The sequence below is a fragment of the Hymenobacter sp. genome, from assembly GCF_035709525.1.
In the GTDB taxonomy this organism is placed as follows: domain Bacteria; phylum Bacteroidota; class Bacteroidia; order Cytophagales; family Hymenobacteraceae; genus Hymenobacter.
The window spans coordinates 1-42,315 of the sequence record NZ_DASTEP010000051.1 but is presented as its reverse complement, the minus strand read 5'-3'; the positions used below and the strand labels follow the sequence as shown (position 1 = coordinate 42,315).

The 42,315-nt window shown below is 64.6% G+C and carries 20 protein-coding genes and 2 tRNA genes; 7 read left to right on the top strand and 15 right to left on the bottom strand.

What is annotated here, in order from left to right; genetic code table 11:
- Window positions 1-82: 82 nt before the first annotated feature.
- Together VFO93_RS04430 and VFO93_RS04425 are read right to left on the bottom strand one after the other, a co-directional pair.
- A complete protein-coding gene (locus VFO93_RS04430) occupies window positions 83-5,329 on the bottom strand; it encodes a C25 family cysteine peptidase (RefSeq protein ID WP_325133117.1) in 5,247 nt (1,748 codons plus the stop codon).
- A 72-nt stretch (window positions 5,330-5,401) separates the two neighbouring features.
- The gene (locus VFO93_RS04425; RefSeq protein ID WP_325133116.1) at window positions 5,402-6,562 is read right to left on the bottom strand and encodes a PorV/PorQ family protein; all 1,161 of its coding nucleotides are present in this window, start codon (window positions 6,560-6,562) and stop codon (window positions 5,402-5,404) included.
- 456 nt (window positions 6,563-7,018) lie between these two features.
- Here VFO93_RS04425 and VFO93_RS04420 point away from each other — a divergent pair, with 456 nt between their 5' ends.
- Window positions 7,019-7,357: a PadR family transcriptional regulator gene (locus tag VFO93_RS04420; RefSeq protein WP_325133115.1), complete on the top strand. Its 339-nt coding sequence runs from the start codon at window positions 7,019-7,021 to the stop codon at window positions 7,355-7,357.
- Window positions 7,358-7,494: 137 nt separating this feature from the next.
- Window positions 7,495-10,182 (top strand): GIN domain-containing protein, encoded by a 2,688-nt coding sequence (locus VFO93_RS04415; protein ID WP_325133114.1) that lies wholly within the window; start codon window positions 7,495-7,497, stop codon window positions 10,180-10,182.
- A 133-nt stretch (window positions 10,183-10,315) separates the two neighbouring features.
- Here the strand turns inward: VFO93_RS04415 and VFO93_RS04410 are convergent, their stop codons facing one another.
- From VFO93_RS04410 to gap, 5 genes are all read right to left on the bottom strand, one after another.
- Window positions 10,316-11,653 (bottom strand): hypothetical protein, encoded by a 1,338-nt coding sequence (locus VFO93_RS04410; protein ID WP_325133113.1) that lies wholly within the window; start codon window positions 11,651-11,653, stop codon window positions 10,316-10,318.
- A 36-nt stretch (window positions 11,654-11,689) separates the two neighbouring features.
- Entirely contained in the window at window positions 11,690-12,028 is a 339-nt protein-coding gene (locus VFO93_RS04405) for a translation initiation factor (protein WP_325133112.1), read from the bottom strand.
- Between the two features lie 12 nt (window positions 12,029-12,040).
- Window positions 12,041-12,829, bottom strand: a complete 789-nt coding sequence (locus tag VFO93_RS04400) for a DUF3050 domain-containing protein (protein ID WP_325133111.1) — start codon at window positions 12,827-12,829, stop codon at window positions 12,041-12,043.
- A 319-nt stretch (window positions 12,830-13,148) separates the two neighbouring features.
- Complete coding sequence (locus VFO93_RS04395; RefSeq protein ID WP_325133110.1) at window positions 13,149-14,024, bottom strand: diacylglycerol/lipid kinase family protein; 876 nt, start codon at window positions 14,022-14,024, stop codon at window positions 13,149-13,151.
- A gap of 160 nt (window positions 14,025-14,184) precedes the next feature.
- Window positions 14,185-15,192: a type I glyceraldehyde-3-phosphate dehydrogenase gene (gap, locus tag VFO93_RS04390; RefSeq protein WP_325133109.1), complete on the bottom strand. Its 1,008-nt coding sequence runs from the start codon at window positions 15,190-15,192 to the stop codon at window positions 14,185-14,187.
- 251 nt (window positions 15,193-15,443) lie between these two features.
- On the opposite strand from gap, the gene VFO93_RS04385 reads away from it, so the two are divergent.
- Both VFO93_RS04385 and VFO93_RS04380 read left to right on the top strand, forming a co-directional pair.
- Window positions 15,444-15,515: transfer RNA gene (locus VFO93_RS04385), tRNA-Glu, on the top strand.
- A 49-nt stretch (window positions 15,516-15,564) separates the two neighbouring features.
- Window positions 15,565-15,636: transfer RNA gene (locus VFO93_RS04380), tRNA-Glu, on the top strand.
- Window positions 15,637-16,010: 374 nt separating this feature from the next.
- Here VFO93_RS04380 and VFO93_RS04375 read toward each other — a convergent pair.
- The 3 genes from VFO93_RS04375 to VFO93_RS04365 form a co-directional block, all read right to left on the bottom strand.
- Complete coding sequence (locus tag VFO93_RS04375; protein ID WP_325133108.1) at window positions 16,011-16,430, bottom strand: hypothetical protein; 420 nt, start codon at window positions 16,428-16,430, stop codon at window positions 16,011-16,013.
- Window positions 16,431-16,664: 234 nt separating this feature from the next.
- A complete protein-coding gene (locus tag VFO93_RS04370; protein ID WP_325133107.1) occupies window positions 16,665-18,809 on the bottom strand; it encodes a BNR-4 repeat-containing protein in 2,145 nt (714 codons plus the stop codon).
- A 143-nt stretch (window positions 18,810-18,952) separates the two neighbouring features.
- Complete coding sequence (locus VFO93_RS04365; RefSeq protein ID WP_325133106.1) at window positions 18,953-22,093, bottom strand: glycoside hydrolase family 2 TIM barrel-domain containing protein; 3,141 nt, start codon at window positions 22,091-22,093, stop codon at window positions 18,953-18,955.
- Between the two features lie 316 nt (window positions 22,094-22,409).
- Here VFO93_RS04365 and VFO93_RS04360 point away from each other — a divergent pair, with 316 nt between their 5' ends.
- Window positions 22,410-23,519 (top strand): TlpA disulfide reductase family protein, encoded by a 1,110-nt coding sequence (locus tag VFO93_RS04360; protein ID WP_325133105.1) that lies wholly within the window; start codon window positions 22,410-22,412, stop codon window positions 23,517-23,519.
- Window positions 23,520-23,619: 100 nt separating this feature from the next.
- Window positions 23,620-25,839: a S41 family peptidase gene (locus tag VFO93_RS04355; RefSeq protein ID WP_325133104.1), complete on the top strand. Its 2,220-nt coding sequence runs from the start codon at window positions 23,620-23,622 to the stop codon at window positions 25,837-25,839.
- A 150-nt stretch (window positions 25,840-25,989) separates the two neighbouring features.
- Here the strand turns inward: VFO93_RS04355 and VFO93_RS04350 are convergent, their stop codons facing one another.
- From VFO93_RS04350 to VFO93_RS04335, 4 genes are all read right to left on the bottom strand, one after another.
- A complete protein-coding gene (locus tag VFO93_RS04350; protein ID WP_325133103.1) occupies window positions 25,990-28,464 on the bottom strand; it encodes a TonB-dependent receptor domain-containing protein in 2,475 nt (824 codons plus the stop codon).
- 225 nt (window positions 28,465-28,689) lie between these two features.
- A complete protein-coding gene (locus VFO93_RS04345) occupies window positions 28,690-30,945 on the bottom strand; it encodes a PAS domain S-box protein (RefSeq protein WP_325133102.1) in 2,256 nt (751 codons plus the stop codon).
- A 111-nt stretch (window positions 30,946-31,056) separates the two neighbouring features.
- Window positions 31,057-33,849, bottom strand: coding sequence for a DEAD/DEAH box helicase (locus VFO93_RS04340; RefSeq protein WP_325133101.1), 2,793 nt, complete (start codon window positions 33,847-33,849; stop codon window positions 31,057-31,059).
- A gap of 232 nt (window positions 33,850-34,081) precedes the next feature.
- Complete coding sequence (locus tag VFO93_RS04335; RefSeq protein ID WP_325133100.1) at window positions 34,082-35,737, bottom strand: site-specific DNA-methyltransferase; 1,656 nt, start codon at window positions 35,735-35,737, stop codon at window positions 34,082-34,084.
- Between the two features lie 505 nt (window positions 35,738-36,242).
- Here VFO93_RS04335 and VFO93_RS04330 point away from each other — a divergent pair.
- Entirely contained in the window at window positions 36,243-36,860 is a 618-nt protein-coding gene (locus VFO93_RS04330) for a hypothetical protein (protein WP_325133098.1), read from the top strand.
- Window positions 36,861-37,127: 267 nt separating this feature from the next.
- Here VFO93_RS04330 and VFO93_RS04325 read toward each other — a convergent pair whose 3' ends face one another.
- Window positions 37,128-42,050, bottom strand: a complete 4,923-nt coding sequence (locus VFO93_RS04325) for a glycosyl hydrolase (RefSeq protein ID WP_325133097.1) — start codon at window positions 42,048-42,050, stop codon at window positions 37,128-37,130.
- Window positions 42,051-42,315: the final 265 nt, after the last annotated feature.

Here is a 42,315-nt window from a genome sequence, read left to right as displayed (position 1 = left end):
CCGGAACCGATAGCTAGAAACTATTGGTCCGGGCCTTTTTCATCCACTCATCCAAAAACCACTCATCCACTCATCCCAAACCTCACCGCAGCAGCACGAGCTTGCCCCAGTCTTTCTGGAAGCCCTGGTCGCCGGCGGTGTTGCGCTTGCTGAACTGGCCGCTGGGGTCGTTGAGCGAGACGCGGTAGAGGTAGGTGCCGTTGGCGAGGCGGTCGCCGTACTGGTCGGTGCCGTCCCAGGCGTAGTCGGTGATGTTATTGCCGATGTGCAGCGGGCCGAGCTCGCTCATGAAAATCTCGCGCACTACCTTGCCGGTCAGCGTCATAATCTGAATTTTCATGTCGCGCGGCAGCTCCTGGCCCGTCACCGTGAACACGAAGCGCGCCTTGCTCGTGACGGGGTTCGGGTACGGGAACACGTTGGTGATGGTCGACTGGCTGATGACCTCAAACTTCACTTGGTAGTTCTGGGTGCCGGCGGCGCTGCCCGCGCGGTCGCGGCCCTGCACTTGCAGCGTGTAGGTGCCATCGGCGAGCGGCGTGGTTTTGCCGGGATGGTATTCGAGGCGGGCCACCGAGCCGGCCTGCGAGGTCGAGTCGACCGAAAACTGAATCTCAGGGTTGTTGAGCGTGCTGATGAGCGTGGAGGTCGGTGCGCCCGGCTTTTGCAGCAGCACCGTGAAGGCCGACGCCTCCTTGAGGCGGCGCAGGTTGTCTTCGTCCTTGAGCTGAATGTTGATGGCCGGCGTGGGCGACACGATGTCGCCGTTGAGCAGGTGGCGGCCGTCGAAGGCCACGTCGAGCGTGGGCGGCACGTTTTTATCAAGCACCGAGAAGGGCGCGAGCGTGAGCGTGTTGTTGAAGAAATACAGCTCGGGCTGGCGGCTCTGGAGCGGGTTCACCGTGACTACCGGCGTAAGCGTGCCAAACTTGCCTATCACGTTCAGCTTCACGGGCACCGTCATCACCGAGTCGGCTTTCAGAATGCGCGGCGCTACGAAGGTGTTGTTGGCTACCGATACGCCGCTGGTGTTCAGCAGGTCGATGCGGGTAGTGAGCGGGGCCGCGAAGTCGAGCCCGCCGATGTTCTCAAACTTCACCGGGAAGCTGATGCTGCCCGTGGTGGCGGCCTGCGCGGCCAGCGTGGCGGGGTCGTAGTCGGCGGCGGCCACGAGGTCGCGGCGCACGGTGCCTTCGGGCAGGGCCTTGTAGGTCACAAGCCACTGCTTCAGCTGCGGCGGCACCCGGTTCACCGAGTCGCTCAGCACCAGCTCTAGCTGCAAGTACGGGTAGGTAGCCACCGGCACATTGTTCAGGTTGAGCGTTTTGGCCGTTACGTTGGGATACAGCACGGTGGCGGCATTGTTGGCATCGAGGCCCAGCACGCGCAGCGTGTATTTGCCCGTGGTATTTTCGCGCTTGATGACGTTGAAGAGCGACTGCCACTCCTTGGCCGGACCGATGCGGGCGCTCAGCACTTTGCCGGCCTGGCCGGGGGCGCGGGCCGTGTCGACGATGCTCACCAGCTGCGAGTAGCTGGCCTGCGCCAGGCTGCGGTCGGGGCCCTGCTCGCGCACCAGCAGGCCGCCGGCGGCCTGCTTTTTGGCCAGCAGCACCCACGGGTCGCCGTTGCGCAATTGGCCAGCCGCGGCCAGCTGGCTGCCCAGCATGGTAGTGAGCGCCGTGCGCAAACTGGCCGGGAAGGCCGCGTAGCGCAGGCGGTTCATGCTGATGAGGGCCACGTAGGCGCCATCGGGCACGTTTTGCAAGAATGCTACGAGCTGCTGCTGGCGGGCGGCGCTGTTGTTGAGGTTGTCGAGGGTATCGCCCGCCGTGCTGCCAAAGTGGTAGAACGACTGCGCCGGGCTGCCGCAGGTATTATAAGGCCCGCCGGCCACCGTAATGCGCTGCAAGGTACGGCCGTCGAGCACGGCCAGCAGCAGGTTGGGCGAGCCAATGCCGCAGCTCGCCACCGAGGGCGGCGACGTCAAATCGGTGCGGATGCCGTAGCCCGTGCTGAAGGTGCTGGCCGCCCCCACGCCCCCGCCGCCGGCCGTGGTGAGGCCGATGGGCAGGCGCTGGTCGGTAAAGCTCCAGCGGCCGCTGGGGGCCGCCACCGCTACCTGCTGCAACTGGTCACGCTTGAGTTGGGCGTAGTGGCTTTGCGACCAGCCGCTGGGCACGGTCGAAATCACCCGGAACGAGCCGAGCTGCCAGTTGGGGTCTTCCTGGGCGGTAGGCGCGCTCAGGCGCACCCGCCAGTACCACACCACCGAGTCGGGCCGCGCGCCTACCAGCGCGGCGGGCTGCCAGCTTACGGTGGGCGGGCCGGTAATGAGGCTTTGCTGGAGCTTGGGGCTGTTGAAGGTAGCTACCGTATCGACCTGGAAGTCGTAGCCGCGCACGGCGGCGGCGGGGTCGTTGTTCTGAGCCGTGAGGCGCGGGCGGTTGGTATTGACGATGGCAAACTCGGTGGGCGTGAGCAGCGTGAGGCTGCCCTGCAAAAACGAGTAGTTGGTAGTGGCTACGTTGTTGGTTTCATCAAGCTCCGATACCTTGTTGCGGTAGTCGAGCTCTACCCGGAAGGTATTGTAGCCGTACACGTTGCCTGTGTTGTTCAGCGTAATCGTGTAAGTAGTATCGCGCACCCAGGCCTGGCGGAAGGTGCGCGTCAGCACGTCGGCCGGGCGGCTGCCGCCGGCATACGTGCGCGTCACCCGAATCTCAATTGAGTCGGTGGTGATGCGGGCCGGATTGCTCACCCCTACTCGCAGCACAAACGGCGCGGTGGCCGAAATGACGCTGGCCCCCGGGGCCGGGGCTACCGACAGCGTGGCGTTGCTGGCGATGAAATCGGGCTTGGCCGGGGCGTAGAGGCGCAGGGCGGGGTCGCCCTGCCAGGTAGTAGCCAGAAACTGCTCGGTGGCGGCGGCCACGTTGTTCTGGTACAGCGGCGTCAGCTGCAAGCGGCGCACGGCCTCACCAAACACCCGCGTCACGGGCTGCCCGTACCAGTCGGGGTCGTTGAAAAGCAGCTTGTATACTAGGTCCTGGGTCGGGTCCAGAATGTGGGCATACGACTCGCAGGCCTGCGCCAGCATACCCACCGAGCCTTTCTGGGGCGACAGCAGCCAGCTCGGGCCGAAGGTAGGGGCCTGAAAAAAGCAGTCGCCGGCCGCGCAGCCGTTGTACATCATCACCGGGTAGCGGCCGGCGTTGCGGTAGTTGGTAGCCGGGTCGTTGATGTCGCCGATTTCGAGGTTGAAGCGCGTGGGCGAGCCGTGGCCGAAGTACTGAATCACCGACAAGCCCGTATTGAGCTCGTTGGCAATATTGACGGTAACGGGCAGGCCGGGCGCGGTTTTGCGCAGCGTAGTTACCGTGCCGCCCAGGTAGGGCCGGCGCACGCGCTGGGCATGGCCATCTACGTAGGCTCCAAACTGGGCAAACTCGTTGACATTGAGCCCGCCTACCAGGTGCAGCACGTTTTTGCGCCAGTCCTGGGTAGCAGTGGCGCTGTAGGTCGTGAGCTTGTCTTCGTGCTCGCGCAGCTTGTTCAGGTAGTCCACCACCTCCTGCGGGGTAGCGGCGGGCACGCGGCCGGTGGGCAGGCGGGCCACCAGGTTATTATTGGGCCAGTCGGCCGACAGAAAAATATCCGAAGTCGAGGACGTGGAAGTGGGCACCAGGTCCAACCCTTGCTCCCCCAGCACGCGGGTTGTGCCGCTCGCATTCACTCCGAAATAGGTCGACAAATCGACCATACCCGGCGTTACGCCCGCGCTCAGGCCCTTGCCCAGCAGCAGCAGGTATTTGGTTTGCGTGGCGGGTGAGGTGGCGGCGGCCCACAGCGCGAAGTGGCGCAGGGCCAGCACCGAGCGCTCGCCGTAGTGAAACTGGTCGTAGAGCTGCGGGGCCGTTACCATCAGCGTATCGAAGCGGCCGCCGGCCGCCGAGGCGCGGTATTTGGCGTATTCGAGGGCGGCGTTGGGCACGGTGCCGGCCGCCTTCATCAGCTTGGGGTGGGTGATGATGACAAAGTTGGGCGTAGCCGCGTTGATGGTGCGGAAATTGACGCGCACCGGCGCAGACGGTGCCAGCCAGGCGGCGGCATCGGCCAGAAAGAGGCGGCGCGTCTGGCTGCTCGTGGCATCCGGGAAGACAAAGCGGCGCGCGGTGCTGCCCGGCGTTTGAGTTGCCGTGGCGGCAATGCGCTGCACGTTGTAGGGGTCGTGGATGTCGTAGCCCACCACCGAGGCCGGCACGTTGGCCAGCTCGTAGGTGGCCGGGCCGCTCAGCAGCGAGTCGTTTTGAAACCACAGGTTGCGCCGGTCGCTAAACCACACGCTTTGCTGCGGGGCCGTGAGCTTGAAGTAGCTCAGCACGAACACATCGAACACCGGGCCCGTGCGCTGGCCCACTACCGAGCCCCGGATTTCCACCTTGCCATCGGCCCCGATATCACTGGGGTTCAAGGTGTAGATTCCCTTTTTGAAATTGTAGTTTTGGTACACCAGCTGTCCCAGCTCGCGCGCGGCGCTGGCGCCGGGCGGCATCACCCGGATGCTGGTGGTGTGCTGCCCCACCGGGCCGCCCGGCCCGCTGACATCGCTGCGCCCTGCCGCGCACACCTCGGCCCGGATGGGCCGCGCGCCCGCCGTCGTTACCACGGCCCGCAGCAGGCTGTCGCTCACGAGCGGCAGCTCGCCCTGGAACGACCACTCCGAGAAAAAGCCCTCGCCGCTGTTCAGCCAGGGCATGTGCACCGTGCCTTCGGCGGGGGCCTCGTAATACTTGTCCTTGGCCACCTTCACCACCGTTTGCATGCGCGTGGCGTGGGGCGTGCCACCGGCGGCCACGGGCTGGGCCATGCGCTTGCCGGCGCGGCTACCCCAGGTGATGAAGTAGGCCGCCGTGTCGGTGTAAAGGCTGTAGTATTGATGCGCCTGCTCGGCGGGGTTTTTATAGTACTCGCGGTCGAGCACGCCATCGTTGCGCTGGCCGTAGAACTCGAGGTAGCTCGTGGCATCGAGGGTAGCCGCGTTGCCCCCCTGGTACACGGCCACTTCCTTGCCCCGTCGCCACAGCTGAAACTGCGTGGGCGCTACGCCCGTGGCGCTGAGGCTGCGCAAGTAGTTGTAGTCGAGGCGATAGAGGCCGTCGCGCCACACCTTTACCTTGTAATAAGGCTGGCCGGCTACTATCCATTCGTTGCCGTAGGGGCCCGATTGGGCGCGCGCACCCGTGCCCAGCAACAAACCCAGCAGCACCAGCAGCCAGCCCGTGGTAGTGCGCCCAAACCGCCGCTCCCCAGTGTAGGATTGTGTCATAGCTAGAAGAAAATAAAGGAGCCGGCCGCAGCCGACTCCATGACAATAAGCTGTTAATAACTAGTGTAAACTTTAGTTGGTCATGCGCAGGCCGCCCATGCGGCTGCCAAAGCCGTAGCCCAGGCTCACGATAAGCGAGTTGACGTTGGAGTTCTCATCGAGCGCCAGGCGCGACAACGCCAAATCGACGCGCAGGCCGCTGAACGCCACGCCCGCGCCCAGGCTATACTGGCCTTTCCAAGCCTTTTTATAGTTGGATTTACCAGCGCTGTTTAAGCCATCGAACATATCTATCTGCTGGTAATTGCCGACACCACCGCGCAGAAATACTAAATTGTGGTAGCCTATTTCCAGGCCCGCGCGCGGGTCCACGCTCACGGTATTCGACCGCACGAGCGTATTTCGCTTTCCATCGGTAGTAGCATCCAAGTCAACGGCGGCCAAGGCAGTAAACTGCGCGGGCAACCTAAACTGGTAGCCCGCGCCCAGCACCAGCCGCGGCAGCGTGAGTTCGGTGGCGTTCACCGGAATCTTTTCATCCACGGCCACCCCCGAGGCCTTAAACTTGTCGGCGTCTACGCTCCAAGCGTTGAAGGTGGTGGTGATGTCGCGGGCCACGAGGCCCAGCCGCCAGCCCTTGTGGTTGTACTGCACGCTTGCGTCGAGGCCGAAGCCGTAGGCGTTGGCATACGAGCCCACGTTGCGGTAGATAAGCTTGGCATTGGCCCCCACGCTCAGGCCCTCGGGCCCCAGCTTGCGGGCATACGACAAGAGCAGCGCGTAGTCGGCCACCGAGAAATAGGTGATGCGGCTGTAATCGATGGAGCCGTCGTACTGATTGATAAGCAGGCGCGTATCGGCGATGTTATCGACGCCCGTGCGCAGCAACGTGGCCCCGACTACGCTCTTGTCATCGAGCGGCATGGCAAAGGCGGCATAGTCGTTTTTCACTACCCCCGAAAACAGCTCGGAGTGCATCAGCACGCCGTCGTACTTGGCGCTGAGGTTGGTGAGGGCGGCGGGGTTCCAGTAGCCGGCGGTAGCGTCGGTGGCCAAGCTCACCTGCACCTTGCCCATGCCCAGCGAGCGGGCACCCGCCCCGAGGTTCATAAACTCGTTGCTGTACTTGGGCGTGTTGGTTTGGGCGTGGGCCGCGCCGGCGGCCAGCAGCAGGCCGAGGCTCAGCGCCCATTTGGTGTGCCCGAACCGGGTAGCAGCGGAAAATTGTAGCATATAGAAAGGTCAGACTAGGAAAATCGGAACCGCAACGCAAGTTACTGCCCATTAGTGCGCGGCGTAGCTTCAAATGGCCGATTCGCCCGGCCAGGTGGGTGGTGGGTGGCTCCGCCGCTTGGCTAATAAAACCAAGTAAGCGCGACCGTAAACTGCGCAGCCGGCAGCGTGCCGATATTTTTTAGGATTATTCAAAGCAACCCGAAGAAAACGCGGGTAGCTGACAATTTTATTTTTAGGGAAAAATTTATTTAGGAAAAAGATAATCTATTGGTAGTAAGACATCCAGCACCTGCCCGGCTGGTACTTTAAGGCCGTAACTTCTTCTTGGCAAGAAAATAAATTATCCGCAACAGCGCCCGCCGCAACAAAAATTTTTACACCAAGTATTATGCAATACAAAGTACCTGTACTACATTTGTACTGTTCCTCACCTACTACTAGCCCATACCGCCCATGAAACTAGAGAACACCCAGGTGCAGATGCGCAAAGGCATCCTCGAATTCTGCATTCTGGAGATTATCGGCCGCGGGGAGGCCTACGCCAGCGACATGCTGGAGGAGCTCACCCAAGCCCGCATGATAGTGGTGGAGGGCACGCTCTACCCGCTGCTCACGCGCCTCAAGAATGCCGCCCTGCTCGACTACGTCTGGAAGGAATCGACCTCCGGCCCGCCCCGCAAATACTACACGCTCACCGACTCGGGCCGCCAGTTTTTGGAAGAGCTGCGCCAGACCTGGGAAGAAATGGCCCTCTCGGTGGGCATCATTCGCCAGCCCCGCCGCCCTATTTAGTGCCTTGTGCTTAGTGCCTGGTGCCTAGTGAGAACTCACCGAAGCCCAGCCCCAAGCACCCACCCGACCAAGCACAAACCTCTAAGCACCAAGCACTGAATTTTAACTGCCGCGCTTCGCCGCCTGCGGCCTTTCCCATGAAAAAGAACATCAGTATCAACTTGCAGGGTATCATCTTCCACATCGAAGATGATGGCTACGAAGTGCTCAGCCGCTACCTCCACGAGGTGAAGGCGCACTTTGCCAGCTACCAGGGCCACGAGGAGATAGTGGCCGACATCGAGGGCCGCATTGCCGAGCTGTTTTCGGCGCGCCTCTCGGCCGTGAAGCAAGTCATTACCCTCACCGACGTGGAGGAAATGACCGCCAAGATGGGCCGCGTGAGCGACTTTGCCTCCGAGCCCGACGAAGACGACGCAGCCTACGCCGAGCCCTCGGCCGCCAGCCAGTCGGCCGGCTTCGGCCGCGGCTACACGGGCGGTGCCACGCCGCCCTACGGCGACAGCCAGCGCCCGGCCGATGGCCAGCCCCGCCGCCTCTACCGCGACCTGGCGCACCGCAAAATTGCGGGGGTGTGCGCCGGCCTGGCGCAGTACTTTGCGATAAACCCGCTGGTAGTGCGGCTGGTTTTCCTGGCTTTGGTGCTGGCCAAGCCCCTCACGCACTTTCTGCCGGGCTACTTCGGCGGCACCAAAGAGCTGCTGGTGCTGGCGGTAGTCACCTACGTGGTGCTGTGGATAGCATTGCCCAAGCGCGACGATGCCCCCGCCCCCATCGACACGCTCGATTTTGGTACGGCACTGCGCGGGCGCCGGCTGTTTCGCGACGTAGACACGGGCAAAGTGGGCGGGGTAGCCGCTGGCCTGGCCGCTTACTTCCGCACCGATGTGGTGCTGGTGCGCGTATTGTTTCTGCTCGGGGCCTTTCTCACGGTGGGCAGCACGGTGGTTGTGTACGTTATCCTGTGGATAGTAGTCCCAGCAGCACTCACCGTGTCGGAGAAAATGCAGATGCGCGGCGACGCCGTCACGCTTTCGGGCATCGATAACACCTTGCGTACCAATGCCTTTGAGGGCGATGCTACTACGCCGGCCGGCAGCCGCTCGGTGGGCACGTTCTTAGAAGGCGCGGCGCGCAGCGCCAAGCCGGCGGCTTCTTTTCTGGGCACCGTTATTCGCTGGCTGGTGGGCGGGCTGCTGCTTGTGTGGGGTAGCTCCTGGTTGTTTGGCGTGCTGATGGCGCTGGGCGCGGCCTTGAGCATCATTCCTTTCACGGCCGTAGAGCACACGAGCAACGGCTTTGTATTCGACAACGAGTTCGGAGAGTTTGCCCGCAACCTGTCGCCCTGGGGCGCGATGGCCGGGGGGCTGCTTGCCGGCATTCCGGCCGTGGGCCTCATCCTGCTGGGCTTGCGGCTAATTATGCGCCGCTGGATACTGGGGCGCAATACTGGCCTGATACTGCTGGGGCTCTGGCTACTGGGCGTAGTGGGCTCGACGGCCGCAGGCTTGCAGGCCGCTCGTAATTTCCAGGCTAAAGGCAGCTACACTACCACGCAGCGCTTTCCGGGCATGCTGGGCCGGGGCATTGTACTCGACGTGCGCACTTTTGAGGAAAGCACCAAGTGGGTTGGCCTCGACGTAGCTTTGGCCGACAGCGGGGCTGCGCCTTATGTAGAAGAAGAATTTCGGGCCAGCGGCCGCACCGAAGAAGCGGCCCGCCTCACGGCCCAGCAAACGATGCTATACAGCATCACGCAGCGCGATTCGACCATCACGTTTGATTCGGGCTTCCGGCTAAAGGATGATGCCCCCGCTCGCGACCAGCACCTCAACCTCACGCTGCACCTGCCCCTAGGCAAAGTGTACCGCCTCACGCCCACCTTCGTGCGGCTGCTCGACGACGGCAACTTCGTCGGCGGCGAGCGCCCCGATACCGACGGCGACCGCTCTTACCGCGCCCGCCTCACCCGCGAGGGCAAGTTTCAGTGCCTCGACTGCCCGGCTTCGGAGGATGAGAACGCGGATAACGACACGGACAACGACGGCAACGACGTAGTAGACATCGACGCCAACGGCACCAAAATGAAGCTGCGCGTGGACACCGACGGCGACGAGCCCACGGTGCACATCAGCACCAGCGCGCCCAATTTCAACACCGACCCCGCCCACTACGGCACTGGCCGCAAAACCCTGAACGGCAACGAGGAATTCAGCGAAATCGAAGCCGCCGGCTTGTTTCGGGTGGTAGTGCGCCGAGGCGAGGGCTACAAGGCCGAAGCTGCCGCCCGCCCCGGCGCGCTCGAGGAGGTGCGCCTCGAAGTACGCGGCAACCGGCTCCTTATCCGCAACCGCCGCAACAATGGGGTATTCTCAGTTTTCGGCGGCAACCGCAGCCCCATCCTGGTAACCGTGACCCTACCCCGCCTCAAGCGCCTCGAGCTGAGCGCCGCCTGCCAGGCCGACGTGAGCGGCTTCCGCGACGAAGACCTGCGCGTGAACGCCAGCAGCGCCGCCTCGGCCCGCCTCAACGTGAACGTGCCGCACCTCGAAATCGACCTCAGCAGCGCCGCCCACGCCGACCTCAGCGGCTCGGCCAACGAGCTGTCGGTGGATGGCTCCAGTGCCAGCTCGCTCAATGCCCTGGGCTTGCGCGCCACCAAGGCGTCGGTCGACCTCAGCAGCGGCTCCGAGGCCAAGGTCCGCGCTACCGACGTGCTGAAAGTAGACCTCAGCAGCGGCAGCCAGGTGAAGTACGCCGGCAACCCCGGCCGCATCGACAAAGACCTCAACAGCGGCAGCTCGCTGGAGCAGGTGAAGGAGTAGCCAGCTGGCCAAGCAAATAGCCCGGCCGCGAAGCCCCCAGGTGGGCGTCGCGGCCGGGCTATTTGCTTGGCGGCTATCAAGTTTAACTACTCGCGCGGGACCGGCACGCTAAACCAATTGTGCCTGCTTTCCCTCAGCGCGCCTGCCACAGCGCGATGCCCAGCGTAGCCCCGAGGTACCAGTTGCGCGCGCTGTACGACTCTTGGCTAAGCAAAAACGTTGGCCCGGCCTGCGGCTGCGGGGCATAGCTGAGAATGCGGTAGGTATCCTGGGTTTGCAGGCGCACATCCACGGCCAGCGTAAAGCGTCCTTGTTGCACGCCTACTTCCAGGTAGGGCAGGGTGCCAAACGGGTAGGCATCGGGCACGGAGCTGCCGTCCAGAAACTGCCCGTTGGCATTGTAATAAGACAGCCTGGCCTCGGAGCTGCCCAGCGCGATGGGCGTGCTAATGCCCGAGCCCACGAAGAAACGCTGGCCGCGCCGGGTCGAAGACCAGAAGTAGCGGCCACCCAACCTCATTTCCAGCAGCGTTACCTGGTTGTTGAGCTGAGCTACCAGCCCTGGACTCGGCGTGGCTAGCTCCTGGCGGCGGCCAATGCGCGTGAGCAGCCCCGTGAAGTGCAGGGCCAGGTGCCGGCCGGGGGCCAGAATATCAAAAAACATCCCGCCAACGGGCCGGATACCACCGCCCACTTCGAGGCCGGCCAGGGTGGCACCAGCACTGGCCGGCGCGGCCTGTAGCTGGCACGCCGTGTAGCGCCCGCCCGCCACCAGCCCCAGCGCAAAACCCCCAATGAGCCGATGGGGGCTTGCGCGCCGGTACTCGATGCCCGCCTGCGGCGGCGTGGCGCACTGGCGGTTGTAGGCCTGCACCACTGCCACCAGCGCCGGCGCCTCAAAGCGGCCAATGGCCTGCACCGCCGCCGGGCAGTCGCCAAAATAAGTCAGCAGCTCGCCCTGGTAGTTGTTGCCATCGGCGATGGTTTGGCGGCCGTTCTGCTGCTGGAGGTAGTAGCGCTCGGCCAGCTCCAGCGCCGGCTGGCCGGCGCGCCGCACGTAGTAGTGCTGCACATCGGCCACGGCCGTGCGCAGCAGGCTGGCGGGCCCGTCTACCAGCACCTCCGCCAGAAAGGTTTCGGGCTGGGGCCTACGCGTCAGCCAGGTAGTCAGGTAGCTCAGTTGCTTCTGGGCCCCGCGGTCCAGGGGCAGGGTTTCGAGGCGAAAGAACCGCCCTTCGCGCAGGCGAAAAGCCCGCAGCTCGGGCGCGGCATAGGTTTTAATGTCGGCCCCGGCAGCGGCCCGGAACCGCACTTGCTTGGGGGCTTCTTCCCAGGCATTGTCTTCTACCTCGCCGCGCAGGGTGTCGCCCTGCGCGAGCAGCACCCAGCCCGGCCGAAATACCTGGGCCTGCGCTGGGTGCGCGGCCAGGGCCAGCCCCAGGCTCGCTACTAGCAGTATCGGTGTTTTCATGGGGCGAAGATGGCCCGCTGGCCGCCTTCGTCCTACTCAGCCGCCTATCTGCTTGGCTTTGTAGCCTTCTTTCAGCAGCACTTCGAGCACCTTGGCGCGGAAGTCGCCCTGCACTACTATTTCGCCGTCTTTGGCGCTGCCGCCCACGCCACACTTGGTTTTGAGGAGCTTGCCCAGGGTTTGCAGGTCTTCGTCGCGGCCCACGAAGCCGGTGATGAGCGTAACCTGCTTGCCGCCGCGCTGCTTTTTATCGAGCTGCACGCGCAGCTGCTGCTGCTGGGGCGGCAGCGTGGTAGCCTCCGTTTCGTCGGTGGTTTGGTACGAGAAGTCGGGGTTGGTGGAGTACACCACGCCCTGGCGCTGGTCTTTTTTCATAATACCTACAAATTACGCAGCGGCCGGCTCGTGGGCCAGCGCCGCCTGAATGCCATCCCAGAACGCCACGCGGGCGGCCATGCCCTGCTGGGCTACTTCAGCGGCCTGCTGCCAGCGCAGCAGGTCGGTGCCGCAAAGCTCGCGCACCATTTGCTGGGCCAGCGGGGCGTGGTTTTCCTCATCAAGCTCGATGTGGCGGTTGAGGTAGTAAATAAATGTGTCGAGTTGGCCCGGAAAACGCCGCCCCAGGTCGGCCACCAAATGCCGGAACATGTCAGGAATAACATCCTCACGCCCAAACGTAAAGGCCGCCGCCACGGCGTGCGGCTGCCCGGCCGCGATGACGGCGAAGGTGTGCTTCACAAAATCCTGCACGGCCGCCGGGGCCCCGGCGGCGGCGAGGGCGGCGGGCACGCTGGCGCCCTCGGCCAGGGCGGCGAGCAGGCGCTCGGCGGGCGCGGTGTCGGCCCCGGCTTCGCGCATGGCGCGCAGGTACAGTTCGAAGTGGCTGGTAGCGCGGCCCTCGGGGTCCACGTCGGTTTCTTCTTCCAGCACTATCTCATTGATGAGGCGGCGGGTGGCGGGGTTGCCCACGGGCACCCACGGCAGCGTGGTGCAGGTGAGGTCGCGCTGCAAGGCTTTGAGCAGCGACATAAAATCCCACACCGCAAACACGTGGTGCGCCATAAACACCCGCAAATCTTCGAGCGAGCGAATGCGGTAATACAGCGAGTGGTCGACGAGCTGCTGCCGGGCGGGCTGCAACTCGGTTTGCAAGTCTTTAATAAAATCCTGGGCCATTTTCTTCTGGTTTAAAGCAGCTGATTTTGGTGGTGGCAGCTTAACAGTCTGACTTGGTAAAAAGCTTCGGTTCAGCTGAAATTAATACTGCGACCTAAACAGCAAACCAAAGTTACGGCGGAGCCCCAGCGGGGCGACCCATCGGTAGCAACTGATGGTAGCAAAGCAACTAAAGCCCCGTAGGGGCGACCCCACCAGTCGATAGGGTCGCCCCTACGGGGCTTTAGGATATCTAGGCCGATAATTTACTACCGACGGGTCGCCCCGCTGGGGCTCCGCTGCAACCCTAATTATCGAATAAACAGAACCTTATCCTCTACTACACGGCTACCTCCAGCGCCAGCGGCAGCAGGTCAAACGTGAACTCGGTGCCGTGGCCCAAGTAGTCGCCATCGGCGTGGCAGCCGATGGGCGCGGCGGCGCGCACGGTGGCGTAGCTGGTGTGGCGATAGGCCGCGCCGCCGGTGCGCGGCAGCGTGCCCAGGGCCATGCCCAGCATTACCTGCACGGCGCGCCAGGGCGGCAGCGCATTCATGAGGCACATATCGAGCAGGCCGTCTTGCAGGTTGGCATCGGGCGCGATGTAGGCGTTGTTGCCGTACTGCGAGGCGTTGGCGAAGGCCAGCACGTAGCAGTCGGTTTCAAGCGTCGCGCCGTTAGTTTCGACCACCACCGGCACCGGCTCGAAGGTGCGGTACTCGCTGAACGTCACCCGCAAATAGGTACTCAGCCCCCGCGAGCCGGCCTGGGCAAACACCTGGCTCACGCGCGCATCAAACCCCAGCCCGGCCGTGCAAAAAAACGGCCGGCCATTGACCCGCCCCACGTCCATGCGGCTAAAGGCAGGCTGCCGCAGCCGCCGCAGGGCAGCTCCCAGGTTGAGGGGCACCTTGAGGTGGCGGGCCAGGCCGTTGCCCGAGCCGCGCGGCACAATGCCCATGGCGGTGTTTTCCTGGTGCAGCAGCCCCTGCCCTACCTCGTTCACGGTGCCATCGCCCCCCACGGCCACCACCACGCGGCAGCCCTCGGCGGCGGCCGCCCGCGCCAGCGCGGTGGCGTGGCCGGGGCCTTCGGTGGGGCGCAGCACGTAGTCGCCTTGGCTTTCGGAGCCAAAATGCCGCGCCAACAGCTCCGGAAACTCGGCCCGGCGGCCGGTGCCCGCCGTGGGGTTGAAAATAAAACAAGTACGCGGCATGCTGCTCAGCCTCGCCCGCAGGCGATTATTTAAAAAAGACACTAAAAAAGGCCCGCCTAGCAGGCAGGCCTTTTTTAGTTATGCTTAGGTATTAGTACCTAGTTATCAGGTATGTTTTAGAATAGCCGAGTACTAGGCACCAACACCTAAGCACTATTAACTAGCCATTCATTTTCTCACCCAGCTTCTGGATGAGGTCGGCGGTGCGGGTCGAGTAGCCAAACTCGTTGTCGTACCAGCCCACTACCTTCACCAGCGTGCCGTTGGTCGAGGTCAGCTCCGAGTCGAAGATGCACGAGTGGGGGTTGCCCACGATGTCGATGCTCACCAGCGGGTCGGTGCTGTACTCCAGGATGCCCTTCATGGGGCCTTCAGCAGCCTTCTTGATGGCTTCGTTGATTTCCTGCTTGGTAGCTTCTTTTTTCAGAATCACGGTCAGGTCCGTGGTCGAGCCGTCCGGAATGGGCACGCGCATGGCGATACCATCGAGTTTGCCTTTCAGCTCGGGCAGTACCAGGCCCACGGCCTTGGCGGCGCCGGTGCTGGTCGGGATGATGCTGTAGGCAGCGGCGCGGGCGCGGCGCAGGTCTTTGTGGGGCGCGTCTTGCAGGTTCTGGTCCGAGGTGTAGGCGTGCACCGTCGTGATGTAGCCTTTCTCGATGCCGAAGGCATCGTTCAGCACTTTGGCCATGGGAGCCAGGCAGTTGGTGGTGCAGCTGGCGTTCGAGATGATGGTCTCGTCGCCGGTCAGCGTGTCTTCGTTCACGCCGAGCACTACGGTCGGGATGTTGCCGGTAGCCGGGGCCGAAATCACGACCTTCTTGGCACCTGCCGTAATGTGCTGGCCCGCGCCGGCCTCGTCTACGAAGCGACCGGTCGATTCCAGTACTACGTCTACGCCCATGTCTTTCCAGGGCAGCAGCTTGGGGTCGCGCTCGGCGAGGGCGGCAATGTGCTGGCCGTTCACGGTCAGGCTGTTGTCGTCGTAGCTCACCGTACCATCGAAGCGGCCGTGCACCGAGTCGTACTTCAGCAGGTGGGCGAGGGTTTTGTTGTCAGTCAGGTCGTTGATAGCCACAATCTCCACGTTGTCGCGCCCGAGCAGCGACTTGAAGGTGAGGCGGCCAATGCGGCCAAAGCCGTTGATGGCGACTTTAATTTTTGCCATGGTGTTGGGAAAAATGGAAGTAGAGCGGGCCGCCAAGGCGGCACCAGTGAAATGTGGGGCGAAGGTACGCGTTGAGGCTCTTTTACCGAAGGGCCCTCCTTGTGTCTCCTGCCTACCCTAACCAATACGCCGGGCCCGCTGTTTTTTTCAGGCTGAAAATCAGCGTTGTTTTTATTTGCAACCGCGTTTATTGGGCGCAACATTTGGTTTAATGTCAAACCATCGTACCTTTGCACCACCAAAACAAAAACGGTCCGTTCGTCTAGGGGTTAGGACAGTAGATTTTCATTCTACCAACAGGGGTTCGATTCCCCTACGGACTACTAAAAGGCTTTTGCCTTTTTTATTACGCTTGCCAGCTTACCATAACCCGGTCCGTTCGTCTAGGGGTTAGGACAGTAGATTTTCATTCTACCAACAGGGGTTCGATTCCCCTACGGACTACAAAGCACTGCTTGTCAGTTGTTTAAAACAAAAGCCGCTTCGCCTCGAAGCGGCTTTTTGTATTTCTACCCCCTTCGGTTTTTCTACTGTTTGCGCGCCGGTTATTGCGTTGATGCTGCCGCCCACGCGGCGTGGGCTAAGGCCGCTGGGCTACGCATGTATTTTCTGGGTTGGCAGTGCCCTCGGCAGGGTGCCTTTCGTGGCCCATAAAACCAATCTTTACGAGCGATTACGGGCGGGTAAAATTCAGCTGTTCCTCTGCAACACGCAAATGAGTTGTGCAGTAATGAGCAGGGAGCGTAAAGCTTTTTGGTGGGTGTAGTGCGCTACCTTGGCCAAGGCACTATGCTGCGGCACCTACAAGGCCACCAGCGTTACTCGGCCAGCCTGGGCCGCAGCCAGTCGATGGCGGGCGGCAATTCCTCAAAAAAAGCGGTGGCGAGCACTCGCCGCAGCTGCTCGGCTACGGCCGGCGTATGCAAGCGGTGAGCGGGCTCCAGGGTGGGCACCGCGGCGTAGCGCGCCAAGTGGGTGTCTTCGAGCACGGCCGGCAGCCAAGTGCCTAGCAGCCAGTCGCGGTCGGCCGGGGCCGGGGCAGCGGGCATGGCGCGGTGGTCGGCCAGGATACCGTGCAGCGGGTAGCGCCGCAGCAGATTGTGGGCGTGCACGTAAAGCGCCCGAAACTCGGGCCCGGTCATGGGTTGGCCCGACCAATGCAAATAGAGGTAGCCTTCATGGGGCACATAGTCGACCGAGCCGACGGCGTTGGAAAAGTAATGGTGCGTAGGAAACATGGAAAGCAGTTCAGATGGTCGCGACGGGCACGTTGGCTAGCTCACCCACTGGGGCCAGGCAGCCAACGTGCCCGTCGCGACCTACTTCATACGTAAGCGGCCGCACAATGGCCGGAAATCAGCCCCCACCGGAGCGCAGCCCGCCAACCTATCTACCTTATAACAAGCACTTCGACAATCTTCGGTCATGGCCCATCGGCTACTCTCCAAAAAGCCTTGGCTGGCTGCACTGCGTTACGGGCGCTGGTACACGCGCACGTAGTCGATTTCGTAGCGGCTGGGCAGGCTGGTAGCGGGCAGCTCGCCGCCGTTGTCGCCGCCCAGGGCTAGGTTGAGTAGCACGTAGTGCGGCTGCTTCATGGGGTTGAACTGGGTGCCGTCCTGGTTCACAGTATTGACCAGCAGCGTTTCGTTCAGCAGCTCGTCATCGACGTAGAGGCGGATGGCCTCGGCGTCCCAGTCCATGCGCCACACGTGGAACTTGCTACTCCAGTCGGGCGCGAAGCTGGCCACGGGCTTGGTTTCGGAGTGCCACTTAGCGGTGTAGGGCCGGGCGGTGCCGCTGGCTACGTTGGCCAGAATCTTGCCCTGGTAATACTCCATAATGTCAATTTCGCCATTGCTGGGCCAGGGCTTGACCACGCCCAGCGTCCAGAAGGCGGGCCAGAGGCCGGCGCGGGCATCGATGCGCGCGCGCATCTCGAAGCGGCCGTACTGCCACTGCTGCCGGCCGCGGGTATTAAGGCTGGCCGAGGTAGCGGTGATGGTGGGGCGGCTGGTACGCCAGTCGGTGCTGCCGGGCTTGTAGGTGGGGTTGGGGCGGCTTTCAGCCTTGGCCTCAATCACCAGCAAACCCTTTTCGCAGCGGGCATTGTCGGGCTGGTACCATTGCAGCTCGTGGTTGCGGGCGAAGCCGGTTTCGAACTGCCAGTTTTTGGGGTTGGGCGGGCCGGCTTTTTCAAACTCGTCGGCCCAGACCAGCTTGTATTTCTCGGCGCGGGCGGGCGCGGCCGTGCCCGAGGCCGGGCGCGCGGGCGGGCCGGGCGTCCAGTCGAGCACCTGCACGGGCTGGGCGGGCAGGTTTTCGAGGGTTTCGCCATCGCCCTGGCCGGTGCGCTGCACGAAGAGGCTGAGCACGCCCTCCTGTTTCCAGCGTTCGGTATCATAGCTGGGCTCCCAGTTGCCCACCGAGGTAGTGGTGAGGTCGGCGGCGGTCCACTGCTTTTTGCTTAAATCCGGGCATTGCAGCACCGAGGCGCGGTCCTGCCGCTCGGCGTCGCGGAAGAGCAGGTAGGCGGCCGTTTTGCCTTTCTGGGTTGAAACCAACAGCTGCGGGCGCGAAATCGGAATCTTCTTCGTGCCCACCCCGCTTAAGCTGAAAGGCGTGGTGCGCCGGCTAATCTGGGCGGTCTGCCACTGCCGGCCCTGCAAGTAAATGAGCTGATACTGCGGCACCTGCGTGCCCTGGGGCCGCCAGTAGCTGGCGATGTAGGGCGTGCCCTGCGCATCGGCCGTGATGGCGGTTTGGTTGATGAGCTCCGAGTTTTGCGGGATGCGGGCGGCGTACTCGGCCGTGGCCTCGGTAATAGGCAGCGCGTACGGCTCACCGGTGCTTTTCTGCCAGGTTCGGCCGCCGTCCAGCGAGCGGGCGTAGGCCATGTCGTGGTTGGAGGCCACGTTGGGGCTTTCGCGCCACACCCACGACACATGGATGGTGCCGCGCGCATCGAGGCAGGCCTGCCAATAGGCATTTCGCTTGCCCTCCCCATCGATGAGCACGTCGTGCAGGCGCGTCCACTTTTTGGTTTTCACGTCGTAGCGGTTCAGCACGAGGTTGCCGTTGCCCGAGCCGCCGTCGCGGTACATAAACAGCAAATCGCCCGAGGGGTAGCGATAAAACTCAGGGTAGCTGACTTTCTGCTCCTGCGCGCCGGTCATGGGCTCCAGCGGGCCCATCGTGAGAGTGCCGGGCGCGGTGCTGCGGCAGTAGTGCAGGGGGTTGTTGTGGTGGTCGAAGCTCAGGTGCAGGTAGCCCGCGCCATCGGCCATAAGGCTGATGACGTTGTGCGCGTCCTTCACATTACCCTTGTAGTCAGTGCGCTGCACCTGCCACGGCCCGGCCGGCAGCTGGCGCTTGGCCAGGGTTACGTAGCCCGCCGAGTCGTAGTAGGCCACGTACTGGCTCTGGCCCTGGCTCACGACCGAGTTCTTGCGGAAAATCGCGCCGTTGACGTTGTTTTTGGCCCAGCCCAGGCCGACGAGGGAGGTAGTCTGGGCGCGGGCGGCGAGGGTAATTAATAGCAACGCCGATACCAACCCGGCAACGTTTCGCGCAGGGTTTCGCAGGGTCAGGCGCAGGGTTTCGCAGGGGTTTGGCATTTTATGCTTGAAGATATGGGTGGAAAGTAATTAGCGCACGTCTGTCATGCTGAGCGCAGCGAAGCATCTCGCGTGGCGCAGTAAACGAATTGATTACTACCCCACCCGAGATGCTTCGCTGCGCTCAACATGACAGACGTGCGCTAATTCACCAGGCGCAGCGTGTAGCTGTAGCTATACTGCTTGGCCAGCAGGCGGTACTGGTCGTGGGGCAGGGCGCCCCAGCTGTTGTCGCCGCCCACGCCGCGCTGGGCCAGGTCGAGGTGCAGCCAGGTTTGCTGGTGCGCCTTGAGGTCGGTGGGGTGCTGCTGCTTTTTGCTCAGGCCGGGGTCAAGGTCTTCGGTGCGGTAGGGCAAGGCGCTGAAGCAGATGGGCTGCCCGGCGGCCTCCACGCGCAGGCCCTGGCCGGTGGCATCGGTGAGCGTGAGCCAGCGCGTATCGGTGTGGTAGCCATACTCCTGGGGCCGGATGTAGGTGCCGGGGAACGAGCGCCGCACCGAATCCTGGTAGGTGCCCATGAAGGCGGCGGTGTTGCGGTCGCTGTAGTTTTCCCAGGGCCCGCGGCCGTAGTAGCGCAGCTGGTCGTAGCGGCGGGGCACCTCCATGCGCATGCCAAAGCGCGGCATTTCGGGCAGCGTTTTGTCTTTCAAATCGATGCTGGCCGTGACTTGCACCGCGCCATCGGGCTGCACCAGGTAGGCCACGGTGTAGGGCACGCCGAGGTCGGCGAGCAAATACTCGACCGTGATGGGCAGGCCGGCGCTGGTTTGCTCGCCCACCGCCACGCGCTGCACGCGCCGGGCGGCGTGGGCCGTGCGCCACACGCCCAGGCGCTCGGGCATGCCATTGCCGAAGTCATTATCGGTAGGCGCGCGCCAGAAATACGGCTCGGGGAAGTAGCCCGGCAGGCGCTGCTCGCCGCGGCGGTAGTCGGTGAGGCGGCCCTGCTTGGTGTTGAACTCGCCGCGCACGTCGCCGGCCGTGAAAGTCAGCTTGTCGCCGTCGCGCTTCACATCCAGCGTACCGGCTGGGGCCGGGGCGGCCGCGAAGTAGGCGGTAGCCGGCGTGAGCACGAACTGCTCGCGGGCTACTTCGTGCCCGGCGGGCACGAGCGGCGCGGCCGTTTTGGTTTTGGCAAATACGTTGAGCACGTACTCGGCGCCGGCTTCCGGCTTCATGCTCGGCAAAGCCAGTTTCACGTCCTTGCGCTGGCGGGCGCCGAGCTTGTCCACAGCGAAGGTGCCGGTTTTCACTACCGCGCCGTTGCGCAGCAGCTCCCACTGAAAGGCGTAGTCGCTCAGGTCTTTAAAGGAAAACCAGTTGATGACCGTGACGCGGCCGCTGGCGGGCTGGGCAGCCTCGAAGCGGATGTCCTGGTACACTTTCTTCACCTCAAACAGGCCGGGGTGGGGCGTGCGGTCGGCGGCCACGAGGCCGTTGGCGCAGAAGTTCTCGTCGTTTTGGAGGTGGTAGCCGCCGAAGTCGCCGCCGTAGGCGAAGAACGGGCGGCCGTCGGGCGTTTTGGTGGCCAGGCCCTGGTCAACCCAGTCCCAGATAAAGCCGCCCTGCATGTGCGGGTGCTTCCGTATCAAGTCCCAGTACTCCTGGAAGTTGCCGCTGCTGTTGCCCATTGCGTGCGAGTACTCGCACATGATGTAGGGCCGCTTTTTGTCGGTGGCCTCGGCGTAACGGCGCATCGATTCCATGCCGGGGTACATGGGGGCCACGATGTCGGTATCGACATCTTCGCCGGCCTGCTCGAAGGAAACGGGCCGCGACGGGTCACGCTGCTTGAGCCAGGTATAGGCCTCGTGAAACACCGGCCCGTTGCCGCACTCGTTGCCCATGCTCCAGATAATGACGCTGGGGTGGTTTTTATCGCGCTCGACCAGCCGATTGATGCGGTCGCGATGGGCGGCCTTCCACTCGGGCAGGTAGGCGGGGTGCTTGGTTTTATCGAACCAGCCTTGCAGCTCGGCGCCGTAGCCGTGGGTTTCGATGTTGGCCTCATCCACGAGGTAAAAGCCCAGCTCGTCGCACAAGGCCAGCCAGCGCTCGTCGTCTGGGTAGTGGCAGCTGCGGATGGCGTTGATGTTGTGCTGCTTCATCAGCTCCAGGTCGCGGCGCATGCCGGCCTCCGTGACTACGCGGCCGGTGGTGGGCTCCAGCTCGTGGCGGTTCACGCCGTGCACCTCCACGGGCACGCCATTCACCATGAGCTGGGCGTTTTTAATCTCGACCTTGCGGAAGCCGATTTTGCTGCCCGTGGCGGCCAGTACCTTGCCCGCGTTGTCGGTCAGCGTCAGGCGCAACTGGTAGAGGTTGGGCATTTCGGCGCTCCAGGGGCGCACCTTCGGGATGCTGCCGCTGAGCTTGACTTCCTGGGTGCCGGCCCCGGTGGGCGCGGCCACGGCCTGCTGCTGGCGCAGCACTACCTTGCCGCTGGCATCGAGCACCTCGGCGGTGAGGCGGGCGGCGGGTGCGCCGGCAAAGCTGCGCAGGGTTACGTCGGCCGCAAACTGGCCGTTTTTATAGGTCGGGTCGAGGTCGGCGTGGGCGAAGAAATCCCAAATTGTGTGCGCGGGCAGCGCGCTCAAGTACACGTCGCGGTCCAGCCCCGAGAGCCGCCAGAAGTCCTGGTCTTCGAGGTAGCTGCCGTCGTGCCAGCGCATTACCTGCACGGCCAGCTGGTTGTCGCCGGGCTTGAGGTATTTGGTAATGTCGAACTCGGCCGGCGACTTGGCCGCCTTGCTGAGGCCCACGCGCTGCCCGTTCACATACACAAACGCGCAGCCCGAAATAGCCCCGAAGTGCAGCAGCACCTGCTTGCCCGCCCACGCGGCCGGCACCGCAAAGCTGCGCCGATAGGTGCCCACCGGGTTATTGCTGGCGTCGATGAAGGGTTGGTTGCGCGGAAACGGGTAGGTGATGTTGGTGTAAATCGGAATGCCAAAGCCCTGCACCTCCCAGTTGCCGGGCACCTGAATGGGCCGCCACGCGGCATCATTAAAGCCGGGCTGGAAGAAATCCAGCGGCCGGTCGGCGGGCCGGGCCACGTAGTTGAATTTCCAGGTGCCGTTTAGGCTCTGGTGCCAGGGCGAGCGGGCGGGGTCGGCGGCGGTCACGTCGGCGGGCTGGCCATAGAGCTGGAAGCTGGCGCGGGGCGCTTCCTGGCCCTGCTGGGTAAGCTGAGGGTTTTGCCACTCGGCGGGGTCGGGGGCCTGGGCGGCGGCCAGGCCGGTGCTTAGCAGCACGGCGGCCAGGGGCAAACGAAAATCGGACATGAAGAGAAGGATGGGAAAAGGCGGCAATAGTTGCGGCCAGGGCTAAAAGCCGGGGTAGGCAATGCTACCGCAATACTACTCCGGCCAGCCAGGGCGGCGCGGGGGCGTTTTCGGTGAAAGCGGGGGGCGTATCAGGCAGCGCCCGCGCGGGCCGGACCGCTACTTCACTCGCAAGGGCTTAGCGAAAAGCAGCTTATTTGGCTTGGCCAGCTTGGCCGACGGCGCAGGCGACTAGCGCGGCGACGTCCGAGACTATGAAATAAAACCGGTTACTTGCGCGATTATATAAAATCGCCTATCTAACCCCAATCATCGCATGAAACCACTGCTACTAGGGCTGCTGCTACCGCTGCTGGCCGGCGCGCAAACGCCCTTCCCCTACCAGCTCAAAGGCAAAATTGCCCCACAGCCCGCTACTGCCAAGGTGTATCTGCTTTATAACGGCCGGCTGCTCGACTCGACGCGGCTGCACAACGGGGCGTTTGAGCTGCGCGGCACCAGCGACGTGCCCAAACGGGCGCAGGTAGTGCTGGCCGCCGACGGCAAAACGCCCGACCTGGCGCGACCCTTTAGCTTCAACAGCGCCTCTATTTTTCTGGAGCCGGGGCCGCTGCTGATAACGAGCCCAAGCGCTGTGCTACGGTTTGCTACCGTACGGGGCGGCCGGGCCACGCAGGACTATCAGCGGCTTATGAAGCAAGACGAAGCTTTCCTGGGGTACCTTCTCTCTCACCGGCCTACCCAGCTGAGAGTTGTTACCTGGGAGCAGAACATAGTAGACCAGCAGCAGCGCAAACAGGTAGCGCTCAATTTTATAAAGAATAATCCCGCTTCTTGGGCAAGCCTCGATATACTACTACAGCCCTTTCACCTGGGGCCGCCGCAGTACGACGAAGTGGCCCCTTTGTATGAATCCCTCAGCCCTACCCTGCGCAACAGCGCGCCCGGCCAAGCCTACGGGCGGCTGGTGCAATCGCTGCAAGTGGTGGCGCTCGGCAGTCCCGCGCCCGACTTCTCCCTGCTCACGCCCGAAAACAAAACGCTTGCGCTGAAAGACTTCCGGGGCCAATACGTGCTACTCGACTTCTGGGCCTCGGGCTGCGACGACTGCCGCTTGGGCTTTGGTATCATTCGCAGTTTGCGCCAGCAGTACCAGGGACGCAATTTTGAGGTAGTGGGCATCTCGCTCGACAAAAACATCAGCCAGAAGCACTGGCTGCGCACCATCCGCGAGCACGACCTGACCTGGCCACAGGCCTCCGACCTAAAGGGCGTGGATGGCAACGCGGCGGCCCTGAGCTACCGCGTAACGAGCGTGCCGCAAAATTTTCTCATCGACCCGACCGGCAAAATCGTGGGCATCAACCTCTACGGGCCGCGCCTGCAAGCGGCGCTGGCCAAGCTGCTGCCCGCCGCCGCGAAGTAGAAGTAGCGGCGGGCGGGCGGTATTTTGCCAATGCCCTGCAACGGTAGCCGGGGGCGGCGGCCTCCTCTGCCCTACTCACCCATCACCTTCTACCCTACTCGTGCGCCAACTTCGACTACTTCTCCCCTTGCTGTGGCTGGCCTTGGCACCCGCCGCCCACGCCCAGCAGCACCTGACCCGGCAGCAGGAGAAAAACATGGCGGCCTTCGCCCGCCTCTTTGGCTACGTGCGCTACTTCCACCCGTCGGACGAAGCGCAGACCATTTCGTGGCCGATGCTGGCCACCAAAGGCAGCCGCCAGATGCTGGCCGTGCGCGACGACGCCGAGCTGATTAAAGCCCTGAACGACCTGTTTCAGCCGCTGGGGCCGACCATCCGGGTGTTTCCGACCAGTCAGCCGGTGGCCTTCGACCCGGCCGCGCTGCGGCCGCCTGCGGCGGCGCAGGCTACGCGGGTGGTGTCGTGGCAGCACGATGGCATTTATACCGGCCAGGTCAAGGCATATCAGGGCGTGCGGCTGGGCCGGCCCGGTACCGTGGCCGAGGAAATGCCACTAGCCACCAACGCGAACGTCAGCGCTTTTGCGGGCCTGCCCTATGAAATAGACCTGAGCTGGCGGCACGGCCAGAACAGCCCCAAAGCCACGTTTGCCCTCACGCACCGCCAAACGCTGGGCGGCGTCGAAAACCACCGCGCCACTCAGCGCTACCTCCACCAGACCGTAGCCGCCACCGGCAACCACTACCTGTTTAAAGGCAAAATCGACTCGGCGGCCCGGCGGCTGAATCTGTCGCTCAGTGTGCCGCCTGGCTTCGACGACAACCTGCGCGTAACGGCGGTAGTCATCGTGAAAGGCAAAAAGGTATGGCTGCCGCTGAAGTCGGGCACGGCCGGCGAACTGGCCGAAACGCAAGCTGTGGAACTGGCTTTTACCTCGCCCGACTTGCTGGCTGAGCCGCTCTTCAAAGAGCAGTCGCAGCTCGGCGACTACGTAAGCCGCGAGGTAGCACCGGGCATCAGCTGCACCGTGCCGCTGGCGCTGGCCGCCGACGCGGCCCACACCTACCCAGTAGGCGATTCACTCAATCTCAATGCCTTGCACGTGCGGCCCGCCGACCGGGCCCGCTACCCCGCCGAGTGGCTGCGCTACCAGGGCGAGCGCACCCTGGGGCTGCCCGAAGTGCGCCTGGCCGACGTGGTGGAAAGCTGGAACGCCCTGCGCCACGGCTACGCCTACTGGGGCAGCGCCAGCGTGCCGCCCGACACCCTGCTGCACCAGACGCTGCGCCGCGCCTACGCCGACAACACCACCGTGGGCTTTGTGGCGACTATGCGCCTGCTGCTGGCCTCCCTCAACGACGGGCACGCCTGGGTGAGCACCACGTTTGAGGAGCCGCGCCGCTACGGGCTACCGCTGCGCTTTGGGCGGGCGGCAGGCCGGGTGGTGGTGGCGCACGTACCCTTTCCCAAGGAAACCCCGCAGGTGCGGCGCGGCGACGTAGTAGAAGCCATCGACGGGGTGCCCGTGGAGCAGGTGCTGGCCGAGCGGGCGCGCTACGTGTCCGGCTCGCCCCAAATGAAGGAGTACCAGGCTTTTTGGTCGCTGGCCAGCACGCCCACCGACCGGCCGGCCGCGCTACAGCTGCGCCGCGGCGACAGCCTGCGCACCGTGACGCTGCCGCGCCAGAAAAACTACGGCATGTGGCTGCCCCAGCCGCCGGCCAACGGCTGGCTGGCGCCCGGCGTTTACTACTACAACCTGGCTACGCTGGAAGGCACGTTCAGCGCCAGCGAGGTGCAAACGATGGCCCAGGCCAAGGCCGTTATTTTCGACATCCGCAATTACCCGCGGGGCGACATGTTCTCCCTCATCTCCCTGCTGCTGAAAACCCCGCAGGACATCGGCATAGTGTCGGCGCTGCACATGCTGCGGCCCGACCAGGAAGGCGTGCAGTACGTGCCCCAGGTAGTGCATTTCGCGCCCGGCCCGCAGCACCTGCCCGGCCGCGCGTATTTTCTGACGGATGCCGTGACCCAGAGCCGCCCCGAAACCTTTTTGGGGTGGCTGCGGGGCCTGCACCTGGGCACCTTCGTGGGCCGCCCTACCTCGGGGGCCAACGGCGTCCGCACCGAAATGGCGCTGCAAGGCGGCCTCAGCATCGGCTACAGCGGCGGGCGGGTGCTGAACGCCGACGGCAGCCGCCACCACGCCATCGGCATCGTGCCCGACGTGTTGGTAAACCCTAGTATTGAATCGGTACGGCTCGGGCAGGATGTCATTCTGGACGCGGCGCTGAAGCTGGCGCGGGGTGATAAGTAGCGCATTTGGTGCACAAAGGCGAGTCATGCTGAACGCAGTGAAGCATCTCTACCGCTTCGTTGTACAGCCAACAATGAAGCGGTAGAGATGCTTCACTGCGTTCAGCATGACGGACGATTTTTGCCTTTCTTCATTGCCCGCGCTCCCCTCCTACTGCGAGTCGCCCCCGCCCTTCGAGTCGTCGTTGCGCACCGAGCGGCGGCGGGCGTTGTTGGTCGTGAGCTTGCCGAAGCGGTAGCTGAACGAGAGCCGGATGGTGCGCTGGTACTGGTAGCTCACGCTTTCGCTGGTGAACTGGTCGGTGGTGGTAGAGTTGCGAAACTCGCGGCCCGGCGTCAGGAAGTTGCTGGCGTTCAGGCTGAGGTCGCCTTTCTCCTTGAGGATATTCTTCCGAATCGCCAGCGAGTAGTACGAGTAGCCCGAGTAGCGCGACTGCAAGCCCACGCCACCCGTGCTAAAGCCGCTGAAGCCTTGCAACGAGTACTGCTTGTTGATTTTCCAGGACGAGTTGAAGCCGAAGTTGGCCGTGAGGAGCTGGGTTTTGCGGTCGAGCGCGGCGCTGTTGAGGCGGGTGTAATTGACGGTGGCGTTGCCGCTGATGTTCCAGGCTTCCACGGGCTTGATGGAGCCGTAGAAGCTGACGCCGTAGGTAGCGTTGGTGGCCAGGTTGCCGAAGGTGCGCTCGGTGCGGGCCAGGGTTTCGTTGTAGCGGCTGTAGCTTTCTATCGAGTTGCCCACGTAGCGCAGGTAAGTCGACACGTTGAGCGACGACTTTTTGCTAAACGTGCTGTAGCTCAGCTCAAAGTTGTTGGCAAACTCGGGCGACAGCTCGGGGTTGCCATACGACACGCTGTTGGGCGTGAGCACGTTCACGTAGGGGTTGAGGTAGTAGATGTTGGGCCGCTGAATGCGCCGCGAGTAGTTGAGGCGCAGCGTGTGGCCCGGCTCCTTGAGCGTGCGCGTGGCGCTGAGGCTGGGCAGCACGTTGAGGTAAGAGCTGGTGAAGCTGCTGCCCGCCCCCGCAAACTCGCCTTCGAGGCGCGTATACTCCAGGCGCGCGCCCAGGCTGAGGTTGTACTTTTTGCCGGCCGCCGCGTTGAGCGTGCCGTAGGCCGCCGCCACGTCCTGCTGGTAGTCGAAGGCGTTGGAGCGGCGCGGGCTGCGGGCGAAGTCAACCTGCCGGGCGCGCAGCAGCGTGTCGAGGCTGTAGTCGCTGCTCACCTGCCGCAGAATGGCCTTCGCGCCCACCTCCAGCGTGTTCTTTTCCTTGAGCGGGTGGGTGTAGTCGGTTTGCAGGGTGGTCTCCAGGTTGCGCGAGAGGTTGCTGTTGCGCTCCTGGTACTCCAGCGGCCCGGCCTCGATGGCGGCGGCATGGTACTGCTCCAGCGAGTAGCGGCCGGTGTTGGTGCTGCGCGTGTGCTGAGCCAGCACGCTCCACTCGCGCCGGGGCTGCTCGGGGCCGAAGGTGCGCGTGTAGCCAGCGTTAAAATCGTAATTACGCCCTACGTAGCGCTGCGCAATGTCGCGGGCGTACAGCGTGTCGAGCGCGGGAATGCCGCTGTACTGGCTCACGAAGTTTTGCGGCGAGTTACTGCGGTAGAGGTTGCCGTTGGCGCTGAGCGTGAAGCTGTGCTTGGTCGAAGGGTCGTAGGTCAATTCGACCTGCCCGTAGCCGCCCGTGCCCTCACTGCTGGAAGTGGTTTGCTGATTGAAGTAGCCCGTGCCGGCCGAGGTAAAGTCGGTGCGGCTGGTGCTGGAGCGGTACGGGTAGGTGTTGTAGTAGCCGCTCAGGCGGGTGTTCACGCCCAGCTTGCCCTGCCGCACGTTGAAGGAGCCGTTCACGTTCTGGTTGCGGTTGCCCACGCCGGCCCCGATGTTGCCATTAGTGCCCTGCAAGTTATTCTTCTTGAGCACGATGTTAATGACCCCGCCCGAGCCCTCGGCGTCGTACTTCGACGACGGCGAGGTAATTACCTCAATGGCCTTAATCTGGTCGGCCGGAATCTGCTTGAGCGCGTCGGCCAGGTTGCCGGCCAGCATGGCCGAGGGCTTGTTGTTGATAAGAATGCGCAGGTTGGACGAGCCGCGCAGCTGCACGTTGCCGTCCACGTCCACGTTGAGCAGGGGCGTTTTGCGCAGCACGTCGGTGGCGGTGCCGCCCGCGCTGGTGGCGTCCTGCTCGGCGTTGTATACGAGGCGGTCGGGGCGGGTTTCCACCAGCGGGCGCTGGCCGGTCACGCTCACCTCGCCCAGCGTTTTGGCGCTGGCCGCCAGGGTCAGCGTGCCCAGGTCGGTAGCGGCGCTGGTCACCGTCACGGGCTGAATGAGCGGCGCGTAGCCCACAAAGCTGAGCTGCAAGCGGAAGCTGCCAGCCGGCAGCCGCGTCAGCTCGAAGCGGCCCTGGCCGTCGGCGGTAGCGCTGGCGATGGGGCTGGTGCCCTCGGCGGGCAGCAGCAGCACGGTGGCGTACTCGACGGGCTTTTTGGTGGTCGCGTCCTGCACCTGGCCGCGCAGCTGGCCGGTGCCGGCCACTACTTTGGGAGTGGGCGGCTTAGCGGCCGGGGCTTGCGCCCACGCCGGGGCGGCTGCGGCCGTGGCGAGCAGCAGCGCGAGGGGGTACTTCATCAGTAAGAAACAGGTAAGGGTATGGTCAGGCAGGTAGCGGGCAGAAAGTGAAGCAGTCAGGCCGCGGCTTTCGCGGGGCCGCCCGGCTGCCAACGGCCACAGGGCGGCTATTATTTTGCATTCAGGTATAAAGATTGTTGCGCCCTGCCCTACTACCGGCGCGGGCGGCCGTTTTTATTTTACAACGCCCCCGCCTACCCCGCCGCTCGCCCCCGGCCCGCCGCCCTAGCGCGGGAAGTACACCGTGAAGGTGGCCCCCACTCCCACCTCGCCGGTGGCCTCGATGCGGCCGCCCGCATTCTCCAGCATGCGGCGCACCAGGTAGAGGCCCACGCCCGAGCCCTCCACGTGCCCGTGCAGGCGCCCAAACAGCTCAAACAGCTGCCCGGCCCGCGCGGGCTCAAAGCCCAGGCCGTTGTCGCGCACCGTCAGCACGTGGTGCAGGGGCGTGGCGTGGCAGGCTAGCTCCACCAGGGCCGGGCGGCCGGGGGCGCGGTACTTGAGGGCATTGCTGAACAGGTTGTATACCACCGAGCGCAGGTTCTTGGCCGAAAAGCGAATGTGCACGCAGTCCAGCAGCTCGCGCACCACGTGCGCGCGGGCTTCGCGCAGCTGCGGGGCCAGGTCGAGGCACACCTCGTCGAGCACGGCGGGCAGGCTCACCAGCGCGGGCGCTTCGGCGTAGTCTTGCTGCAAGCTCACCACGGCCGTGAGCTCGCGCAGCGTGCGCCGGAAGCGCTCTACCGAGTGGTGCATCAAGGTCAGCACCTTGTCGGTGTGGCCCACGCGGGCGGCGGGCGGCAGCGCGCGCTCCAGCATGGTCAGCAGCCCTTCGATGTTGGTGATGGGCGCTTTCAGGTCGTGGCTGGCGGTGTAAATGAAGTTGTCGAGGTCGGCGTTGGTGCGGGCCAGGCGCTCGTTGGCCTCCTTGAGGTCGGTGACATCGATGGCCGCGCCCACGTAGCCGTGCAGTACGCCGCTGGCGTGGTAGTTGGGCGCGCCCTGGGTCAGCAGCCAGCGGTACTGGCCGTCGTGGCGGCGCACCCGGTACTCCTGCGCGTGGTGCGCGCGCTGCTCGATGGGCAAGCTCATCAGGGCGCGGCCGGCCTCGGCATCGTCGGGGTGCAGGTAGGCCGTCCAGTTCGTGGCCAGGTACTCGGGCAGCGTCAGCCCCAGAAACTCCAGAAAGGCGCGGTTGACGTAGCGCGTGCCGGCCACCGGGTTTACGGCCCACATGGGAGTAGGCGCGGCATCGGCCATGCTCCGGAAGCGCTCCTCGCTTTCGCGCAGCGCCGCCTGGCTGGCTTCGAGCTGCTGGCGGGCGCGCACCTGCTCGGTTACGTCCACGGCCACCTGTATCACACCCTGCGGCATGCCCGCCTCCAGCAGCGGCGTGTAGCTGAGGTTAAAATAGCGCTGCCCAATCACCCCGGTCGCATCGGGCATCGGCACGGGCACCTCGCTACCGTAGTAAGGCTGGCCGGTGGCAGTCACGTTTTTCACAATGGCCAGCACCTCCTCCAAGGCCAGGTGGGGCAGCAGCTCCTGCACGGGCCGGCCCAGCACCTCAGCGGCGCTGGCCTTGCCCATCACGCGCAGCATGGGCGCATTCACGCTCTCTACCACTACCTCGGGACCGCGGGTGAGGGTAATGGCCACCGGCGCCTGCTCGACCAGCGCCCGAAAGCGGCGCTCGCTTTCGACCAGCTGCTGGCTGGCCAGCACTTCGGCCGTCACGTCGATGGCCGTGTTGTGAATGCCGTAGACCTGGCCCGCGGCATCGCGCAGGGGCTGGTAGGTAAAGTCGAAGTACGCCGTGCGCAGCTCGCCCGCCACGCGCAGCGCGGCCGCCTGCCGGGTGCCCACGTAGGGCTGCCCGGTGGCATACACCTGGGCCAGCAGCGCCGGAAAGGGCTGGCCCACTACCTCGGGCAGGGCGTCCAGCAGCGGCAGCCCCAGCACGCGGGCATCCTTGCCCCAGTAGCGTAAGATGAGCGGGTTGGCGTAGGCAATGATGTGGTCGGGGCCCAGGTAGAGGGCCGTGCCCGCGTGCAGCCCCTCCAGCAGGGTGTGGTAGTGGCTGGCCGTGGGCGCGGGGGCTGCCGGGGCCACAGCAGTGGTGTGCAGCAGGTAGCGCACCGTGCCATCGGGGCCGGGCACCGGCCGGGTGTGGCCCACGGCAGGCACTGGGGCGGCCCCGGTGCCCGAGCCGGCCGCGCCCATGCCCGCCTCTACCCCCAGCGCCGCCCCTACCGACGCGCGTACCGCCGCCAGCCAGCCCGCGCGCCGCGCGCCCGCCGCCCCCGCGCCCAGGGCCGCCAGGCCCTGGCCCAGCACCGCCGCCCGGCTCAGCCCCAGCCAGGCCAGCAGGTCGTCGCTGATGCCGGCAATGGTGTAGGTGGGCGCATCAGGCAGCAGCAGCAGCACACGGCCGGGCAGGGCTGCGAAGACGACCTCAAAGTCGGCGGGCGAGGAGAGCATGGCACACAGGAACAGGGAGTAGAAACAGCCAGAACGCGCCCGAAAAATACGGCTTGCCCGCCATATAGTGCGGCTGCGCCACACCTCGCCGCCGCCGGCCGCCCGGCCTACCTATAGCGCGGCCAGCACCGGCCCAAACGTATCGAGCCGGTAGGCTTTGTCCACCGTTTTCTTGTCAAACAGCATAAAGTACTTGTACTGCTTGCCAGCCGCCAGCGCCCAGGCTGCCCCCAGGTGGCGCTTGTATGTGCTGTCGGCGTTGTCGTAGATGTCGCCCTTGGTTTCGAGCAGCAGGGTGTTGCCTTTGGCGGTATGGACGATGAAGTCAGGGTAGTGATTTACCAACGGCCCGTTGAGGCGAAAGCCTTCGCCGGGCCGGGCGGGGTTGCGGGTCCAGAACGTTACGTTTTCGGCGTCGGCCAGCAGCTGCATCAGGTCGCCTTCGGGGCCGTTGCCGGCCTCTTCTTTGGCGTAGAGCGAGCGCAGGAGCGGCAGCGCCACCTTGCCCACCACGCGCTGGGCCGGAAAGCTGTAGTCAGGCACCACGTCGATGCCGTTGGTGTCGATGCGCTGGTCAAACACCTTCATAGCGTGGACACTCGTGAGGTGGTCGAGGTGCTCGTACACCGCATTGGCGTAGTGGGCAGGGTCGGCGTAGGCGGCGCGCAATTGCTCGGGGTCGAAGGGGGCCAGTACCCGCTCTACGTACGCCTGCACCGCCGGGGCGGGCAAGTAGTCGAGCTTCTTCCCAAAAAACTTACCGATGGCGCGGGCCGCATCCTGGCGCTGGCGTAGCGGCGAGGCCGCCCGAAAGTAAGCCAGCAGCGGCTCGCGCAGCTGGGCGTCAGCCTTGCGGATGATGGGGGTGTAGGAGTGGTCAGCCTGCTCCTGCAAGTCTATCACGCGCAGCGCTTCAGCCTGCTGCTGAAAGTCGATGTCGATGCTTTGCAAGCTCAAGTCGAAGCCCGCCAGCAAACTGCCCTTGGCCAGCGGGGCGTACTTGCCGAACAAGCTGCTGCCAGTGGGCACCATAAAATTGGGCAGGCGCAGGGCCTGGGCAGCGGCGGCCACGTCGGCGCGCATGGGGTAGCCGGGTACTTGCTGGGCCACGGGATTGGGGCTGAGGGTGGGGTCGGCGGCAATGGCGGCGGCCGCGGCTTCGGTTTTCTCGAAGGCGGCCAGCGCTTCGGCTTCCATCGTTTGCTGGCCTTCTACCAGGGCGGCTACCGCGGCGGCCACGGCCGGGGCAGGCGCGGCCGGGGTGGGCGCGCCCGCGGGGCTGCCTGCGGCGGTGGTGCCCACCGTGCTGGCCAGGGCCGGGGCAGCGTAGTCGGCCGGGGCGGCGAGGGCGGGGGCGGCCAGTGCGGCGGCGGCCGCAGCTTGAGCGGCGTAGTCAGCGGGGGTTAGCTCTTCGGCGTCGGCGGCCCCGAAGGCCAGGCCGTGCTGCTGGCCAGGCGTGGTAGGGGCCGGGGTGGGCTCAGGGGCATCGGGGGCGCGGTAGCAGTCGGTGGCCGTAAAGCCAGCTACTTGCAGGCCCGCCACAATGTTGGCCAGCGCCCCCTGAAAGTCGGTGCTGGCCGTGAGCACATAGCTGCAATTGAGCAGCGGCTCGGGGTGGGGCGTGGCGTAGGGCTGGCGCAGCACCCGGCCCAGCAGCTGCTCTACCTGCACGGGGCTGCTGCGGTTGGCCACCGAGGCCAGGATGTAGGCAAACGAGCAGTCCCAGCCTTCGGCCAGCGCGTTTATCGTGATGATGTAGCGCACTACGCAGCCAGGCGCGAGCAGGTCCACGTCTTTTAGCTCGTCGCGGTCAGCAGTTTTTATCTTTATCTGGGCTTCGGGCACGCCCAGGGCCAGCAGGTCGGCCTTCACCTTGTCGTAGGGGGCCGTGGCAGTGGCGGTGCGGGCCTCGGCTTGCAGCAGCACGATGGGGCGCACGTAGGGCGCGCCCTTTTTCTTGTGGGCGGCGGTGGCCAGGGCTTCGAGGCGCTCCTGCCACAGCTTGGCCCCGCCCAGCACGTCGGCCTTGCGGTAGCGGTTTTGCACCACCACGGGCAGCTTCACCATGTGCTCCTGCTTCAGGGCCTGGGCACTCACCAAAGCCAGCAGGTTGCTGGCCGGGCGGGGCGTGGCGGTCAGCTCCAGCACAAAGCGCGGGCTCAGGGCGGCCAGCAGCTTGTCGCTGAGCGTGGTTTTGGCGTGGTGGCTTTCGTCGATTATCACCACCGGGGCCAGGGCGCGCAGCACGTTCATGGTGGCGGTGGGGTCGGTGGGGGTGCCGTCGGGCCGGGGCACGGGGGCGGGCAGGTGGCCCGCGTAGGCACTCACGAAGGCCAGGTTGGCGCTGTTGGCTTCGTAGGCTTTGCGGTTGTCGGGGTCGGCGGTGCGTAGCGTGTCCAGGCACAGCACCACCACGGTTAGCTGCTCGCCCTGGGCCGCCGCCAGCAGGCCCTGCCCCTGCGCCAGCTCGTCTTTGTCAATCACCGCCACCCGGCCGCCGAAGGCTACGTCGAGGGCCTGCCGGTAGGCGTGGCGGCCGTTGCGCAGCGCCTTTAGGGTTTGGGCCACGATGGCCAGCGAGGGGGCCAGCCACACCACCAGCCGGGGCGTACCCGCGGGGGCCGCGCCCAGCAGCTGCCCCACCGCGTGGCAGGCCAGGTAGGTTTTGCCGCCCCCGGTGGGCACCTTCACCGTGAGCTGCGGCACCGCCGCCAGGGCCGGCGTGGTCTGGTAGGGGCGCAGAAACTGGCCCGGCTGGCCAGTAGCCACGTCGAAGGGCGTGCGCGGGTGCCCGGCCCAGAAGGCGGCGAAGGCCTCGGCCGGGGTGTAGGCCCCGGTGCCATACAGGGCGGCGTAGCGGCCCAGGTCGGCCAGCACTTGTTGGAGGTAAGACTTGAGTACCATGCAGGAATAGGCGAATAAAGAAGAGAAAGGGGGCGGGGCGGAGCTTTTTTGCCGGGAGGTGGGCTCGGTGGGCGCCTGACCTCACCCCCCGGCCCCCTCTCCTTGGGGAGAGGGGGAGCCTGACGAGTAATTATGACCTCTCGCGTGTGTTTGCGGTCGGCTCTCCCTCTCCCCAAGGAGAGGGGCCGGGGGGTGAGGTCAGGCGCCCACCGGGCCCGCCCCCTCCCCGCCCCTACCAGGCCCCCAGGTCGCGCGGAATTTGCTTGAACACGATACCCTGGGCGGCCAGCCAGGCCGGGGGCAGCGTGCAGGCATCGGCATATACCACGTAGCGGGGGGCGGCCACGGTTAGCTGCGTTAGCCAGGCTTCGTTGAGGGTGCTGGGGGTGGCGGGGGCGTAGTCGAAGTACACGCGGCTGCCATCGGGGGCGGTGCCCAGGTAGCTGGGGTGGCAGGCCGCCGCCTCGGGGGCCGGGGGCGGCAGGGCGGTGCCCGTTTCCTGCCACCACACATACTGGCGCAGGGCGGCGGGCGGGGCGGCCGGGTCGAGCAGGCCGGTGCCCGCATCGAAGAGCGGCGCACCCAGCTCGCCGTAGCTGAAGCGCCCGCCCAGCTCCGCCACCGCGCCGTAGCCGCCCAGTACCCGCCGCGCCCGCTCGGCCGTGAGCGTGTCGGCGTAGTCCTCTACCTCTACCAGCAGGCACTGCCGCCGGCCGGGTATCTCCTCTTTAGCGTTCAAGCTGGCTACTGCGTGTAGTGTAGTGCCACTGCCTGCGAAACTATCAAGGATAATGGCATCAGGGTCGTCAAATGTTGCCGCTTTAATAAGGTATTCTACCAAACTGACGGGCTTGGCATAGTTGAAGCTCTCTCCTATCTCATTATTAAAGATGGCAGCTAGCTCCGCAGTAGCGTCTTCGTTGGTACCAACGCCCGATTCCGCGTTTATAAGGGAGGATGGTGCCTTAATCTTCGTGGCTTGGTCGTGACGCAAGGCGTTAAGTCCAAATTTACTGGAAAGCGTTACCTGAGTTCCTTTTCGTAGTTCAGCATCTAAGAAATCTTGTACCCACCTAAAGCGTCCATTTACAGTCAAAGGCGTTATTACTAAGCCTTCCTTGACCTCAAAATCATCAGAAAAGTCAAGACCTAATACAGAGTCCCCTCTTTTACCGGCTTTATAAATCCCATCTTTTAAAACAGCCAACACTTTATTGGGGGGAAAGACCAGAGTAGCTAGATTATTGGGTCTGTTGATGAGTGGTTGCTGCTTATCGCTGTAAGCACCCTCACCATAAAGTATCAATGGCTGGTCATGTACACGTTTGTAGGCCAATACGTATTCTGTCATCTTGCGAATCTTCTTGGATAAGAAGGAGCCTTTCTTCTTTCTAACCCATGTAAACTGCCCAATGAAGTTTTGTGGCCCGAATATCTCGTCCATGATACATTTAAGGTTCGCAACTTCATTATCATCGATGGAAATGAAAATGACACCGTCGCTGCTCAATAGCTTATAGAGCAAGTTCAAACGAGGGTACATCATGCACAGCCATTTATCGTGGCGTGATAAATCATCGGCGTCAACTGGTAGGTGCGCTTTGAACCACTCTTGCAAACGAGGGTCGTCAACGTTGTCGTTATAGGCCCACTCCTTATTGCCGGTGTTGTAGGGCGGGTCGATGTAGATGCACTTGACGCGGCCCGCAAACTCGGGCAGCAGGCTTTTGAGGGCGTCGAGGTTATCGCCGTGGATGATGCGGTGGGCGGGGGCGGTGGGCGGCGTACCGGGGGCCTCAAAGGCAGCCGTGGGCACAAACGGCCGGAACGGCACGGCCAAATGGTGGTGGCGAATGGCGTCTTTGCCAAGCCAGGTGAGTTCGGGCATAAAAAACAGGAAGGCGGGCCGGGCACCCGGCCTGCTTCAAAGATACATCCAGGCCAAGGCTATCTCAACTTAAGCCCAGGCTTTGGCTAAAATAAATATATTATGGTCAGTTGGTTATTGGGCGAGCCTGCTTACTTTTGAAGCTCAACCGTAGCAAGCCGCGCCGGGCCCGGCCCACGCCCCCTACGGCCTTTCCTCACCCTCCAGCTCCCGTTCGCAGCCCTCCCACAGTTCTCCCTTACCCTCTTAAGGCGCGTCGGTGGCCACTGACGCGCCTTCCGCGCCCGCCGAAGCCATTTCCGCGCCCGCCGACGCGCCTTCCGTGCCCACCGAAGGCACATCGGTGGCCACTGATGCGCCTTCCGTGGTCGCCGACGTCCCGTCATCGGCCCCGCCCGCCCAGCGCGGGGCCCTTGTGGTTGGCTCTGTGCCCCCCGTTGGGCAGGGCCAGCCGCCAATTATCCCAGTTAGCCACGTTGTTTCATTTTTTTCCACCTGCTACGTTATGCCACGCTTACTTCGCACCAGCTTCATCGCCATTACCAAAGACAAAATCGGCCCGCTGGCCCTCAACTGCATCACCCGCCTCACGGGCAATGCCTTTTACAAAGACGCCACGCCCTACGTGAGCGACCTGCAAACCGCCCTCGCGGCTTACACGCCGGCCGCCGCCATCAAAAACCCCGTGCCCGAGCAAACCGCCGCCCTCTACCAGCTGCGCGACGCCCTCAACCAGGCCCTGAGCAGCACCGCCCGCTACGCCAACTCGCTCTACCCCGACAATGAGGCCGCCCTGCTCAGCACCGGCCTCGACCTCACCAAGGAGCCCGAGCGCCGCACCACCCTGGAGCCCCCGCGCAAGTACGAGCTCAGCGACGGCACCGAGGCCGATACCCTCTGCGCCAAAGTAACCCGCGCCCTGGGCGCGGTAGCCACCGAAATCCGCTACACCGACGCCCCCGACCAGCCCTGGCACCAGTGGCTGAGCGTGACGACCACCCGCCCCAGCGTGCTGCTGCGCGGCTACAAGAAGCGCACGGAAGTGTTTGCCATGTTCCGCTCGGTGGGCGGCGACACCGACGACCAGCCGTTCTCGGAAGTGCTGAGTAGGATAGTGCAGTAGGCGGGGCGGGCAGGCTCGCCACCCGTAGAACCTCCCCCCCCGGCCCCCTCTCCGAAAAAGAGGGGGAGCCGGACGCCTTTTCGACGTTGGCCTACGTCCGCCAGCGTCAGGCTCCCCCTCTTTTTTGGAGAGGGGGCCGGGGGGTGAGGTTCCGCGCCCGGCGAGCCCACGCCCCCAAAAGCCAAAACGGGCGAGCCGACCACTGGTCAGCTCGCCCGTTTGGCGTAGAAGCGGCGGGCAAACGCTACCCGCCGCCCTTAAAGTAGCCTACTCACACACCAGGCGCTTGGTAGCGATACCCTGGCTGGTTTCGAGGCGCAGGGTGTACACGCCGTTGGCCAGCGTGCCCAGGGGCAGAGCACGCAGCGCGGCCCCGGCGGGCAGCGTGGCGCGCAGCACTTGCTGGCCCAGCGCATTGAGCACCGTGGCCTGCACCGCCTCGCGCTGCAAGGCAGCCGGCAGCAGCACCTGCACCGCGCCGTGGGCGGGGTTGGGGTACAGCTCAATCTGCTGCCCCAGCGCAGCGGCCGTGGTGCCCAGCGGCGTGGCCGGGCCAAACAGCAGCTCGAAGCGCCCCGTGGCCGGCGCACCCGCCGCCACCGTGAAGCTGTAGCTGGTGCCCGCCGACAGCGGCGTGAGCGTGCCGGTGAGCTTGTCGCGTAGGCTTACCGCGCCCGTTTGGTTGAGGAGCTGGGTTGCGCGCAGGGTGTAGCTGCCGGGCTGGGTTACAGCCACGCCCAGGGGCACCACGAGGCTGGCGGCACCCGGCAGCGGCAGGCCGTTGATGCTGAGCTCATCGGCTGCGGCCAGCGAGAACAGGTTGAGGGCCGCCGAACCCGTGTTGCGGAGCTTGCCGGCGTCGAAGGCAGCATCGGCGGCGGCGGTAGCGCCGGCCTCGAAGTACACGTAGGTGTCATCGGTAGCGCCCGAGGGGGCGGCTAACCGCAGCTGCACCAGCGGGCGCAGCTCGGCGGTGCGCTGCATGGCGGGCTGGGTACCGAAGGTGGTGACGCGGTTGGCATTGGTGAGGGCGAGCGTGGGGGTAGCCCCGGCCGCATTTACCCGCACAAAGAAGCCCTGGCCGGCCGGCACGAGTGGCGAAGCACCCATCCCGTTGACGTAGCTGCGGTAGCTGCCGCCGTACTGGCTATTGCTGCTGTACACGTACAGGGCCTGACCCAGGCCGGCGGGCACGGTCACGGTGCTCCAGTCGAGCGGGGCCGGGTACGGGTTGCCGAGCAGCTGCCAGCCCGCCTCGGAGGGCGTGCCGCGCATGAGGGGCAGGTTGATAGGCCCGTTGTTGAGCGTGCCGGTGAAATCTACCAGCTCGGTGCCGGCTAGGTTCACGGTGTAGCCGCGGCCCACGGCCAGCGGCGCGGTGAGGGCGGCCGGGGCCACCCAGCCCTGGTCGAAGGTGTTAGCCGACGTAGTGAGGCGGCTCTGGTCGTAGCCGTACACGGTGGCGAAGGTGCTACCCGCCACGGCCGGCGCGAAGGTGGCGGTGCCAAGGTCAGCCACCGTCGCATTGCTCACCGGGGCCGCGTAGTGGCGGTAGCCCAGGCCGGGGTTCAGCGAGGCGTCGAGGTAGCGCTGCACGGTGGTCGTGCCCACGACTACGCCGCCGGTGTTATCAACCAGGGCGGTGCCGCTGGCGTCGGAGTGCAAGGTTAGCATTTGACTGCCGAGCGTCAGGTTGCCCTGGGCGAGGCGCAGCACCTGCATCACCGTGAGCGGGGCGCTCAGGGTTACGCCGGCCTGGTTTTGCACCATCAGGTTGCGCACCTGAGCGGGCAGGCCCGCGCCAGTGGCCTGGGCCACGCTGCCATTATTGCCATTATACAGATAAGTAGCGTCGGGGCTGAAGGTGCGGGTGCCGGTGGTTTGCACCGCGCCGCTCATGGTGCCGGTGGGCGCGAGGCCCGCCGCGTCGCACACGCGCAGCTCGCCGCCGGCGGCCACCGTGAAGTCGGCCGCGCCCGCGATGGGCTGGCAGTTGGTAGCCAGCATCCCGCCGCTAGCGACGGTGATGGTGCCGGTTGCCGTGAGGGGCGCGCTCAGCATCAACTGGCCTTGTACCATTACGTTGCCGTAGCTGGCGGCTGCGGCCATTGTCATGGTTTGGCCGGCCACTACCGTAAGGTCGCTAAGCACGGTGAAGGTGCGCGACACCGAGGCCGCGGGCAGGTACTTGAAGTCGCCACCCTGGCTCACGGTAATCGTAACCGTGCCGGGACCGACAATGCTGATGAGGCCATTGTTGATGGTTGCCACGTTGAGGTCCGAGGTAGCGTAGGCTAGTTGCAGGCCCGAGGTAGTGGTGGCTCCTGGGTAGAAGTCGGCCGCGCCCATCGCCTTGTCCGGGATGGCCGCCATCGTGATGGTCTGGGGCACGCGCACATACAGCGAGTCGCGGGTGCCGGGCGTGAAGGAGATGCCGCGGTAGCCGTAGTTGGTGGCCGTGGCGGCCTGCGTATTCACGAGCGGCGTGGTCGTGATGGCGAGGTTGTTGGTGAAGGCCGTGTTGGCCAGCGTGTAGGTCGTGGCCTTGTCCTCCATCTTCACGATGGACGTGAGGCTGACCGCGTAGAGCGTGGGCACGCCCTTGACGAGGGTGCCTGTGAGGTCGCGCAGGGCGTTGTCGTTCAGCCCGGTTACGGTGTAGGTGCCGCGGGCCGTCCAGGTGGTGCCGTTAAAGGTGTACTTGTTCAGCACCGAGGCGGTGGCCGGCGACACGGGGTCGTCGGAGTAGTAAAGCAAGTCCATGCCCGGCACGTTGGGGTTCACGTCGAACATCACGAAGCCGCTGGGCTGCGTGCCGCCGCTCACCATGTTGGGGATGCCGGGCAGGGCCGTGGGCGTGGTAGCCTTGCCGGGCACGCCGGGCAGCTTCATCACCTTGGCGCTGCCGGTCGTGTTTTGGGTGAAGTAGAGCTGGCCCTCGTACACGGCTATCTTCTTGAGGCTGATAACCGGGAAGATGGTGGTGCCGGTGCGGCTGCGCGGCGTGCTGCTCACGGTAGTGGGCAGCGAAGCGTGCTTGAGACCGAGGTTGCTGGCCCCGTAGGCGATGTACACGGTGGCGCTGTCGGTAACGGCGGCCGTGCGCAGGGGCTGGCTGTTGCCATCCGAGAAGCCGGTGCGGGTGTCGAGGTTGCCATCGGCGTCGAAGATGGCTACCACGCGGGCGGCGTTGCCGCCGTTGGGGTTGGTGTTGCCGGTGCCGAGGTTAAAGCCGGCCAAAGCCATCTTGGTGCGGTCGGGCGAGAGGCCGAGCGCGCCATCGGCGTTCACTTTGATGCCCGAGCCCACGTAGCCGAAGTTGGCCCCGTAGTTGGCCGTGGGGATGGGGATGCTGCGCATGAGCTGCCCGGCCGTGTATAGCGTGCTGTTGACGGGCGAGTACTCGTCGATGTACACGGGCAGCGTGGCGTTGGTGCCGCCCGTCCAGCCGGCGTTGCCGTAGCGCGTCACGGCGATGTTGCCGCGCCCGAACGGCATGGGCGGCGTAGTAACGACGGTGGGCGGCACGAGGCTGGGGTTGAAGGCCATCGGCGACACCTTGTCGCGGTACACGATGCCGGCCGGGGTGATGGTGCTGGGGTCGCCGTCATTCACGAACAGCTTGCGGGTGTCCTCCACCCACTGGTAGAGCGAGTAGCGCTCCACGATGCGCGCCGTGTCGAGCATCGTCACGAAGGCCTGAATCTTGGCCGCCTGGTCGGCGTAGGTCGGCTTGGGGCAGCCGGTTGAGGTAGTCCAGTTGGCCCCGTTGTTCCACTCCGTAATCCAGATGGGGCGGCGCGTACGGTCGTACACGGCCTTGAGGTAGTTGTAGAACTGCTGCGGCGTCTGGCACCCGCGGTAGAAGTGCAGGGCCACGAAATCGACGCGGTAGCCCGCTGAGTCGGCGCGGTCCATGAAGGTGTAGAGCCAGCTGGCCCCGCCATCGGTGGGCGCGGGTGAGCCCACGCGCAAGCCCGACTGCAACAGCCCCGGCCAGGCCGCGATGGCCTGGTTGACGCTCATGTTAGCCTGCGACTTGGTATCGGGCTCGTTGAAGCCGAGGAAGTGCGTGACCTTCTTCTTGTTGTTCGTCGTGTTGAAGTCCGGCCACCACTGCGTCTGGCGAATCGGCACATACTCCATGTCGAGCGACGACTGCCCGTTATTGTTCCAGTTGTAGTTCCAGGCCGAGTGCAGCGAGTCGCCGAGCAGCGGCGCGCTGCACCAGCCCTTCTTACTCACCCAGGCCCAGGGCAGCACGCGCACCATCGAGGTGCGCCCCTGCAAGCTCAAGGGCAGCGTGCTGATGGTAACGTCATTGTCGGGCGCAATGTACACTTTGCTGAAGCCCGTGCCGTCGGCGTTTTCGGCGAAGGTGGCCATGTAGCCCTTTTTGAGCTTGAAGGAGCCGATGTTGTCGTTGAACGCCCCGAGGTCAGCCGTTTTGTAGTAGCTGTACTGGCTGAACTTCATCGAGCTGCCCCCAAAGGCGCTGCCCGTAAAGGCTTCCAGCGGCTGGTAGGTACTGGGCTGGCTGATGAGCACGCAGCCTTGCAGGTACTGCACCAGGCGCACGGTGGTATCAATCTGGGCGCGCTGCCCGTTCACCGTTACCTGGCTCAAGAGGCGCTGGCTGAACTTGGAAGGCCGCACGCCCTCGAAGTACAGCCACACGTTGTCCCCCTGCATGTCTATCATCGAGCCCTTGAGCGGGTTGCTCGTGCCAGTTACGTGGAACTCCGAGTTGCCGCTCACGCTCAAGATGCGGTTGGTGATGCTGGCCTGCGTGCTGCTGGCCGCGTTGGCGAGGTTCTCGACCTGCAAGGCCGCGCCGGTGGGCTGCACGGCGTAGGTTTTGGTGGCGCCGCTGGCGGCCGTCACCACCACGCTCAGGCCACTGCTGAGGGTAGTGTATTTGGGCACGGGCTGGCCGCTGCCGTTCACCACTTTGATAGAGGCCCCGGCCGAGGCCGCGCTGGCCGAGAGCAGCTGAGCCACGCGACCGTTGGCGGGCAGGTTGCTCACCGTCTGGGTGGTTTGGTCGATGGTGCCGAGCCAGGCGGCCGTGAGGTCGTTGGCCGTCGACTGGGCGTGGGCAGCGGCCGTAGCCGCCAGCCAGCCCCCAGCCGCCAGCACCAGCCGAACAGGACGCAGCCACTGCGCCCCGCGAAGGGTAGAGTTCACCATAAAGGGGTGGGAAAAAGGTAAAAAAAGAAGCAACGAAAAAACCCCGCAGGCCCGCCCCGCGCTAGGCGGGGGCAGGCTTACGGGGTACAATGTTATTCTGGGTTTAATACCAGGCAGGGGGGCGTTTTGGGTAATTGCCGGGGGTAAATTCACGGGCGGGCGGGGGGCGGCGGGGGGCGGGTTTTTGAGGATTATTGGTCTGTTTGGGCGTTTGGCGGCGCCCGGCGAGCCGCGAGAGGGGAGCCTCATCCCTCGCTCCCCTCTC

What these genes read in the sequence shown, in the direction of transcription:
- VFO93_RS04430 (WP_325133117.1), bottom strand. Translation starts at nt 5,329, where the DNA reads ATGACACAATCCTACACTGGGGAGCGGCGGTTTGGGCGCACTACCACG.
- VFO93_RS04425 (WP_325133116.1), bottom strand. Translation starts at nt 6,562, where the DNA reads ATGCTACAATTTTCCGCTGCTACCCGGTTCGGGCACACCAAATGGGCG.
- VFO93_RS04420 (WP_325133115.1), top strand. Translation starts at nt 7,019, where the DNA reads ATGAAACTAGAGAACACCCAGGTGCAGATGCGCAAAGGCATCCTCGAA.
- VFO93_RS04415 (WP_325133114.1), top strand. Translation starts at nt 7,495, where the DNA reads ATGAAAAAGAACATCAGTATCAACTTGCAGGGTATCATCTTCCACATC.
- VFO93_RS04410 (WP_325133113.1), bottom strand. Translation starts at nt 11,653, where the DNA reads ATGAAAACACCGATACTGCTAGTAGCGAGCCTGGGGCTGGCCCTGGCC.
- VFO93_RS04405 (WP_325133112.1), bottom strand. Translation starts at nt 12,028, where the DNA reads ATGAAAAAAGACCAGCGCCAGGGCGTGGTGTACTCCACCAACCCCGAC.
- VFO93_RS04400 (WP_325133111.1), bottom strand. Translation starts at nt 12,829, where the DNA reads ATGGCCCAGGATTTTATTAAAGACTTGCAAACCGAGTTGCAGCCCGCC.
- VFO93_RS04395 (WP_325133110.1), bottom strand. Translation starts at nt 14,024, where the DNA reads ATGCCGCGTACTTGTTTTATTTTCAACCCCACGGCGGGCACCGGCCGC.
- gap (WP_325133109.1), bottom strand. Translation starts at nt 15,192, where the DNA reads ATGGCAAAAATTAAAGTCGCCATCAACGGCTTTGGCCGCATTGGCCGC.
- VFO93_RS04375 (WP_325133108.1), bottom strand. Translation starts at nt 16,430, where the DNA reads ATGTTTCCTACGCACCATTACTTTTCCAACGCCGTCGGCTCGGTCGAC.
- VFO93_RS04370 (WP_325133107.1), bottom strand. Translation starts at nt 18,809, where the DNA reads ATGCCAAACCCCTGCGAAACCCTGCGCCTGACCCTGCGAAACCCTGCG.
- VFO93_RS04365 (WP_325133106.1), bottom strand. Translation starts at nt 22,093, where the DNA reads ATGTCCGATTTTCGTTTGCCCCTGGCCGCCGTGCTGCTAAGCACCGGC.
- VFO93_RS04360 (WP_325133105.1), top strand. Translation starts at nt 22,410, where the DNA reads ATGAAACCACTGCTACTAGGGCTGCTGCTACCGCTGCTGGCCGGCGCG.
- VFO93_RS04350 (WP_325133103.1), bottom strand. Translation starts at nt 28,464, where the DNA reads ATGAAGTACCCCCTCGCGCTGCTGCTCGCCACGGCCGCAGCCGCCCCG.
- VFO93_RS04345 (WP_325133102.1), bottom strand. Translation starts at nt 30,945, where the DNA reads ATGCTCTCCTCGCCCGCCGACTTTGAGGTCGTCTTCGCAGCCCTGCCC.
- VFO93_RS04340 (WP_325133101.1), bottom strand. Translation starts at nt 33,849, where the DNA reads ATGGTACTCAAGTCTTACCTCCAACAAGTGCTGGCCGACCTGGGCCGC.
- VFO93_RS04335 (WP_325133100.1), bottom strand. Translation starts at nt 35,737, where the DNA reads ATGCCCGAACTCACCTGGCTTGGCAAAGACGCCATTCGCCACCACCAT.
- VFO93_RS04330 (WP_325133098.1), top strand. Translation starts at nt 36,243, where the DNA reads ATGCCACGCTTACTTCGCACCAGCTTCATCGCCATTACCAAAGACAAA.
- VFO93_RS04325 (WP_325133097.1), bottom strand. Translation starts at nt 42,050, where the DNA reads ATGGTGAACTCTACCCTTCGCGGGGCGCAGTGGCTGCGTCCTGTTCGG.